A 57,671-nucleotide genomic window follows, 5' to 3' on the forward strand; every position below is an offset into this window, starting at 1 on the left:
CACTAGCAAAAAAACTCAACTAGCAAAAAATGTGTCGGCAACCATTCAGACGGAAGAATGAACAATCACCGACGAAAAATACTCACACCACACACAAACCAACCAAACCCCAAGAGGCGGTTGATTATTCGCGGATGTGAAGTACCAAAAAAATTTTGGCACTGACATTCATCGACACACTGTTGAGTTCTCAAAGAACACGCACACACCTTCACTTCAACCAGGTTGAAAGCTCCGGGGCAAGGGTTACAATCTTAGCTTGTTCGCTCCAGGGAAGCAAGTTCCCGCTGAGCGTGATTGTCTCCGACTTCGTCCAACCGCGTTTCCCCGGCCTGTCGGTCGGGGTTGGTGTCCGTGTCGCTCTGACTTGGACAAAGTTACGCGAATGAAAACTGAGCGTCAAACGTGCAGGTCGCAGATGTTCGACAGGTTAAATCCGCTGGTAGCCCGCCCGGAGGCGGGCCACCAGCGGCCACAGGAGCCCCGCTAGACAACTGTGACCCCACACACGTCAGTTCGGAAGGATTCTCACGCCGGCGAAGTTGCGCTTTCCGCGCCGGACGACCAACCAGCGGCCGTGAAGCAGATCGGATGCGGTGGGTTCCCAGTCGTCGGCCGACACCTTCTGGTTGTTCACCGAAGCACCGCCCTCTTTCACGGCGCGTCGAGCGGCCCCCTTGCTCTCGCACAAGCCGCTCGTCACGAGCAGATCGATGATCGTGCGCGGCTCCCCCGGCGCCAATTCGCTGACCGATGCTTCTTTCAACGCCGCGGCTAGCGTCGACTCGTCGAGTTCCGCCAGCTCCGCCTTGCCGAACAACGCCTGACTGGCGAGCTCGACAGCACGGGTGTTGTGTTCCCCGTGAACCAAGGTCGTCATCTCCGCGGCAAGTCGCTTCTGCGCTTCTCGCGCATGCGGCCGCTCCGCTGTTGCAGTCTCCAGCTCCGCGAGTTCGTCCGCAGTCAGGAAGGTGAACCAGCGCAGGTACTTGATCACGTCGGCGTCGCCAGTGTTCACGAAGTACTGGTACCAGGCGTACGGGCTGGTCATCTCGGGGTCGAGCCACAAACTTCCGCCACCGGTCGACTTTCCGAACTTTTTGCCATCGGCCGAGGTCACCAGCGGAACCGTCATTGCATGAACGCTCTCACCGTCGACACGACGGTTGAGTTCGACGCCGGCAATGATGTTGCCCCACTGATCGGACCCGCCGACCTGCAGAGTGCAGCCGAGGTCGCGTCGCAAGTGCAGGTAGTCGTTGGCCTGGAGCAGCATGTAGCTGAACTCGGTGTACGACATCCCGTCCGACTCGAGACGACGCTTCACGGTGTCACGCGCAAGCATGACGTTCACGGAGAAGTGTTTGCCGACATCACGCAGGAAGTCGATGGCCGACATCTTGCCGGTCCAGTTCATGTTGTTCTCGATGACCGCGCTCGTCGGCGAATCGTCGAAATCCACGAATCGTTCGAGCTGACCACGGATGCGACCTGCCCAGTCCGCGACGGTATCGGCGGAGTTCATCGTCCGTTCCCCGACGTCACGGGGGTCTCCGATCAGGCCCGTTGCACCGCCGGCAAGAACGATCGGGCGGTTGCCGGCGCGCTGAAACCGCTTGAGCGCGAGGAGCGGAACCAGGTGACCTGCGTGCAGGCTCGGTCCTGTCGGGTCGAAGCCCGCATACAACGTGACCGGTCCGGCCTCGAGATCTTTACGCAAAGCGTCGAGATCGGTTGATTGGGCGATCAGCCCGCGCCAGGTCAGTTCGTCGAGAATATTCTCAGTCACGGACTCGATCATCCCATCTTCACGAAATGACCGGCGCTCGCGGGCTTCGGCGATACGCGGACACCGCCGGGGAGTCCGGAATCCAGAGGCGCCACGGGACCTCCGCCGCGGTGCTGACACCCACCCGCGGTCCGCTCACCCATTCCTTCGACTCCCCCAATTCGAGCCGAATCCGCGACGCCGGGTCGAACACGTCTGTTCCGTTGTCCCCCAGCGTGATTGCGGCGGAAGCGCCGAGATTACCCGGCCCTCTGGCCCATTGGTGAGACGGCCGGTCCGGCGATCTCCTTGCGGACACCACATCGTGGCCGGCTTCGATTTCGGCGGCTCGGAGCAGAACACCGCCCGCGACACCATCCGGGCCGTACGAGATGTTCATGCAAAAGTGCATTCCGTAGCTGCGGTAGACGTACAGACGCCCCGCCCGCCCGAACATCACGCTGTTTCGCGGCGTTTGCCCCCGATACGAATGCGCTGCCGGATCCGGCCAGGGCCCGTCCTTCTCCCCGCCGTAAGCCTCCACCTCGACAATTCTCAGAGCGACCTCGTCGACGATCAGGGTCGAGCCGAGAACCGCCAAGCCCGCTTCCAACGGGTTTTTCACATTTACCAAGGTCTCGATACTCACCCTTCGATTGTGCCCACACCGTTGACTCGCCGGTCGGCCGAGTCACATAATTCAACAAGTGATGAATTATTGAAACGAGGCGAACCGTGACCACAACGCCGGCAATAGACATTCGCGGACTCCGAGTCATTCGCGGCAAACACGAAGTACTCCACTCGCTTGACCTGCAGGTTTCGGCGGGATCGATCACCGGACTGCTCGGACCCTCCGGTTGCGGCAAGACAACCCTCATGCGCGCGATAGTCGGAACGCAGATCGTCGAAAGTGGTGAGGTCAGAGTCCTGGGAGATCGCGCCGGGTCCGTTGCCCTTCGCCGTCGGATCGGGTACGTCACCCAATCCCCCAGTGTGTACGGCGACCTGACGGTCACGCGAAATGTTCAGTATTTTGGCGCTCTGTACGGAAAATCCGGCGCAGACGTCGCAGCAGCGGTCGACGCCGTCGGATTGAGCCGATACGCCGACCAGACCGCCGCCGATCTGTCTGGTGGTCAACGCGGGCGAGTCTCGCTGGCTTGCGCGTTGGTGGCGTCACCTGATGTGTTGATCCTCGACGAACCGACCGTCGGCCTCGATCCGGTGCTTCGTGTCGAACTGTGGGAACGATTTGCCGACCTTGCTCGCAGCGGAACCACCCTGGTGGTCTCCAGCCACGTTATGGATGAGGCCGACCACTGCGCTGAGCTGATCCTGATGCGAGACGGGCATCTCCTCGCTCAACTCACACCCGATGAATTGCGCGCCAAAACCAGATGTGAACGCCTAGAGGACGCCTTTCTCGAGCTGATTCGGACTTCACCCGTCGGAGGCGAAATATCATGAGCATCAGGATCTTCGGTGCTACGACCGTCCGCATTCTGCTTCAGCTCCGCCAGGACCATCGCACGGTGGCCATGATCTTGTTGGTCCCGTCGTTGTTGATGATTTTGCTGTATTTCCTCTACCAAGACGTACCCACGCCACCCGGCCAGGTTTCGCTCTTCCAACGAGTGGCGATCACGATGTTGGGAATCTTGCCGTTTGTGGTGATGTTCCTGGTCACGTCCATCGCCATGCAGCGCGAACGCAGTTCAGGAACCCTCGAACGCCTGCTCACCACACCGATGGGCAAACTCGACCTTCTCGCCGGATACGGGGCGGCATTTTCGCTCTCCGCCGCCGCCCAGGCAGCCCTCGCGTGCGCGGTTGCTTTCGGATTCCTCGGACTCACCATCGCCGGCAGTCTTGCCTGGGTCATCGTCATTGCAGTTCTCGGCGCAATACTGGGCGTTGCGCTAGGCCTGTTGGCCAGCGCATTCGCGAAGACCGAGTTCCAAGCGGTGCAATTCATGCCGGTAGTTGTGGTTCCACAGCTCTTCCTCTGCGGACTCCTGGTACCGCGCGACCAATTGCCGACCTGGCTCGAATGGATCAGCAACGTCCTCCCCTTGAGCTACGCCGTCGACGCACTTCAGCAAGTGTCAATGCATGCCGACGCGACGGGTCAGATGTGGCGTGATCTCGCCGTCATGGCGGGCTTCGCCGCCGCCGCGCTATCGCTGGCCGCGGCCACACTCGATCGCCGCACTCCATGACCGACAAGGACACGAGTCCGGTACCGATTCGTTCGGGGCGACGACCGGGCAAGTCGGAGACTCGCGCGCAGATCCTCGATTCGGCGCGACGGGCGTTCTCCCAGAACGGTTTTCGACGAACAACTGTTCGATCGATAGCTGCGGCCGCTGACGTCGATCCGGCCATGATTCATCATCATTTCGGAAGCAAGGAGCAGTTGTTCACCGCTGCGATCGCGCTACCGATCGATCCAGTCCAGGTATTGGGACCGGTTCACTCCTCTCCGACCGAAAATCTCGGCGAAAATCTACTCAGAGCAGTAATCGGGCTGTGGGAATCAGAACACCAGCCGGCGATTCTGGCGGCTTTTCGATCAGCCATTTCCGGCGACGGATCGCAGCTGATCCAGAGCTTTCTGCTCGATGTCGTATTGCGCGACATCATTCCGCGGGTGGACACACCACCTGGTACCGGCTTGATCAGAGCGGAATTGGTGGCCTCTCAGATGGCCGGACTGCTTGTCACGCGATATGTGCTCGGACTCGAACCACTCGCATCATTGAGCGTTGACGCTTTGGTACCGCTGGTGGCTCCGAACCTCCAGCGGTACCTGACCGGTGAATTACCGATCTAGCCTTCAGCCCGCGCGAGCAACTTCTCGTGCTCGTCGTCCGCTACATCGCGTGCCTCGTCGATCAACAGAACGGGAATGCCGTTCTCGATCGGGTAGGCACGCCGCAGGCGCGGGTTGTAGAGCAACTCGTCCCCGACCAGCAGCAGCGGGCCTTTGTCCTGGGGGCAGGCCAAAATGCTGAGCAACGTCGAATCAATAGCCACGTGTGTCCTCTCGAACCGATCAAACAGAATGCCCTCAGGCTACCGTGCTCCGGTGCTCACCCTCGTCGGCATCAACTGCGCGGCAATTGCCTTGGTCAGCCGCTTGTACGACTGCGACTCGGAATCGAGGAACCAGGTCCGTGGCCCCGGCGCCGGCAATCCGGCCGCAGCCAACGCAGTGGAGCTCGGACGGTACGACGAACCCACCGGGATCTCGTCAACCACGTGCACGATATCCGGACGAGCGTCGAAAGCGATGCGCGAGAGGGCCTCTGCAAGCTCGGCAGAACGGAACTGCCGCCCCGGACGCCATGTCACGGCAGCGACCGCGAGCTGATGCGGCGCGTCACCGACTCCGTATGCGACGGCAAGATCCACCCGCGCCACACTCGACAACGCGTCGACGATCGGCTGGGTGAAGACGGGACCGCGGACCGTGGAAATGACCGTGTTCTTGTGGTCGATCAGCCAGTAGTCGCCGTCGGCGTCCCGGCGGAAGAGATTTTCGGTGGGAATCCACGAATCGCCGGCTTGGAAGAGACCTCGCATGGCTCCGCCCGAGAGATCGGCGGTGAATCCCGCGCGCCCGAGCAGCAATCCGACCTCGTCTTCGGCGCACTCACGGACAAATCCGTTTCCGTTCTCGAGGAGCCGACCACTCAGCGGGTCGTATGCCGCCAACCGCACCTGCGCGCTACCCGGCAGTGGGCGCCCCTTGGAACCAACTTTGGAGCCTGCAACATTGGCAAGAATCACGTCGCCTTCGGTCGACGCATAGAACTCGAGTACCTGCGCGGGGTCGAACGCCTCCGTTGTCCGCTTCCACAGACCATGGGGCATGCCCGAACCGATGAACAGGCGGACCGGATGACTACCGTCGATGAGAAGAAGATCCTCGTCGAGTATCTCGCGCATCATCGACCACGTGTAACTCACGACCGTCACGCCGTAGCGGTGGATTTCCTCGACGAACCTCGCGGGGTTCAGTCCACGTGAGAGCGCAATGCGTGAGCCACCGGCCATGGCACCACCGATGGTCGCGAGCAGACTCGACGAATGATGGAGTGGTGCAAGGCAGTACACGGTGTCACCGCGATCGAGATCTGCCGCCGTGGCCGTGCCGAAGGCCGACAGTGCCCACCGGTAGTTGGTGATCTGCTTGGCCTCGAGCACACCGCCGGATTCCGCAAAGATGATGAAGGCGAGTTCGCGGGCGACACCGGGATCCGGTCGGTACCACCCGGGCAGATTGACCTTCGTCGGATCGATTTGTTCGAGATCGATCACGTCGTGTGACGGATCCACCTCGAGGCCACGGGCATCGCCGCCGCCGAGCACCAGTACCGGCCGACCGGTAACCACTGCAGCATCGACGTTTTCCGGATCGGTGATGATCCGATCGACCGACCCCAGCTTGACCGCCGCCGTGATGTCGGAGCCTGGCGGAAGCATGACCGCGACGGCACCAAGTCGCGACAGGGCCGCGATGGCCGCGAGTGCGCTGGGGCGGGTCTCCATCAGGACACCGACATGCGCTGCCGGACGCACTCCCACGGAGATCAATCCACGCACGACATTGTCGATACGCGCGTTGACCGCTTCATACGTGTGCACGCGATTGTCGAAGAGGAAGCACTCGCCGTTCGGCGCCTTTCGACGCTGCTCCGCCAGCAACTGGCTCAGCGAGATCTTGGTGTGCGGCTGAATCTGGTTGAGTCGAGCCAGACGTGGCAACGCTCGTGCCGCTTCTCCCGACAATTCGAAAGTGCCGCGCAACGCACCGGCGGCAAGGTCACTGATTCCCTTGGTGACTCCTGCACCTACTTCAGCGACCGAGGCGACGGTGTGGATGATCCGATTGCTGATCGACACACCGGTCTGGTCTTCGAGGTCGGCGCCGTAGACCATGTTCGCGATACGGTCCGGGAGGGGTCCACCCGTCTCGGTCCACTGTACGAATTCACCGGTGGTCGGCCAGGTGTGATTGGCCGCGGTGGAACCGACAACCAAACCGAAATGGCCTGCACGCAAGGTAGATTCGTAGACCTTCGCCCGCGGAGCGGCTTGACTGATGCCTCGAACCGCTTGCGGCTGGCCGATGTCGTCGACCTCACCGACGAATGCCAGGATGGGGCAGGTGATCTCGGCGAGCGAGACCAATTGATCCTTGATGACGAACCCACCGGTCATCATTCGGTTGTGCACGATGAACTGCTTGAGCAGTTCGGCTACCGCGGGCCCCGACCACGCGACCCAACCCTCGGTCGCGAGGAAGCGGCGTTGCTGCTCCCGCGGAAGCAACGCCTCACGGTCGTGCAGTTGAAGCAGAAAGTCGACGCGCATCTTCAGCGTCTTCACGGGATCGAGCAACTGGAACCCGGTACGGGCCATCCACCCGGTGACCGCCAGGCGATTGAAGACGTGATCGGCGAGGAAATCTGCACCCTTGGTTGCCAATCCCGCCGGGATGCCGAAGGGTAGCGCGGCGAGTGTGTCGACCGGACTGCCGAAGGTGATGACGCTGGCGATGTTTCGACTACGCCGATACGCGGCAGCCTGATAGGCGAACATGCCACCCTGCGAATAACCGGAGATGTGAACATCTTTTCCGGTGTGACGGTGGATGTGATCGACGATGTCGCTGAGAGCGATGATGTGATCGGCGAGGTTACGATCCCAACCGCCCTCTTCGGAGTCGGGCGAACCGAAATCGACGACCCAGGGATCAAGGCCCATCTCGTGCAGAATTCCCACAGCGCCCTGGTCACGGGTCACGTCGTACACGTTCGCCGACATCATCATCGGCGGGATCAGCAAGATCGGTGCGCCGACGGTTTCCGGGTCACTGTCCGGGAAGTAGCGCCGTAGCCGATACATCGCTGCGCGTTCGACGATCTCGAACGGCGACGTGGTCGCATCCGTTTCCAGCCCACCCAACCGGACGACCTCGAGGCCGTTTTGTGCTGTCGCAACCACCCGACGAATCGGGCCCAGCACAGACTTGGAATTCAATCCCACCATTTCACTCCCAAGTTACTCACCATGTGACGTCAGTCTCATTTTTCCCGCGCGCGACAAGCCTACTGACGACGAATACGCGTACGCGGTCAGGGAGCAAATTCTGCTACCTGACCGCGTACGACCGAAGGACTACTGCCGAAAAGAGAGCGACAACACTCGTGACCGCGAGGTCACAGGGTCCATTCCCGCAGTGACTGCGCCACTGCTTTGACTCCGTCCAGCTGCTCGGCAACCCGCACCCCCGCAGTGCCGCCTCGCGCGTTGCGCGAAGCAATGGAACCCTCGACTGTCAGCACCTCACGAACAGCGGGTGTCAGCGCGCTGTCGACGCCGGCCAGCTCCTCGTCCGTGAGATCTTCGAGTCCGACCCCTCGTGCTTCGGCGACACGCACACACGCTCCGGCAGCCTCGTGGGCAACCCGGAACGGCACGCCCTGACGCACCATCCACTCCGCGATGTCGGTGGCCAACGTGAACCCTGCCGGAGCTAGTTCCGCCATGCGCTCGGTGTGGAACTCGAGCGTCTGCACCAGACCGGTGATGGCCGGGAGCAGCATCTCGAGCTGCGCAACCGAGTCGAAAACCGGTTCCTTGTCCTCTTGCAGATCGCGGTTGTACGCCAGCGGCTGAGCCTTGAGCGTCGCCAACAATCCGGTCAGGTTGCCGATCAAACGACCCGACTTACCGCGCGTCAGTTCCGAGACATCCGGATTCTTCTTCTGCGGCATGATCGACGATCCCGTCGACCATGCGTCGGCAAGCGTGATGTAGCCGAACTCCGGTGTGCTCCAGATGATGATCTCTTCCGCCATACGGGAGAGATCGACACCGATCATCGCAAGCACGAACGCTGCCTCGGCCGCAAAATCACGCGAAGCCGTTGCGTCGATCGAGTTCTCGGCCGAGCTGTCGAACTTCAATTCCGCTGCAATGGCTTCGGGGTCGAGACCGAGCGAGGAACCGGCCAGTGCACCGGAACCGTACGGGGACACCGCAGCTCGCACGTCGAAGTCGCGAAGGCGCTGCACGTCCCGCAACAGTGGATGTGCGTGAGCGAGCAGGTGATGCGCCAACAGGACCGGCTGAGCCGCCTGCAGGTGCGTCTTGCCCGGCATCACGGCATCCGGATGCGCCCCGGCCTGAGTCGCCAAAGCATCGACCACGTCGAGAACTCCGGTGGAGATGCGGCGGACCGCATCGCGAAGCCACATGCGGAACAGCGTGGCCACCTGGTCGTTTCGTGAACGTCCAGCACGCAGGCGTCCACCGACCTCAGGCCCGACACGCTCGATCAGACCACGCTCGAGTGCGCCGTGTACGTCCTCGTCCGAATCACTGGGCCCGAAGGCGCCACTGGCGACATCTGCCGCCAGACGGTCGAGACCGTCGAGCATTGTCACGAGATCGGCTTCGCTGAGCAGACCGGCCTTGTTCAGCACACGCGCATGCGCCTGCGACGCCCGCACGTCGTACGGAGCGAGGACCCAGTCGAAGTGAGTCGACTTGCTCAGCGCCGCCATGGCAGCGGCCGGTCCGGACTCGAACCGCCCGCCCCACAGCGCACCTTCGTTGGTGCCGTGTTTTTGAGCGTCTCCGTCACCGCGAGCCGTCATGGCTCAGAGTCCCAGATCGCGCTTCGCGGCGACCTTCGACGACAGACCGTGGATCTCGACGAAGCCCTTCGATGCGGACTGGTCGAAGCTGTCGCCCTCGTCGTACGTCGCGAGGTTGAAGTCGTAGAGCGACTCCGGGCTGCGACGACCGTTGACGGTGATGGCTCCACCGTGCAGGAAGAGACGGATGTCGCCGGTAACGCGTTCCTGCGTCTTGTTGACGAACGTGTCCAGTGCGTCCTTGAGGGGCGAGAACCAGAGGCCGTCGTAGACCAGCTCGGACCAACGCTGCTCCATCTGACGCTTGTAGCGACCGAGTTCGCGTTCGAGGGTGACGTGCTCGAGTTCCTGGTGTGCGGTGATGAGAACCATCGCGCCGGGAGCTTCGTAGATCTCACGGCTCTTGATGCCCACGAGACGGTCCTCGACGACGTCGAGACGGCCGACGCCCTGAGCGCCTGCGCGCTTGTTCAGTTCCTGAATGGCTTCGAGAACCGACACCGGGCGGCCGTCGATGGCGACCGGGCGGCCCTTGTCGAAGCTGATGATGAGCTCGTCGGGTGCGTTCCAGTTGACCGTCGGGTCCTGGGTGTAGTCGTAGACGTCCTTCGTCGGCGCGTTCCACAGATCCTCGAGGAATCCGGTCTCGACGGCGCGGCCCCAGACGTTCTGGTCGATCGAGAACGGCGACTTCTTGGAGACGTTGATCGGGATGTTGTTCTCTTCGGCGAAGGCGATGGCCTTCTCGCGGGTCCAGGCGTAGTCGCGGACCGGTGCGATGACCTGCAGGTCGGGTGCGAGGGCGCCGAATCCGACCTCGAAGCGAACCTGGTCGTTGCCCTTACCGGTGCAACCGTGCGAGACGATGGTGCCGCCGTGCGAGCGTGCAGCTTCGACGATGTGCTTGACGATCAGCGGACGGCTGATGGCCGAGACGAGCGGGTAGCGGTCCATGTACAGGGCGTTGGCCGCGATGGTCGGCAGGCAGTATTCGTCCGCGAACTCGTCGCGGGCGTCGACGACAACGGATTCGACTGCGCCGCAGTCGATCGCGCGCTGACGCACGACCTCCATGTCCTCGCCACCCTGCCCCAGATCGATGGCGACGGCGACAACTTCAGCGCCCGTCTCCTTACCGATCCAACTGATGGCAACAGAAGTGTCCAGCCCGCCCGAGTAGGCGAGTACGACGCGATCGGCCATGGTTTTTGTGCTCCTTCGGTTGAAAATCTCTATCAAAGAATAAGGGGTCAGGCGAGCGATTCGATCATGGCCGCGAGTTCCGCTCCGGAAAGCGGTTCCCGGGCCACCACGAAGATGGTGTCATCTCCGGCGATCGTGCCCACGATGTCCGGCATCGAGGACCGATCCAGTGCGCTCGCGAGGTAGTGCGCGGCTCCCGGCGGTGTCCGGAGGATCGCCATGTTGCCGCTGAAATCGGTGGAGACCAACAACTCACCCAACAGCCGTGAGAGGCGGTCGGTACCGCCGGCCACACCGCGTACCGGGTTCCCGTCCTCCGGCACCACGTAAACACCGGCGCCGCCGTCGGCGGCACGCAGTTTCACCGCTCCCAGCTCTTCGAGGTCACGCGAGAGCGTCGCCTGCGTTGCTTCGATGCCCTCGGCACCGAGCAAGGCCGCCAGCTCCGTCTGACTTCGGACAGGGTGAGCCGCCAGAAGCGCGATGATGCGCGACTGGCGACCAGCCCGAGTGGGAGCGACGCTCACGCCGGGTCCAGTTGGGTTCGCTGTTCCAGCAGCCACACGAGCAATGCCTTCTGGGCGTGCAGACGGTTCTCCGCCTCGTCCCAGACAACACTCTGCGGCCCGTCGAGAACCTCGTCGGTGACTTCTTCGCCGCGATGCGCGGGCAGGCAGTGCAGGACGACGGCCTTCGGATCTGCCTTTGCGAGCAGCTCCTTGTTGATCTGGAACGGACGGAAAGGTCCGACCCGATCGAGTCCGTCGTTCTCCTGACCCATCGAGGTCCAGGTGTCGGTGACCAACGCGTCGGCGCCGACGACGCCGGCCTGTGGGTCCTGCGTCAGGGTGATGGTCGCGCCGGTTTCCTCGGCGCGTTTGCGTGCTGCTGCCACGACCCAGTCCGCCGGTTCGAAGCCGGCGGGGCTTGCGATGGTGACGTCTATGCCTGCGGTCACTCCGCCGAGCATCAGCGAGTGAGCCATGTTGTTGGCGCCGTCGCCCAGGTAGGTCAGCTTCAGCCCCTTGAGCTCACCCTTCTGTTCGATCAGCGTTTGCAGATCGGCCAGAACCTGACAGGGATGAAATTCGTCGGACAATGCATTGACGATGGGAATCGTTGCGCCCGTAGCCATTTGCTCCAGGCGCTTCTGGCCGAACGTGCGCCACACGACGGCGTCGACGTAGCGGGAGAGAACGCGTCCGGTGTCCGCCAAGGTCTCTTCACGACCGAGTTGAGTGCTGCGCCCGTCGACGACGACAGCGTGACCGCCCATCTGTGCGATGCCCATCTCGAACGAGAAACGTGTACGCGTCGAGTTCTTCTCGAAGATGACACCGACTCCGCGGGGACCCTCGAGCGGACGCCGAGCGAACGGGTCCTTCTTGAGAATCGCTGCGAGTTCGAGAACTTCGGCCTGCTGCGCAGGAGTCAGATCGTCGTCCCTGAGAAAGTGTTTCACCACGGTAGTCACTTCTCCCCCGGCTGGTCAGCCGATAGTGCACTGTCGAAGATGGCAGGTAGTGCTGCCACGAAGGTTTCGGCCTGCTCGTCCGTGAGGATGAGCGGCGGCGCCAACCGGATCACTCCGGGTTGCGCTGCATTCACAAGGTACCCGGCTTCGCGCGCTGCGTTTTCCACTGCCGGCGCGACGTCCTCGGTCAGCACGACACCCAGCAACAGTCCTGATCCCCGTACGTAGTCGACCAACGGATGGCCCAGATCTTCGATGCCCGCCGAGATCGATTTGCCCAAGCTGTCGGCGCGTGAGATCAGGTCTTCCGCTGCAATGGTTTTCAGCACGGCAAGCGCCGCCGCAGCGCACACCGGATTGCCACCGAACGTCGTACCGTGCTTGCCCGGTCCGAACAACTCTGCCGTTGCCCCGGTCGCGATGCAGGCGCCGATCGGCATTCCGCCGCCGAGTCCCTTCGCAAGAGTGATGACGTCCGGCACGATGCCGACTGCCTGATGTGCGTAGAACCAGCCGGTCCGGCCGATGCCGGTCTGCACTTCGTCGAGTACGAGCAGCGCACCACGTTCGGCGGTGATCCGCCGAGCCTCGACGAGGTATCCCTCGGGTGGCACCACGACGCCGCCCTCACCCATGATCGGTTCGAGGAACACAGCGGCGGTGTCGGAATCGACGGCCTGCTCGAGTGCCTCGACGTCGCCGTACGGCACGAACTCGACACCGGCGGGCATCGGTTCGAACGGCGCCCGCTTGGCCGGCTGACCCGTCAGAGCGAGTGCCCCCATCGTGCGACCGTGGAAGGAGCCTTCGGCTGCGATGATCTTCTTCCGGCCGGTGGCGCGAGCGAGCTTGAAGGCAGCCTCGTTCGCCTCGGTACCGGAGTTGCAGAAGAACGCGCGCCCGGTGACGTTGCCGAGATGAGCGAGCAGCTGCTCCGCCAACTCGACGACCGGCTCGCTGGCGTACAGGTTGGACACGTGGCCGAGTGTCGACAGCTGAGTAGTCACGGCTTCGACGACGGCCGGATGTCCGTGTCCGAGAATGTTGACGGCGATTCCGGCCAGGAAGTCGACGTACTGCTTGCCGTCGGCGTCGGTGAGTACGGCGCCGTCACCGCGGACGAGAGCAACCCGGGGTACGCCGTAATTGTTCATCAGCGAAGCGGACCACCGCTGCTGCAGATCGATCGTGCTCATGAGATAGCTCCCTGCTGGGGACCGGCGACCGAGGAACCCGGCACGACCATCGTGCCGATTCCTTCACCGGTGAAAAGTTCGAGTAGGACTGAATGTTCGAGCCGACCGTCGATCACGTGCGCCGACGGCACACCTCCGCGCACCGCGCGAAGGCAGGCCTCCATCTTGGGCACCATGCCGGCATCGAGACTCGGCAACAACTGAGCAAGGGCGTCGGTGTCGATCTCGGTGGCCAGCGAGGCTCGGTCCGGCCAATCGGTGTACAGGCCCTCGACGTCGGTGAGGACAACGAGCTTCTCGGCACCGATCGCCTCGGCCAGTGCGGCAGCAGCGGTATCGGCGTTGATGTTGTGGACGACACCGTCGGCGTCGGGTGCGATGGTCGAGACCACCGGAATACGTCCTGCTGCAATGAGATCGAGTACCGCGTCCGGGTTCACGGTAGTGACGTCTCCGACCAGGCCGATGTCGGTCTGCTCTCCCTCGACCGCAACAGTGCGTCGAGTAGCGGTGAACAAGTGCGCATCCTCACCGGAGATACCGACCGCGTAGGGACCGTGCGCGTTGATCAGCCCGACGAGTTCACGGCCCACCTGACCGAAGAGCACCATCCGGACGACGTCCATCACCTCGGGCGTCGTGACCCGGAAACCACCGCGGAACTCACCCTTCATGCCAAGGCGTGCCAGCATCGCGTTGATCTGCGGGCCGCCGCCGTGCACGACGACGGGGTGGATGCCGACAGTCCGCAGGAACGCCATGTCCGCGGCGAAGGCGGTCTTGAGTGTCTCGTCGATCATGGCGTTTCCGCCGTACTTGACCACGACCACCTTGTCTCGGAATCGCTGCAGCCACGGCAGCGCGTCGGCGAGGACATGCGCCTTCTGATGCTCGCTGATCACGGGATACGTCTCGGTCATGACGAGTACGCCGAGTTCTCTTCGACGTACGCGTGCGAGAGGTCCGTGGTGCGAATGCTCACGGACTCGTTGCCGATTCCCAGGTCGATGTCGAGTTCGATGTCGATCCCGCTCAGGTCCACCTCACGCGCTCCCGGAGCGCCGACGCCGTCGATGCAGACGGGACTCCCGTTGAAGGACACACTGATTCGATCGGGATCGAGCTCGATGGGAGCGATACCCACTGCGGCGAGAACGCGACCCCAATTGGGATCGGAACCGAAAAGCGCTGTCTTGACCAGGCTGTCGCGGGCGATGGTCCGGGCGCCGATCAACGCATCGGACTCGGACGCCGCGCCGCGAACCGTCACCTTGACCCGCTTGGTGACACCCTCGGCGTCTGCCATCAACTGATCCGCGAGATCATCACACACGGCCAGCACTGCGGCGTTCAGTTCGTCCTGCGTCGGCGTGACACCGCTGGCGCCGGAGGCCAACAGGAGCACTGTGTCGTTGGTGGACGTGGCGCCGTCGACGTCGAGGCGATCGAAGCTCAGGTGGGTGGCGGCGCGCAGAGCGGTATCGAGCTGATCCGCCGTTGCGACAGCATCGGTCGTGACGACGCACAGCATGGTGGCCAGCGCAGGCGCGAGCATGCCTGCGCCCTTGGCCATTCCGCCGACGTTCCATTTGTTCGCGTGGTGCAGCGACGCCTGCTTCGGCACGGTATCGGTGGTCATGATCGCGTATGCCGCGTCGGTGCCGCCGGAGATTCCGCCGGCCAGTTCGTGCACCACCTCGGTGACACCGGGGATCAGCTTGTCCATGGGCAAGCGGTCACCGATAAGTCCGGTCGAACAGACAGCGACCTCGATCGCGCCCGTCTCGGTGCCCCAATTACTCAGTGCCGAAGCAACTTCCTCGGCAGTCTTGTGTGCATCCTGGAATCCACCCGCGCCCGTGCAGGCGTTCGCGCCGCCCGAGTTGAGCACCACCGCGCGCAGCTTGCCCGTCGTCAGGACCTGCTGAGACCAGAGCACCGGAGCTGCCTTGACCTTGTTCAGGGTGAAGACGCCGGCAGCGGCCAGATCAGGTCCCTCGTTGAGCACCAATGCGAGGTCCGACTTGCCACTCTTCTTGATACCGGCAGCAATTCCGGCACCGCGGAATCCGGCAGGTGCGGTGACGCCCTGCGTGCGGAGCAGACGTCCCCCGGCGACGTGAACCACGTCTGCAACGGTCGCGTCAGGCTCGATTGCGTTGTCGATCTGCTGCGGATTGTCGGTGCTCACGGAGCTACTCCCACGGTAGAGAGACCTGCGGTCTCGGGTAGGCCAAGGGCGAGATTCATCGATTGCACCGCGCCACCGGCGGTGCCCTTGGTGAGATTGTCGATTGCCGAGATGACAACGAGCTGACCGGCGTCGGCGTCGACGGTGACCCCGATCTGCACGGCGTTGGATCCGATCACAGCGCCGGTCTGCGGGAAGATGCCGGCAGGCAGCACATGAATGAACGGCTCGTCGTTGTATGCCTTTTCGTAGATTTCGCGTGCCTGCTCTTCGGTGGCCGTGGTGGCTGCCGTGCAGGTCGCGAGGATGCCGCGCGGCATGGGCGCGAGCACCGGAGTGAAGGAGACACTGATGTCCTTGCCGCCTGCGGCCGAGAGATTCTGAATGATCTCAGGGGTGTGGCGATGGACGCCGCCGACGCCGTACGCACGGACGGAGCCCATGACCTCGGAACCCAGCAGATCAGCCTTCGGTGCCCGGCCGGCGCCCGAAGTGCCACTGACCGCAACCACGTTCACGTGTGAGTCCACGATCCCCGCGGCAACGGCGGGGGCCAGTGCGAGGCTCGCTGCCGTCGGGTAGCAGCCCGGAACGGCGATGCGGGTTGCGCCTACCAATTTCTCACGGGCACCGGGCAATTCAGGAAGACCGTAGGGCCAGGTGCCGGCATGAGCGCTCTTGTAGTACTTCTCCCAGGCTGCGGAATCCTGCAGCCGGAAGTCCGCGCCGCAGTCGATGATGACCGTCGACTCGGGCAGCAACTTAGCGTACTGAGCCGAATTTCCGTGTGGGAGACCGAGGAAGACGACGTCGTGACCCGAGAGGATCTCGACAGTGGTCTCTTCGAGTACCCGCGAAGAGAGTGGAAGCAAGTGCGGATGATGCTCACCGAGCGTCGAACCGGCGTTGCCACCGGCGGTCAGCGAACCGATCACCAGACTGCCGTCGGCGTAGGACGGGTGCCCGAGGAGCAGACGCAGAACCTCACCACCGGCGTACCCACTGGCGCCGGCAACGGCGACTCTGATCGGCTTGCGTGCGTTCTCGGTCGTACCACCTTCAGTCATGTCACACAGTATGCATCATTGTGCATCGGAATGCATAATTACTTACCCATGGATCGTCGAATCTCCTCGAGCTTGGCCTTTGCGGCCTTCTGGCGCTCGTCCCACTGCTCGTCGACGGACTTTCCGGCAGGACTCTCGTGTGCCAATTCGGCCGAACCTATGGAAGTACCGAAGCGCCCCTCTATCTTCTCCCGAACACGGTCGAAAGTGGGGACTCCCCCTTCGGTGTAGTCGGGTTCGGGAATTCTCGGGTCGGTCGCAAGTACCACCGGGACGTCGATGATCTCGTCGACCTCCACAACGGTGTCGGGCAGTTCGACTTCTTCGGCGTCCGTGATCGTGTTGTCGTCCTCTACACGGTGCGGCTCGAGGCTCGCGGCAGCGGTGTCCACCACGGAAAGAAGGACCGACAAGCTCGGACGACGCTCGACCACTGCGCGGACGACCGCGAGGAAGTCCTTGTCGTCGAGTGCACTGGCGGCCTCGACTACCTGGTGCACGGACCCATCGTGCTCGGACCCATCATGTTCGGGCCCATCATTTCGTGACACTGTCAGTCCCTTCTCGAAAACGCCGACGGACAATTCCGATCCTTCCACGACCGTCCGTCGAAGGGGTCAGCGTGACGCGAGATACGCGGCAAATGCTTCCTCGCTCGAATATTCGGGGACGTATCCGAACTGTTCCTTGAGCCGCCGATTGTCGAGAACCGGTCGGTACTGGAGAAATCCGACGCGCTCCGGACCGTGTTCCGTTACGCCCAATCGCCGTCCGACGCGTAGAACGCCTCGCAACAACCATGCAGGAAGCGTCACCGTGCTCTTGCCCATCCGGGAAGCCAACTCGTCGACGGTCAACGAGCCGTCGCCCGCGACATTGAAGATGCCCACTTGGTTTCCGGTCACGGCCTCCGCAAAAGCGCCCGCGACATCGGTGTGCCAGACGAAGACGAAGGGGCTGTCGCTCCCGGCAACCTTGAGCAGCTTGCGGCGATCGAACAACGCGGTGATCTGATTGTCGACGCTCTCACCCAAGATCGTGCCGATCCGGAAGACAACCTGTTCCAACTCCGGGTGTTCGACGCGATATTCGGCGAGCATCTCTTCGACCAGGCGTTTGTGGCGACTGTATGTGAATTCGTCGTTGCCTCGGACAGGTACGTCCTCGGTGATCCACGGTGGGCTGTCGGAGTGGTAGCCGTACGCCGCTCCGGACGAAGACACGACGATCCGTCCAACCCCGTGTTCGACGCAGGCCGCGAGCACGTTTCGTGTCCCGTCGACGTCGACGCGGTACTCCTGCTCTGCTGTCGTGTTCTTGCCGGGATTCACGATGGACGCAAGGTGGATCACGACGTTCGGTCGGTACTGACCGAACACCCGCCCCAATTCTGTGGGGTCGCAGACGTCCGCCCTGACGCGGCGGATGCGATCGTCCGGCGTGTCCTTGACCGTGAGGTCGACACAGACGACGGTGATGCCCTGCGCGATCAGTGCGTCGATGACAGCGGTACCCAGGAACCCGTTTCCGCCCGTGACGAGTGCGACGGTCATGCCGGTACCGCCTTTCGGGCGCGTCGCTTGGACCAGATCGTCGCCAGAGCCAACCCGGCGATGATGTCCCAGATCCCCCACCAGCCGGCCACGACGGCCATGCCACCGAGACCGTCGAAGAACGTGAACACCAGGCCAAGCCCCAGCCCCGCATTGCGGATGCCGACCTCGAAAGAGACGGCGCGACGGCTGTATTCGTTCAACCCGGTGACGGCGCCGCAGAAGTATCCCAGTGCGAGGGCAACCGTGTCGTGCAGGAAGACCGCGAGCAGTACCACCCCGATGTAGTCGACGAAGTACGACGCATTCCCCGACACCCCCGCGACGATGAAGATCAACAACGCCACCAACGAACCGTTTTTCACCCAAGGCTGCGCTTTCGCGGCGATCTCCGGAAACCTTCGTGCCGCCCAGATGCCGAGAACGAACGGCACACCGATGATCAGGGCGATTTGCGCGACCATCTCGAGCGCATTCAGGTTCACGGACTGCAACAGAGCGTCGGTCTCCGGGCGTCGGCTCCCCAGAACGCAAGATTGAGCGGCATGAGGAAGATCGCGAGGACGTTCGACACCGCCGTCATGGACACCGAGAGTGCGACGTCGCCGCCCGCCCGGTGAGTCAGGACGTTCGAGATGTTCCCTGGCGGGCAGCACGCCACCAGGATCATGCCGAGTGCTACCGACGGAGCCGGCGAGAGAATCAGCGTCAGGAGAAAAGTCACTGCCGGCAACAGCAGGAACTGCGCAACAATACCCACCGCCATCGCCTTGGGTTTGGTGAGCGCACGACGAAAGTCGTCAACCGAGGTGTCGAGGGCGATCCCCAGCATGATCGTGGCCAGCACCACGTTAAGGATCATCAACGATCCCGGGTTGAAGTTGAGCACCACGTCGTCGATCGGCATCACTGTCCTCCCTTCGTCAGAGCGGCATCAAGCAGTCCGATGTGCCGCTTGATCGCCGAGCGGTAGGCGTCCTTGTTCACGTAGTAGGCCATTCGTCCCAACTTCAGGTACTTGTATCCCCCGGACAGATCTGGAGGAGGACCGGCCGCCGCCGCCGAGAATTCCCGCGCCGCGGCGGGGGCTTCGGTACGTGCGGTGATCAATTTGGCCACCAACTCGGCCTGCTCGAAACGGCCCTGCCACCCGAGACCGGATGCTTCGACCATGCCGAGAACAAAGAGATTGTCGTGGCGGCGACTCGCGACGTTGAGGAACAGGTCCGGGGCAGCGCCCGACCAGTCCAAGTCCTCGCGCGCGATGAAGGGATAGTCGAGGTGATAACCCGTGGCGCAGAGAACGAGGTCGTAGTCGGCAGACGATCCGTCGACAAACCGCACCGTCTTCCCCTCGAACCGGTCGACGTCGGCGCGCACGTGCACATCACCGTGCCCGATGTGGTGCAGGATCAACGAGTTCACGACCGGATGCGATTCGTAGATCTTGTAGTCCGGTGCCGGAAATCCGAACCGCACCGGATCACCCGTGAACTGCTTGAGTACCAAGGTGTCGACGCGTTGTTTGATCCACGGCGGCAACGGCTTTCCCTGATTCAAGGTGTCCGAGGGTCGGCCGAACAGATACTTGGGGACGAAGTAGTAGCCTCGCCGAACGCTCAGGTCGACGCACTCGGCCTGGTGGACGGCATCGACGGCGATGTCGCATCCACTGTTGCCCGCCCCGATGACCAGTACCTTCTTCCCGCGGAAGATCTCGGCGCTGCGGTACTGGCTCGTGTGCATCAACGTGCCGGTGAAGTCGCCCCGGAAAGTCGGCATGTTCGGCTTCGACAGCGTTCCGTTCGCGATGATCACGCCTCGATACCGCGCGACTGTTGTCTCACCGCTGCGACTGCGCGTGGTGACCTGCCACAGCGAATCGACCGGCGAAACGTCGACGACGGTAATGCCGAAGGCAAAGTGCCTGCGAAGATCGTGAGTATCGGCGTAGTCGCGGAAATAATCGGCAAGTTCGACGTGGCTCGGGTAGTCGGCCACCGAATCAGCCATCGGGAACTCCGCGAATGCGGTGGTGCCCTTCGAAGAGATGAGGTGCGCCGACTCGTAGACGGTGCTGTGCGGGTTGTCGATGTCCCAGAGCCCACCGACGTCGTCGTGGCTCTCGAAGCCGTCGAACGCTATCCCGGCCCGATCGAGGTTTCGCGCGCCGGCCAATCCAGACGGGCCCGCTCCGATCAGCGCGTACTTCTCCTCTGTGATCATCCGTCGAGCGTCGCAGATAGTCCGAATCTTGCAGCAATATGCCGGATAATGACGTTATGAGTGCACCAGATGCCGGCAACGGTCGCAGGATAGATGAAATCGATCTGAGGATAATCAATGCGCTCCAGCTCGCACCGCGATCGAAGTGGCTTTCGTTGGCCGAACCACTCGAACTCGACGCCGCGACTCTCGCCCGTCGTTGGAATCGACTCTCCGAATCGTCGTTGGCCTGGGTCACGGTCACTCCAGGGCCACAGGTGCTGGGCAGCATCGTCACAGCGATCATCGAAATCGATTGCTCACCTGCTCTTCTCGACACCGTCGCGGCACGGCTGACTCGCTCGGCCCACGCCGTGACCATCGAAGCATCAACGGGCAGAGCAGATCTGCTCGTCACAGCCGGTACCGCGGATCTGGCGTCGATGTCGCGCTTCATCTCGGAAGACGTCGCAACGATCGACGGTGTACTGGCGACACGAACCTCGATCATCACACGCTGGTTCACCGAAGGTGGGCGATGGAGACTCAATGCGCTGGCACCGTCCGAGAAGGGTGTGCTGACCACCAGCGAAAACCGTCCTGCCGTGCGCGCTCGGCCGACCGGGATATCCGAACAGGATCGCAAGGTTCTGACGAAGCTCGCTTACGACGGGCGCACTCCCATGAAGGAGTTGGCCGACGCGATCGGTGTCAGTCCCGCTGCGTGCAAACGCCAGATCGACCGGCTCACGTCTTCGGGGTTGGTGGCGCTGCGGTGTGAATTCGCGCGGCCGCTGGCCGGCCTTCCCGTGCTCGCCACTTTGTGGTGCCGCGTCGAACCCGAGCTTCTCGATACGGCGGGACGAGTGCTGAGTCGGGCGTCGGAAGTTCGAAACTGCTTCGCTGTAGTCGGCCCCGACAACCTGGTGGTTCAGTTGTGGCTGCATTCTCCTGCAGAACTCGATGCATTCGAAACTCGTCTGCGCAAGGAGATTCCGGGTCTTTGCGTCACGGAACGATCCATCGTGCTGTATCTGCGCAAACTGCTCGGCCACGTGCTCGACCAGCAAGGGCGACGGACGGACACCGTTGCGCCAGATGTGTGGCTTTCCGATTCACCTCAGTCGAAAAGCCGATAACACGACAGAGCCCACGACCACCTGGGATGGACGTGGGCTCTGTGATCAGTTGAGGAAATCAGCCGCGCATCTGCGCACCGACGGCCTTGGAAGCCGCCTCCACTGCCGCATCACGCGCGGCACTGGCCTCGTCCTCGGTCAGCGTCCGGTCGACACCACGGAATCGCAACGCGAACGCGAGCGACTTGCGGCCTTCACCGACCTGCTCGCCCTCGAAGACGTCGAAGAGGCGAATGTCTTCGAGAAGTTCGCCGCCGCCGGAACGCAGAGCTTCCTGCACCTTGGCTGCCGGAATATCGCGATCGACAACAACCGCCACGTCCTGGAGCACTGCGGGGAAGGGCGAAATGCGCGGCGCCGGCAGGTTCTCGACCAACGGCAAAGCGTCGAGGTCGATCTCCAGTGCACAAGTGCGCGCAGGCAATCCCGCACGCTCGAGAACAGCCGGATGCAGTTCGCCCGCATGACCGACTACGTTGCCGTCAACGACAACCTCGGCGCAACGGCCGGGATGCCACGGCAGGTACTGCGCCGCACGCAGTTCCACCTCGACGCCTGCTGCAGCTGCAATGACCCGCACTGCTGCAAAAGTGTCCGAAGCCTCGGCCTGACGGCCAGGGCCCCAGGGGCCGCTCGGCTCACGCAAACCACTCAACACTGCAGCGATGTGCACGGGCTGAGCCGGCAACGACGCGATCAGGTTCGCGATCTGCTCGTCCGTCGGACGACGATCCACCGGCAATGCATCCACCGGCTTGGTGTCGGGGCCCGGCAGGACGACCTGCGCGATGCCGTACAGCGACAGATCACGCTGACCGCGAGAAGCGTTGCGAGCCAGGATCTCCAGCAGACCCGGGAGCAGCGTGGTCGCCAACTCCGGACGATCGGCTTCGAGCGGATTGAGGACCTTGCTGGTGTTGCGGCGCGGATCATCCGCGTCGAGGCCCCAGACGTCGAAGACGTTCGTAGGCAGGAAGACCGGAGGAAGGACCTCGACGTAACCGGCGTGAGCCACGGCCTTCGAGACCGTGCGCTTTCGCCGCTGCGACGGAGTCAACCCACGTCCGGCCGGAGCGGCGGGAAGCACAGACGGGATCTGCTCGAGACCTTCGAGGCGAAGAACTTCCTCGACGAGGTCCGCAGGCTGCACCAGGTCCGGACGCCACGACGGCGGCGTCGCGACCAACTGGCCGTGTCCTTCTTCGCTGACGCCGACCTCGACGTTGCAGCCAACCTGGGTGAGGCGGCGAGCTGCGGTGCCGTTGGGGTACGTGACTCCGGCGACACGGTCGGGCAGGTCGATATCCATGCGAATGGCAGCGCGAGGGGCGACATCGCCCACGTCGGTCAGGACCGGTTCGATCCGTCCGCCGGCAATCTCGACCAGCAGAGCGGCTGCGCGGTCGACGGCCGCGAGCGGAATTGCCGGATCGACGACGCGCTCGAAACGCTTGCTCGCCTCACTCGGCAGCTTGTGCCGGCGCGCCGTCTTGAAGACTGCGAGCGGATCCCAGGTAGCTCCTTCGAGGAGGATGTCCGTCGTTGCCGTTCCCACCTCGGTGGTTGCGCCGCCCATGACGGCAGCCAGCGAGATGACTCCGGAATCGTCGGCGATGACAACGTCTTCGGGATCGAGCGTGCGTTCGACGTCGTCGAGCGTCGTCAGCTTCTCCCCCGCCTTGGCGCGACGGACCACCAGGTCGCCCTGCACTGCGGTCGCATCGAACGCGTGCAGAGGCTGACCGAGTTCGAGCATCACGTAGTTGGTGACGTCGACTGCCGGCGAGATCGGGCGAACACCCGAGAGCAGCAGTCGACGCTGCAGCCACCACGGGCTCACTGCCTGCGGATCGATACCCGTGATCTTCCGCATCACGAAACGCGAAGCCTTGGACTCCGGTTCGAGGCGCACCGGCCAGGCTTCACCCTCAGCCGGGTGAGCGGGAACCGAAGCGGGATCGGCGTATTCGAGATCGAAGCCGCACGCGAGTTCTCGCGTGAGACCGCGGACCGAGAAGCAGTAGCCACGGTCCGGGGTGATGTTCAGTTCGATGATCGTGTCACCGAGACCGAGCAACTCGTTGCCGTCCGCGCCGGGTTCGGCGGTACCGGGCTCGAGCACCAAGATGCCCGAATGGTCTTTGCCGATACCGAGTTCCGAGACGGAGCAGATCATGCCGTCGGACACCTGGCCGTACGTCTTGCGAGTGGCGATTTCGAATCCGCCGGGCAGCACCGCGCCGGGCAACGCAACGACGACGAGGTCACCCTCGTTGAAATTGCGCGCGCCACAGACGATGCCACGGGGCTCGGGTTCGCCGACCTCGACCTGGCAGAAGCGGATCGGCTTCTTGAACTCGGTCAGTTCGGTGATGGAGACGACCTTGCCGACGACCAACGGGCCGTCGATCGCCTCGAGTGTGTCGAGTTCCTCGACTTCGAGTCCCACCCGGACGAACCCGGCGTCCAGCTCTTCCGGGGTCACCTCCCAGTTGGGAGTTGCCCGCTGCAGGATCTCGGTCAGCCAGGATTGCGCTACTCGCACGTCTGCTCAGCTCTCTCGTTTGTCGATAAGTCTTTGTGAAGGTTCCGCGGACCGGATCGGTCAGCCTGCGACACCGAAGGGCAGCGTGAAACGCACGTCACCTTCGACGATGTCGCGCATGTCCGGGATACCGTTGCGGAACTGCAGGGTCCGCTCGAGGCCCATGCCGAATGCGAAACCCGAGTACTCGTCGGGATCGATACCGCTGGCGCGCAGAACGTTCGGGTTGACCATGCCGCAGCCGCCCCACTCGACCCAGCCTGCGCCGCCCTTCTTGTTCGCGAACCAGACGTCGACCTCGGCCGACGGTTCCGTGAACGGGAAGTAGTTGGGGCGCATACGGGTACGCGTCTCGGGGCCGAAAAGGGCACGAGCGAACGCGTCGAGAGTTCCGCGCAGATTGGCCATGGTCAGGCCCTTGTCGACGGCCAGGCCCTCGACCTGCGAGAAGACAGGCGTGTGCGTCGCATCGAGTTCGTCGGTGCGGAACGTGCGGCCCGGGCACACCACGTAGATCGGCACCTCACGCGAGAGCATCGTGCGGACCTGCACCGGCGAGGTGTGGGTACGCAGCACCTGGCGAGAGTTCTCGGGCGCCAGGTGGAAGGTGTCCTGCATCGTGCGCGCAGGGTGATCCGGCAAGAAGTTGAGCGCGTCGAAGTTGAAGTGCTCGGTCTCCACCTCCGGACCCTCGGCAACTTCCCAACCCATCGCGACGAATACGTCGGCGACCTGCTCGGAAATCAGGCTGATCGGGTGACGCGCCCCGACGGGGTGACGATCGGAAGGCAGAGTGACGTCGATTGCCTCGGCAACCAACACCGCGGCGTCACGCTCGGCGAGGAGGACCTCACGACGAGCGTCGTACGCGTTGTTGATCCGAGTGCGGAAGATGTTGACGCGCTTACCGGCGTCCGCCTTTTCCTTGCCCGGAAGGCTGCCGAGACCCCGGCGCGCGAGGGCGATCGGGGACTTGTCCCCCAGGTGCTCCACCTTGACGTGCGCCAGCGCGTCCAGGTCAGCGGCGTCCGCCAGCGCCTTCTCGGCGTTCTCAGCCGCAGCGGTCAACGCCTCTTCGGTGAGTACACTCGCGTCGACCTCCGGCGGTGTCGCGCCCTCATTTTTGGCCACGGCTGTGACGCTCCTGTCGCTTCTCGGTTTACTTCTCGTACTGCGTGCTTCTTGTACTGCTTACTTCTTGTACTGCGAGCGAGCATTCGAACTCGCTTGAGCATTGTCTCTGCTCTTGTATTGTCTCAGGCTTCCGCAAATGGGATTCCGTGAGGTCTTCGCGTGCGTTTTCAGCCGTGATCGGTGGCGCGATTTTGCACCCGCGCGCTTGCGTACAGGCAAATTGCCGCCGCTGTCGCGAGGTTCAAGCTTTCGGCGCGGCCATGGATCGGAATCCTGACCCGATGATCAGCCTGCGCGGCGATCGCCGGATCGAGACCGTGCGCTTCGTTACCGAACAGCCAGGCCGTCGGCTTGCTCAGCAACTCGTCGGCCTCGTCGAGATCGACCTCGCCGTCAGCTGCAGTCGCGAGAATCTGAATGCCGGCTGCGCGAATCTGCTCGATCACCGACACTGTGTCTCGATCGCGGACGACTGGCAGGTGAAACAGGCTGCCCGCCGACGAACGAACGACCTTGCCGTTATGCGGATCGACGCTGTCGCCGGCGAGGATTGCCGCGTCGGCACCCACTGCGTCTGCGATGCGAATGACGGTGCCCGCGTTACCTGGTTCGTTGACCTCGACCGGCACTGCGAGCAGGCGGGTCTCCTGATGGACGGCTGCGCTCAGCGGTACATCCAGTAGATCGCTGACGGCAACGAGTCCGGGCGGCGTGACGGTATCACTGAGAGCTTTGATGGCTCGATCGGTCACAAGAGCAACACGAACTCCAGCGGTCAGCGCCCGATCGATGACGTGCTGATAGCGCTCGGCTGCGTCCTCGGTGTAGAAGAGGTCGTGCACCGGGCGGGCCTCGCCATTCGAGAGTGCACCGTTCAACAGTTCGGTGACCGAGTTCTCGCCCTCGACGAGGAAACGTCCTGCTTTGCGTCGTTCTGCTGTGCGCAGGAGCTTGACAGCAGAAACGACCCGCGGAGTCCGCTCGGTGAGCGGGTCCACGGGCCGTTGCTGTGATGCGTGAATCAGGCTGCTTCTCCGGCAGGAGCGTTCACGTCAGCCGGCAGAGCGGCCTTCGCGAGTGCGACCAGGCCGGCAAAGGCCTCGGCATCGGAGACAGCGAGCTCGGCCAGGATCTTGCGGTCGACGTCGACCTCTGCCAGACGCAGGCCCTGGATGAGGCGGTTGTACGTGATGTCGTTTGCACGAGCTGCAGCGTTGATACGCGTGATCCACAGCTTGCGGAACTCGCCCTTGCGCGCACGACGGTCGCGGTACGCGTAGGTGAGCGAGTGGAGCTGCTGCTCCTTGGCCTTGGTGTACAGACGCGAACGCTGTCCACGGTAGCCGCTGGATGCAGCAAGAATTGAACGACGCTTCTTCTGGGCGTTGACCGCCCTCTTTACGCGTGCCACTTGAAAAATCCTGTCAATCTAGGGGCTGAAAGTACGGCCCCGGGTGGTCAGTAAGGGGGCGACTCAGATGCCGAGCATGCGCTTGATGCGCGGAGCGTCGTCAGGGCTGACAACAGCGACACCGTCGAGACGACGGGTAACCCTGCTGGACTTGTGCTCGAGAAGGTGGCGACGGCCGGCCTTCTGGCGCATGAGCTTTCCGCTGCCGGACACCTTGAATCGCTTCGAGGCGCCGCTGTGGCTCTTCATCTTGGGCATGGAGTCCTCAGTTCTTGTTACGTGGTGGATCTTGGGAAATCGACTAGCTGGCCGGAGCCTCGGGAGCGGCATCGCCGGTCGCCGGTGCTTCCGGAGCTGCTTCACTGGAAGCCGGTGCGGCCGGAGCCGGACGCGGAGCAGCCTGAGCCACTGGCGCCTGAGCGCTCTCCTGCGCCTTGACACGAGTCTTGGCGCCCTTGTGCGGTGCCAGGACCATCGTCATGTTTCGGCCGTCCTGCTTTGCCGAGGTTTCGACGAATCCGAGATCTGCGACGTCTGCTCCCAGACGCTGCAGAAGGCGGTAGCCGAGTTCGGGGCGTGACTGCTCACGTCCGCGGAACATGATCGTGACCTTGACCTTGGAACCGGCTTCGAGGAAGCGAACGACGTTGCGCTTCTTGGTCTCGTAGTCGTGGTCGTCGATCTTGGGTCGGAGCTTCTGCTCCTTGATGACCGTCAGCTGCTGGTTCTTACGTGACTCACGTGCCTTCTGTGCAGCCTCGTACTTGAACTTGCCGTAGTCCATGATCTTGCAGACCGGTGGACGGGCGTCAGGAGCTACCTCGACCAGGTCGAGGTCGGCCTCAAGGGCCAAGCGGAGTGCATCTTCAACACGCACGATGCCTACCTGTTCGCCGCCAGGTCCGACCAAACGAACCTCGGGAACGCGGATACGATCGTTGATGCGGGTCTCAGTGCTGATGGGGCCTCCTAGGTTGAACGGTGCGGTCTTCATGACCGCACGCAGCCCGTACCGCCCGCACCCCAACAAAAAAGCCCCGCTGTGATGATTGCTCATCCGCGGGGCCCGATGTCGACCGATCACATAAGATCCAGCTCACGCCGAAACCTATCTCCTCGACTGAGCGAGGAACCTGACGAAGAATGATCTCCGATAACAGGTGACCGGAACCACTGAACTGCAGTTTCACCTGCCGCGCAGAGGTGGGAGTCGGACTCCACTTGCTGCCCCCGAACAAGTCGGAGGCGGTCGTTGCAACAAGAGTAACAGGTCGCCACAGATGAAAGAAATCGGTGCCGCTCCCAGTACTGCCGGGAGAGGCCCGATTCAACACCGTCACGGCCTGATGGAATCCTTACATCCATGAGTGAGAACTTCGAGGCAGAACAGAACACCGACGGCGCGAACCCCGACGTCCGCGAACTCTCCGAAGTTCCCGCGGTCGAGGTCATCAGCCGTGCTGCAGTGATGCTGATGAGTTCGGCTGCCGAAAAACTCGGCCTCTCCGACGCCGATCCGTCTTCCAGCCCCTACCTGGACCTCGACGAAGCGCGTCGCGTCATCACGGCACTTGCCGGACTCGTGACTGCGTCGGTCGAATACCTCGGCCCTCATGCCGGACCCATCCGTGAAGGCCTCCAAGCCCTGCAGCGCGCATTCCGTGAGGCCTCCTCGCACCCGGACGAGCCAGGAAAGGGACCGGGCGAGAAGTTCACCGGTCCGGTCTACTGAGTTGGCAACCGCCAACAAGACTCAACCGACGCCCGAGGACGTCGACGCATTCATTTCACGCGTCGACGACCGCAAACGCGCCGACGCCGTGGAGCTGATCTCCCTCCTGTCGGCCGCAACCGGCGAGCCTGCTGTCATGTGGGGCTCGAGCATCATCGGATTCGGGGCACGGCACTACCGATATGCGAGTGGCCACGAAGGTGACACCCCACTGATCGGGTTCTCCCCCAGGGCCACCGCGCTCACGTTGTACTTGTCGCTGAACTTCGACGACTATACCGACACGCTCGCTCGCCTCGGCAAGCACAAAATCGGCAAGGGCTGCCTGTACGTCAAACGGCTGAGCGACGTCGATATGACGGCCCTGACCGAACTGATCACGGATTCCGTTGCCGCAGCCCGCAACATGATCGACTGAGTCACTCACCTACGGGGAGAAACAGGCCGAGCGTCTTCGGGCGGTTGCCCGAAGACGGTCGAATCGCGTGGTGTGAAGTGATCGTTCGTCAGCGTGGCCCGACGCATTCGATCGAGTCGAAACCACCGCACCGCGTCGCGCTGGCGACACCAGCCGATGAGAAACCACTGCCCACGGTCCTGCGCCAGAATGTGCGGCTCAACTGCCCGCACCGTCTCCGCACCGTCCCCATCCACGTAGTGCAACGACACGACGCGACTCTGCTCGAGACCTTGCTCGACGGCCTGCCGGTTCGCGCGCGAATCCGTCAGAGCCCCGCCGTCACCGCGAATCCACACGCGGCCACCGAGCTCCGCAACCTTGCGACGACTCTCCTCGTCCATCACATCGAGCAGTTTCGCCAGCGCTGCTCGTCCATCCGGCGCAAACGGAGCATCACCCATCGCCGTCAAGGCCAACGCGATCGAAACTGCTTGCGGAACAGTGAAATTCACCGGCGGTAGCGTGGCGCGACCTACGAGTCGGTAACCACCCCCGGGGCCTGAGCGCGCTTCGATCGCCGCACCCGACATCATCAGCGTCTCGATATCCCTCTTGATCGTCCGGGTGGTGACACCGAATTCCTCGGACAATCGGGAGCACGTAGTCCCTCGATCGCCCTGTCGCCGAAGTTCCTCGACGAGAGCATGCAATCTCGCAGCTCGATTCACGTTCACCAGTGTCTCAGATTCCGATACCAAACGGTGACATAATTGGTGACACTCTGTTGTCACCAACCCGGGCGCACTGTGAGTACATGAAAACTCACATCGTTCTTGTTCCCGGATTCTGGCTCGGTTCATGGGCTTGGGATGCAGTACTCCCACACCTCGAACGTTCCGACACCCGCGTGACCAGCCTGACACTGCCCGGGCTCGACGCAGTAGACACAGATCGATCAGCGGTCACCTTCGACGCTCACGTCCGTGCAGTCGTCGACGCCGTATCGGACTCCGACGAGCGCACGGTCTTGGTCGTACACAGCGGCGCTGGCCCGGTGGGGTACGCCGTCACCGATCGCATCCCGGATCGCGTCGCTCGGATCGTCTACGTAGACTCGGGCCCCATGCCCGACGGCGCAGCGCTGCGACCGGATCTGGCCTCCGATGTCATCGAGATTCCGCTCCCCACGTGGGCAGAGCTCGAAGCGGACGGCAGCAGCCTCGAAGGACTCGACGAGAAAGCTCTGGAGACGTTCCGCGCCAACGCGGTACCCGAACCGGCTGGGCCCGCGCGTGAGCCGATTGTCCTGACGAACGAAAAGCGCTACCAGGTGCCGTCAACCGTCGTTTGCAGCACGTTCCCCTCCGCGGTGATCGCCCAGATGGCCGACGGAGGTCATCCGATGGCCGCCGAACTGGCGAAACTCCCCGTGACGTACGTCGACCTCCCGACCGGCCATTGGCCGATGTGGTCGCGCCCCGAAGAGGTCGCCAACGTAATTCTCGAGACCAGCACTTCCTGATCGACAAAGCAGTGATGCCGGGTCGATTCCGACCCGGCATCACTGACCGATTTCTACTTGCTCACGTTCTACTAGCTCACGGAAGCGGCTTTCTTCCGTGGCGCGGCCTTCTTTGCGGCAACTGCCTTCGTCGCACGCTTCTTGGTGATCGGCTTGGCCTTGACCGGCGCGTGTTGTGCGGTGAGAACCTCACTGAGGAACTTGCCCGTGTAGCTCTCGGGGACCGCGGCAACGTCTTCCGGCGTACCTTGCGCCACAACGGTTCCGCCGCCGGATCCACCCTCGGGTCCCATGTCGACGACCCAGTCCGACGTCTTGATCACGTCGAGGTTGTGCTCGATCACGATCACGCTGTTGCCCTTGTCGACCAGACCGTTGATCACGATCAGGAGCTTTCGGATGTCCTCGAAATGCAGACCCGTGGTGGGCTCGTCGAGGATGTACACCGTGCGACCGGTGGACCGCTTCTGCAATTCGGCGGCGAGCTTGACGCGCTGCGCTTCACCACCGGACAGAGTCGGAGCCGGCTGACCCAGTCGGACATAGCCCAGGCCGACGTCGACCAGCGTCTTGAGGTACCGGTGAATTGAGGTGACCGGCTGGAAGAACTCGGCTGCTTCCTCGATAGGCATGTCGAGTACCTCGGCGATCGACTTGCCCTTGTAGTGGACCTCGAGCGTTTCGCGGTTGTACCGAGCGCCGTGGCATACCTCGCAGGGCACGTACACGTCCGGCAGGAAGTTCATCTCGATCTTCAAGGTTCCGTCGCCGGAGCACGCCTCGCAGCGTCCACCCTTGACATTGAACGAGAATCGGCCGGGCTGGTAACCGCGGACTTTCGCTTCCGTCGTGGCCGCGAACAGGGTTCGAATCTTGTCGAACACACCGGTGTACGTCGCCGCATTCGATCGCGGAGTCCGGCCGATCGGAGACTGATCGACCTGCACGAGCTTGTCCAGCTGATCGAGTCCGTTGATTCGTGTGTGACGGCCAGGCACCTGGCGTGCACCGTTGAGCTTGTTCGCCATGACGGTCGCGAGAATGTCGTTGACCAACGTCGACTTGCCCGAACCGGAGACACCGGTGACAGCGGTGAGAACACCCAGCGGGAAACTCACGTCGATGCCGTCGAGATTGTGCTCGCGAGCTCCGACGACCGTGACCTGGCGTTTGCGGTCCACCGGTCGACGAATGGCCGGAACCTCGATGAAGCTACGACCTGACAGGTAGGCGCCGGTCAGAGATTCTTCACACGTCAGCAGTTCTTCGTATGGCCCGCTGTGGACGACCTTGCCGCCGTGCTCGCCGGCGTACGGTCCGATGTCGACCACCCAGTCGGATGTACGGATCGTGTCTTCGTCGTGTTCGACGACGATCAGCGTGTTGCCGAGGTCGCGCAGGCGCGTCAGGGTTTCGATCAGTCGCCGGTTGTCACGCTGGTGCAGCCCGATGGACGGCTCGTCGAGCACGTACAACACACCGACGAGTCCGGATCCGATCTGCGTTGCCAAGCGAATTCGCTGGGCCTCGCCACCGGACAACGTGCCCGCGGCTCGCGAGAGGGAAAGGTATTCCAGGCCGACGTCGAGCAGGAAGCCGAGGCGCGCCTGAACTTCCTTGAGGACCTGACCCGCGATGGCCTCTTCACGCGAACCGAGAGTGAGGCTGTTCAGGAAATCCGCGCAATCGGAGATCGACAGTTCACAGACCTCGGCGATGGACTTACTGCCGAAGTCTCCCGCCGCGATAGTTACCGACAGGATTTCGGGGCGCAGGCGAGCACCACCACACGCCGGGCACGGGGTGTCGCGCATGTACCCGTCGTAGCGTTCCTTCATCTGATCGGATTCGGTCTGTTCGAGCCGGCGGTGCAAGAACGGCATCACACCTTCGAACTCCGCGTAGTAGGAACGGGTACGGCCGTACCGATTCTTGTACCGGACGTGAACCTGCTCCTCACTGCCTTCGAGGATTGCTTTGCGGGCCTTCGCCGGCAACTTGTTCCACGGCGTCTTCATGTCGAATCCGAGAATGTCGCCGAGGCCGGACAGCAACCGTCCGAAGTACTCGGAACTCTGGCCCATCGACCACGGCGCGATTGCACCGTCTTCGAGACTCAGGTCGGGATCGGGAACCACCAGATCCGGGTCGACCTCCTTGCGGATACCGAGGCCGGTGCATTCCGGGCAGGCGCCGTAGGGCGAGTTGAAGGAGAACGAGCGCGGTTCGAGATCGTCGATCGCGAGTGCGTGGCCATTCGGGCAGGCCAGCTTCTCGGAGAAACGACGCTCACGATCAGGTGCATTTTCTTCACGGTCGACGAAGTCGAGGACCACGATGCCTTCAGCCAAGCGAAGTGCGGTCTCGACCGAGTCGGTCAGGCGCTGCTTCGAACTCGCCTTGACCTGCAATCGGTCGACCACTACTTCGATGTCGTGCTTTTCCTGCTTCTTGAGCTTCGGCGGATCCGCCAGCGAATGGACGACACCGTCGACGCGCACTCGCGAGTAGCCCTGGGTGTTGAGCTGATCGAAGAGATCGACGAACTCGCCCTTACGAGTACGGACCACTGGTGCGAGGACCTGGAACTTGATGCCCTCCTCCATCTCGAGCACCTGGTCGACGATCTGCTGGGGCGTCTGACGTGCGATCTTCTCACCACACACCGGGCAGTGCGCCGAACCTGCGCGGGCATAGAGAAGTCGGAGGTAGTCGTAGACCTCGGTAATGGTGCCCACCGTCGAACGGGGGTTGCGGTTGGTCGACTTCTGGTCGATCGACACCGCAGGAGACAATCCCTCGATGAAGTCCACATCCGGCTTGTCCATCTGACCGAGGAACTGACGCGCGTATGCCGAGAGCGACTCGACGTAGCGGCGCTGACCTTCGGCGAAGATCGTGTCGAACGCGAGGCTGGACTTGCCGGAGCCGGACAACCCGGTGAAGACGATCAGGCTGTCTCGCGGGAGGTCGAGATCGACTCCTCGCAGATTGTGCTCACGCGCACCCCGCACGATCAGGCGATCCGCCACACCAATTCCCTTCATTGTCAATCGTCCGGGGCCGTCCCCCCGGAGAAGTCTCGAGTGGCCTCGCAAACGCGAGTCCTCGAGCGATCGTCATCGTAGGCCGAGCCACCGACACGTTTTTCTCACCAGGCGAGCCCATCGCTCTACCTGCCCCTATTCGAAGGTAGCCTGCGTTTCATGACGAATCAGCCCATCGTGATCGACGACTCCTACACCGGTCAGCTCTCCCCCGATTCTGCCCCTCAGCGGCGCACGGTCGAAGGCGCCGTCATCACGAAGATGTCGGTCGGCCCCATGGACAACAACACTTACCTCGTCGTCTGTTCCACGATCGGGAAATCTCTCCTGATCGATGCGGCCAACGAAGCCGAGAAGATCATCGCGCTCATCGCACAGGAAGCACCTGTTTTCGATTCCATCGTCACCACCCACCAGCACGGCGATCACTGGTTGGCCCTCGAAGACGTTCACGCCGCAACCAAGGTGCCGACCGCCGCGCACCCCCTCGACGCAGAGGTCCTTCCCGTCACCCCGGACGTACTCCTCGAAGACGGCGACAAGGTGACCGTTGGCAACTTGAGCCTCGACGTCATTCACCTGTCCGGCCACACGCCCGGCTCCATCGCGCTGGCTCTCACCGAACCGAGCGGACAGGTTCACCTCTTCACCGGCGACTCACTCTTCCCCGGCGGAGTAGGCAAGACCGCCGACCCCGAGAAGTTCACTTCTCTGCTCGACGACGTGGAAAAAAAGCTGTTCGGAAGGTACGACGACGCGACCGTCGTCTACCCCGGGCATGGCAAGGACACGACGCTCGGCGCCGAGCGCCCGCACCTGGCGGAGTGGCGCGAACGCGGTTGGTGACGTTTCACCTGTTCCGTACTGGACCCCGCTAACCGACTTGGCTGTCGACCTGTTCACCGTTGACTCGAAGTCGCGGAAGCCAGGTCGACAGAGTCCGGCCCAGTCCTTCGACCATCCGTTCCCCGAACACACACAGCGTGCGTTCCCACGGATGGCCGAAGGTCCCTTCCGTGAAGTCGCCCCGACTGAATATGTAGTAGTCACCGTTCGGATAGACCGGGACACGCCACTCCGCAAGCTCCTTCGCAGCAGCGTGTGCCTCCGCGTCGAAGGTGTAGCCCGGATGCTGCCAATCCAGAACGACGAAGTTGGGATCGTCGTTCCAATCGGTGACAAAACAGCGCAGCGCTTCGGCGTTGATCGCATCCACGCGAGCGGCCCACGCCCCTGGAGTCGCAGCTGGCGCCGCACCCGAATCGAAGTCCGCGGACGGCGTCGGCTCAGCGATATCTTCGTGGCAACCACTCCATGGTGGTTGATCGGTGTGCATTGTGTGACACCTTCGAACACGCCGTATGCGGATACGCGGTAACGGATACTTCAGAACGGTGTGTCCGGATCAGTGGAGAAGTCATCGTCGCAGTACAGCGCGCTTCGGCGACCAGGAATCCGGCGACCGGGCCAGGCGTGCCGGGATCGCCGAACCGGACCAATTCCTTGTGAGATCGCTAGGGTGGAAAACGAACCTACATCGGGAGGCTTGAAACATGCTGGTACGTCGAATTGCTCGTCCACTGCTTTCCACGATCTTCATCGCCGGGGGAATCGATGCTTTGCGCAACCCCGCTCAGCGAGCAGCCAAAGCGTCACCGCTGATCGACAAATCCGTCGAGACGCTGCCAGGAGCAGTGACGCAGAAGGTGCCTGCTGATCCGGAAACACTCGTCAAGATCAACGCCGCCGTCCAGATCGGCGGCGGTGCCCTGCTGGCCACCGGCAAGGCGCCGCGGCTCGCGTCGTTGGTGCTCGCGGGGAGCCTGGTACCGACCACGCTTGCCGGTCACGACTTCTGGAACGAAACCGATCCGTCACTGCGAGCGATGCAGCGCACAAACTTCATCAAGAACGTCAGCTTGCTCGGCGGACTGATGATCGCCTCCGTCGACACCGAGGGCAAGCCGTCGCTCGGCTGGCGCGGCCGTCGCGCCGCGAAGAAAGCCCAGGCGTCTATCGCCGCAGCACTTCCATTGGTCGCATCGCAGACCGATCACACGAGCGATCGCGTCGAGCATGCTCTGTCGGTGGCATCCGAACGCGGTTCCGAGCTTGCCGAAACCGCGAAGGCACACGGCACGGATTGGCTCGAACTTGCGAAGGAGCGCAGCTCCGAGTTCGCGGAGATCGCGAGCAAGCGAGCCGCGGAATTCGGAGAGGTCGCCAAGGAACGCGGCCCGGACATCCTCGAAGTCGCGCAGAAGCGCGGCTCCGAACTGGCCGAGACCGCACGCGAGCGCAGCGCCGAACTGGCAGAGCTGGCGAGCAAGCGCAGCTCCGAGTTCGCCGAACTCGCGCTCGAAAAGAGCAACGAGTGGGCCGAAACGGCGTCGGAGCAGACCGAGGTGCTGGGTAAGCGTGCGCGCAAGCGCGCAGAGAAGGCGCTCGAAAAGGCTCGCGCCAAGAAGGACGAATTGACGCACTGAGTGCACCGAAAGACACGGTCAGGCCACCTTCGGGTGGCCTGACCTGTATCTATGCGGCAGTTCATCTGGGGGAACTAGACTGTCTTGGCGCTTTTGCAGCGCGTGAATTTCTCATCAAGCCTAGGAGATCCTTTGCCCGACGCGGACCCGTCACTGAACGAGCACGAGCTCGAGCAGCAGTACGTGACGATGTTGTACTCCCGTCTCGACGATCTTCGAAAGTATGCCCAAACTCGCTTGAGCACGGTCCTCCTCGAGACCGGCGGAACCCCGCAAGCACGCAGCGAACGCGAATCCTTCAACGCCATGTACACCGAGGATCTCGCCAAGTACGACGCAGCCGAGAACGGAATGTGTTTCGGACGCATCGACTTCGACGACGAGCGACGCTACGTCGGCCGACTGGGAATCCTGGACACCGACAACGACTACGAAACGCTGCTCCTCGACTGGCGAGCTCCGATGGCGCGCCCGTTCTATCTGGCGACGCCCGCGGCACCTGAGGGCGTGAAGCGGCGACGCCATATTCGCAGTCGGAGCCGCACAGTCACCGGCATCAACGACGAATATCTGGACCTCGACGCGGCCCGCGCCGCCGGCGTGGTGACCGAAGCCGGCGGCGTCGCCGGTGAGAGCGCTCTCCTGGACGCTCTGAACGCAGCGCGTACGGGTCAGATGAACGACATCGTCGAGACCATTCAGAGTGAGCAGGATGCCATCATCCGCTCCGAGCACAAGAGCGTTTTGGTCGTCCAGGGCGGTCCGGGTACCGGTAAAACCGCAGTCGCCCTTCACCGTGCCGCCTTCTTGCTCTACACCTACCGTCAGCAACTGGCCAAGGCCGGTGTTCTCATCATCGGGCCGAACGCGACGTTCCTCGACTACATCAGCCAGGTCCTTCCTTCACTCGGTGAGACCGGAGTTCTACTCTCGACGATCGGGGACCTGTACCCCGGAGTGCGTGCGACTCGTACGGATTCCCTCGCCGCCGGTGAGATCAAGGGTTCCCTCGCGATCCTCGACGTGCTCAAGAACGCCGTCCGGGATCGGCAGGAAGTTCCGTCGAAGCCGATTACCCTTCGATTCGACACGTACGACTTGAAGCTGGATCGAAAGACTGTCACGAAGGCGCGCGGGCGTGCTCGGTCGTCGCGTCGCCCACACAACCTGGCGCGCCCGATCTTCGTGGCAGCAGTCATCGAGGCGTTGGCACTGCAGATGGCCGAACTCATCGGCGGAAACCTCGTCGACGGTGGGTCACTCCTCAGTCGGGACGACATCGCCGACATTCGCGACGAGATGCGTGAGGACCCGGACATCATGTCCGCCATCGGAAAGCTGTGGCCCGAATTGTCGCCGCAGCAAATCCTCGCGGAACTGTGGACGTCGCCGGCGAGGTTGGCCAAGGCAGCGCCGCAACTCGACGACGCCCAACGCGACGAGCTTCTGCAGAGCGTCGGACCGGGTTTCAGTGCGGCCGATGCTCCCCTGCTCGACGAACTGGCCGAGATTCTCGGCGTCGACGACGCCGCCGAACGCGAACGCGCACAACGTGAATGGCGCGCGCAGATCGCCGACGCCCAGGGCGCCCTCGACATCCTCACCGGGTCTGCACCACAGGATCTCGAAGACGAGATGGATCCCGAGATCTTGATGGCGTACGACTTGATCGACGCCAGCCAACTCGCCCAACGCCACGATCAGGGCCAGCGCCAGACCACGGCAGAACGCGCTGCCGGCGACCGAACCTGGACCTACGGTCACGTGATCGTCGACGAAGCCCAAGAGCTCTCCGAAATGGCGTGGCGAATGCTGATGCGGCGCATACCGAATCGCTGGATGACGTTGGTCGGCGATACAGCTCAGACCGGTGATCCCGCGGGAACTTCGTCCTGGCAGAAGATTCTCGAGCCTTACGTCGCCAAGCGCTGGAAGCTCACCGAACTGACCGTCAACTACCGAACTCCCTCGGAGATCATGGATGTCGCGCACCGTGTGCTCGAAGAGATCGACCCGGAGCAATCCGTGCCCCGGTCGGTACGCGACAGCGGATTCGCGCCGTGGGCGCTCAAGACCACGGCCGAAGAATTGGAATCGACCGTGCGCCGTTGCATCGAGTCCGAGTCGCATCCCGGTATCACCGCAGTGATCGCCGGTTCCGAGGTCGTTGCCGATCTGGCGGGCATTGCGAGTGACACCGTAAGCGTCCTGTCCGTCAAGGACGTCAAGGGACTCGAGTTCGACACAGTGTTGATCGTCGAACCTGCCGACATTCTCGACGAGTCACCACGCGGAATGAACGACCTCTACGTCGCATTGACCCGCGCTACCCAGAGGCTCGGCATCATTCACGTCGAGTCGCTCCCCTCGGTTCTCGACGGCGTCGAAGCAGCAGAGTTGGCCTTCGATTCGTGAGCATCACGGAGTAGGTTCGTGCGTGACACCACGAATGGTGGTGTCACTCCAATTTGTGTCGACGACTGAAGGAATGACCCCTCGTGCTTGGCCTGCCCGCAAGTTCCGCCGCACCCATCCGCAAGATCGCTCGCGTGGTGATCGGCGTCGGGATGCTTGCGGCGGTGACAGCCGGTTGCTCAGAGGATGATTCGAGTTCGACGGCTGCTGCCGGCAGCGACGACATCGCTGCTGTTGCTGCCGCACCGACAGAAAAACCGGTAGACGAGGCAGATCGGCTGCGGGCGGCGCTTGCGTCTACCGGGGTCACGCCCGCCTTTTCCGACGACATGTTGCAGGCGCTCGGTGACGGCGTCTGCCAGCAGCTCGCGGCCGGAACGGATCGAGCGATGATCATCGCGAATCTGCGGGCGGTATCGCTGAACGGAGCAAGCGAACCAATGGTCACCTCCGGAAACGGCTCGGCCGCATCGACAACACCCCCCAGCGCCGATCAGCTGGCTGAAGTGTTCGTCGATGCGGCCGAGGCCGACTACTGCCGGTAGTTCAGCGAACGGTGTGCACGATCAGGACATCGGACGTCGCCTTGCGAGCGGCATCGGAAGGCACCGATCCGAGTAGACGCCCGGTCAACGTGTTCAATCCGCGATTTCCGACGACCAGCAAGTCGCCCTTCACCTCGTCGAGCAAAGCGAGAAGCGATTCGACGGGAGCGCCGACGACGGCGCGCTCGACAACATCCTTTGCCCCCTGGGCATGTGCGCGCTCACGAGCGGTGCGAAGGATCTCGTAGGTCGGAGCGGAACCGGTGACCTGGTAGGCCTCGTTACCCAACGCATCAGCGGCAGCGCTCACGTCCTTGGGATCAGCCGGGTAGTACGCACACGCGATGACGAGCTGAGCGTCCGAGCCACTGGCAATGGCGGCAGCTCTGTCGACTGCCTTCAGTGACGACTCGGAGCCATCGGTTCCTACGACAACGGTCCGGTAGGCACTCATTCATTCCTCCATGGTTACGGGACGGACGGTACGGCCGGCACCGGGCGCAACGCTGTTGCGCCCGCTCGACAACCGCTGCGCTGACATTAGCGGGATTGTGCCGCGGATAGTGTTATTTGCAGTACACGCCACAAGCCCACAGTGAATGTGATTCTTCGTCACAGACACATTTGTTCGGTGGTGACCACTCAGCGAAGTTTGCCAAAGCGGGGCCCGAACAGCGCCGCCGGAAATACTTCCTGCTCGACCAGGGCGGTACGCCACGGCGTCGCCAATTCCAGCAACCGCTTGGCACCCTCCTCACCCAGCGCATCCCACGGAGCCAAAGCGAGGTCGTCCGTCAGGTCTTCGACGACGTCACGCAAGTCCTGCCCGTCCTCGGTCAGCGCACCGGACGAACGATCCAGCAGTTCGCGGTCCTTCAAACTCTCGACGGCCTCGTCCCACTGTTCCTGCGACCATCCGCGACGAGTCTGCGCGAATTTGCGCTGAAACCCGATTCCCGTCGCGGTGTGCGTGATCAACGCGTCCAGGCCGTTCAATCCCGCGGTCTGAAGGGCCGCAATGTGGCCGTCACCGCGATACTCACGCAGCAGTGTCAGCGCGTGCCAGAAACGCAGGTGCGGCTCGGCCGGCCAGTCGAGCGACGCCCAACCCGCGTACAGAGGGCGGCCGTCCACTCCAGGAATGTTCTGGGCAGCGATCGACACGAGTTCGGCGGCCTCGGCCATGTCCGCCGATCCTGTCACGTCTGCACCGAACAGGCGGACGTACGCCGCGTCGATTGCCCGATACCGCGCGGCGACAACCTCTGTGGGCCTTGCCAATTCCCAGGCACGTGGGATGACACTGGCGATCAATTCAGGATTGAAGTTGAAGAAGGTGGCCGTGACGACAGTCGCGGGTGGAGCGCCGAGCGGAGCTGATCGCCCGGCAAAGTACACCATTCGGCCAGGCTCCAACCCGACGCCGACAAGTTCCTTCTCCGTCTCCGGGACGAAGTACGCCAAGGAATGGAGAAGTTCGAGAGTCCGCGCGGTCTTGCCTGCAGTCTGTGCATCCATACCTGAAACCGTAGCGGTCGAAAGCACGAACGCACGCGAGGCGACCTACTTGAGACCCGCGGCGTCCATTCCTCGAAGCTCCTTCTTCAAATCCGAGATTTCGTCTCGCAATCGCCCAGCCAACTCGAACTGAAGGTCACGTGCAGCGTTCATCATCTGATCGGTGAGTTCCTTGACCAGATCTGCCAATTCGGCCCGAGGCATCGATTTGGTGTCGCGCCCCTCGTACACACCCGCACTGACCGCACGACCGGCCTCACCCTGCGCACGCCGACCACGCGTCGCATTGCGACCCGAACCACCGACGTCCACGGACGCCGCAGTGTCCTCTGCCTCCTCGTACACCTGATCGAGAATGTCCGCGATCTTCTTGCGTAGAGGTTGTGGGTCGACGCCCATCTTCTCGTTGTAGGCGACCTGCTTCTCGCGTCGTCGCTCGGTTTCCTCGATGGCCTGCGCCATGGAAGCGGTGATCTTGTCCGCATACATGTGCACTTGACCGGATACATTTCGAGCCGCTCGGCCGATCGTCTGAATGAGGCTGGTGGAGCTACGTAGGAAACCTTCCTTGTCGGCATCGAGAATCGCGACCAGCGACACCTCGGGAAGGTCGAGTCCCTCACGCAGGAGGTTGATGCCGACCAGCACGTCGTACTCCCCCAGGCGGAGCTGACGGAGCAACTCGACTCGCCGGAGCGTATCGATATCCGAGTGCAGGTAGCGGACGCGAATACCGAGTTCGAGCAGGTAATCGGTCAGATCTTCCGACATCTTCTTGGTCAACGTCGTGACCAGCACACGCTCGTCACGTTCCGCTCGCTCGCGGATTTCGTGAACGAGATCGTCGATCTGTCCCTTGGTGGGTTTGACGATGACCTCGGGATCGATCAATCCGGTCGGGCGGATCACCTGCTCGACGAACTCACCGCCGGACTGACCCAACTCGTACTTACCTGGTGTCGCCGACAAGTAGACGGTCTGACCGATCCGCTGACTGAATTCTTCCCAAGTCAGAGGGCGGTTGTCTGTTGCCGACGGTAGCCGGAATCCGAACTCGACCAGGTTTCGCTTGCGCGACATATCGCCCTCGTACATGGCGCCGATCTGAGGAACCGTCACGTGCGACTCGTCGATGACCAGAAGGAAATCTTCCGGGAAGTAGTCGATCAAGGTTGCGGGGGCAGTTCCAGGGCCACGGCCGTCGATGTGGCGCGAGTAGTTCTCGATGCCGGAGCAGAATCCGACCTGTTTGATCATCTCGAGGTCGTACTGCGTACGCATGCGCAGACGCTGAGCCTCGAGGAGCTTGCCCTTGCCTTCGAGCTCGGCGAGTCGCTCTTCGAGTTCCGCCTCGATGTCCTTGGCGGCACGCTCCATGCGTTCAGGGCCGGCGACGTAGTGCGTCGCCGGGAAGATACGAACCGTGTCGACCTGGCGAACGATGTCACCAGTCAGTGGATGGAGGTAGTACAGTGCCTCGATCTCGTCACCGAAGAATTCGATGCGGACCGCCAGCTCTTCGTACGACGGAATGATCTCGACCGTGTCGCCGCGCACGCGGAACGAACCTCGCGTGAACGCCATGTCGTTGCGGTTGTACTGAACGTCGACGAGCAGACGCAGGAACGCATCCCGCGGCACCTCCACACCGACGTCCAGCTGAATCGAGCGATCGAGGTACGACTGCGGTGTACCGAGGCCGTAGATGCACGACACCGATGCCACCACGACCACGTCCCGTCGTGACAGAAGGCTGGACGTCGCCGAGTGGCGCAGCCGCTCGACATCGTCGTTGACGGACGAATCCTTCTCGATGTAGGTGTCCGTCTGGGCGATGTACGCCTCGGGTTGGTAGTAGTCGTAGTACGAGACGAAGTACTCGACCGCGTTGTTGGGTAGCATTTCCCGAAGCTCGTTCGCGAGCTGAGCCGCCAAAGTCTTGTTCGGAGCCATCACCAGAGCCGGGCGCTGCAGCTTCTCGATCAACCACGCAGTCGTGGCCGACTTGCCGGTACCGGTCGCACCGAGGAGGACTACGTCCTTCTCCCCCTCGTTGATCCGTTTCTCCAGCTCGGCGATAGCTGCCGGCTGATCGCCTGCCGGTTCGTACGGGCTGACGACCTCGAAGCGCGCGTCTGAGCGCTCGATGTCACCAACCGGCCGAAACTCGGAATGCGCGACCACGGGATGTTCGGAAGCAAACGCCATGAAACCAGGGTAAGCGCACCTACCGACACAATGCCCGCTCGTCCGCGTTCAGCCGAAAATTCAGTTCGGCGGTAGGTTCTTCGACCATGAGCGAGGAACGTCCCCACATTCACCGGCCGAAGGTCGAAACCTTCGACATCGCAGCTCGCACCAACGTCGATCCCAAGGGCTTCGTTCGCCCGGTCGAGCACTACCGCGAAGAACCGTGGGGGCTGTACATGGCGCGCCACGCCGACCATCCCCGGTTTCACTACCTGGAGTCCTGGATCATTCCCGAACTCGGAATTCGGGCGTCGATCCTGCACTTCACCCCGGAACACATCCGAGACTGGGATTTCTATGTCGACATCGGCGACTTCATCCGCGGCGACCAGGTCTGGACGTCCGAGGACCACTACCTCGACCTGATCGTGCAGACCGGACGCAGCGTCGAATTGCTCGACGTCGACGAATTGCTCGAGGCGAACACCGCCGGGATTCTCGACCCGAAGACGTCAGAGCGTGCGATGCTGAACGCGGCCCGCGCTATCGACGGCATCGCCGCCCACGGTCACGATCTCGACGCCTGGCTCACCTCGGTGGGCATGCCGGTCACGTGGCGCTGAGTGGTTAGAGGGACCAGCCTGATTTCTCGGCCCACTCCCATGCCCGGTGGAAAGCGGCGTCGAACCACGGCGTCTTGACTCCCAGGTAGGCGTCGATCGCAGCGGCGTAGTCGTCGATGCCGGCGGCACTCTCGGCTGCCTTGACCTTGAGTTCGGCATATTCGGCACGCGCCGACGCATCGGCGCGAAGCCAGTCGCGGAAGAGGATCGCGAACTGCTGACCTGGCCAACCGTCCACCCGAATGTGAATGTTCGCGCGGCGCCCTGGATCGGCACTCCCGTGGATCCGCTTCGCCCACACCGCCGGATCGGTCTCGCCACCGAGGTACGACGGTTTCGGGTCGTCGGCGACGATGTGCTCGATCCGGGGGAACCCGGCAGCGGCCAGATCTTCCGCGAGGTCGTCGGCAACGCCGAGGTGCTCGACAGTGATCTGAATGTCGATCACGTCCTTGGCATCGAGACCAGGCACTGCGGTCGATCCGATGTGATCGATACGGCGCGCACGGTCACCGGACGCCAACGACAACCGGCCGATGATTCGTTCGGCCTGCGCCGGCCACGACGGGTCGGCTGGAGTCAGCTCGGGCAGTGCGCGCACTACCGTGCCCTCGCGGAGGTTCTTCTCGAAGGGAACAAGTCGATTCGCCCACAAGTCGCGGACCACGTCGTCGAGTGAACCCGGCTCTCCGCTGTTGTCGAGCCACACGTCGGCAACAGCACGACGCTGATCGTCATTTGCCTGCGCTGCGATGCGCGCACGAGCGTCGGATTCAGGCATGCCGCGTGAGCCCACCAAGCGCCGAACTCGTTCCTCCTCGTCGACGTAAACGATGACGACCAGATTGAATGCCGGCGCCATCGAACCCTCGACCAACAGCGGAATATCTTGAACGAGCACTGCATCCGACGGCGCAGACGAAATCTGCTCCATCGTCCGCGCACCGATCAGTGGGTGGAGGATGCCGTTGAGAGTTCCGCGTGACGTGTCGTCGGCAAACGCCAACGACGCCAGCGCGGGTCGGTTGAGGCTGCCGTCCTCGGACAGAATCCCGTCGCCGAATGCATCGACCAGAGCGGCAAGTCCCGGAGTACCGGGCTCGACCACTTCTCGGGCGATCAGGTCGGCGTCGACGATGACGGCTCCCAGTTCGCTGAGGATTTTCGACACTGTCGACTTACCGGCTCCGATGCCTCCAGTGAGGCCAACTCTCAACACACTCGACAGTCTCTCATCTCCGCGCCCGAGAGATTCAGACACGCCTACTGATCGAACACGCCGGGGCGTTCGAGGCTCAAATACCACAATTTCGGTGACCGTGCGGTTATGTTCTAGCGAACGCACCTGTACCTGCACCTTCTCGAGAAAGTGGACGCCATGCGAGCAGATCGCGACCATCACGGTCAGCACCGCCTCGGAATGCCGAACGGCGTGCACTGCATAGAGTTTCCCGAAGTTGCTTTTGCCCTGGCAGAGCACCGTCGTACGTGGTTCACGATGCTCGTGAGCCAAGGCCGACACAGCTTCGCGTCGATGCGTAAGCGCACAGCCGAAGCGACCGCCACCTACTGGGTGCCTGCTCCCGCAAACTGAGTTCTCTTCACAAAGTACAAAATGACCGGCAACCCTTCGGTGCCGGTCATTTTTGTGTTCACCCACTGAATTGATTCTTCGCTCGCAAGTGACACCTGGCAGAGAGAAGAACCCCGCCCCTGCACGTGCAGGGGCGGGGTTCTTCACAGATCTCGCCTGATCAGATCAAGCGGTAATCCTTATGCGTTGCCCGACAGCTTCTCGCGAAGTGCGGCGAGCTGTGCATCGCTGGCAAGCGATCCGCCAGCGGACTCGGCCGGAGCGGAGCCGGCAGCAGCCGGAGCCTCGGCGTCGTCTGCAGCAGCCGTCTCCGAGGAGTAGCCGGCAGCAGCGGTGGCAGCCTCAGCGGCCTCGTCTGCAGCGGTCTTCTCCATCTGAGCGGTGTGCATCTTGTGGCGACGCTCAGCCTCGGCGTAGCGGTTCTCCCACTCTTCACGCTGCTTGTCGAAGCCCTCGAGCCATTCGTTGGTCTCGGGATCGAAGCCCTCGGGGAAGATGTAGTTGCCCTGCTCGTCGTACGAGTCGGCCATGCCGTACTTGGACGGATCGAACTCGGCGTTGTAATCCTCGTTGGCCTGCTTCAGCGACAGCGAGATACGACGACGCTCGAGGTCGATGTCGATGACCTTGACGAGTGCATCGTCGCCGACGCCGACAACCTGGTCCGGAACCTCGACGTGGCGCTCAGCGAGCTCCGAGATGTGAACGAGGCCTTCGATTCCCTCTTCGACGCGCACGAATGCACCGAACGGAACCAGCTTCGTGACCTTGCCGGGCACGATCTGGCCGATGGCGTGCGTGCGGGCGAACTGACGCCACGGATCTTCCTGCGTTGCCTTGAGCGACAGGGAGACGCGCTCGCGGTCCAGGTCGACGTCGAGAACCTCGACGGTGACCTCGGTGCCGACCTCGACAACCTCGGACGGGTGATCGATGTGCTTCCAAGACAGCTCGGAAACGTGAACCAGACCGTCTACGCCGCCCAGGTCCACGAATGCACCGAAGTTGACGATGGAGGACACGACGCCCTTGCGGACCTGGCCCTTCTGGAGCTGGTGCAGGAATTCGCTGCGAACCTCGGACTGAGTCTGCTCGAGCCATGCGCGGCGCGACAGGACCACGTTGTTGCGGTTCTTGTCGAGCTCGATGATCTTGGCCTCGATCTCCTTGCCGACGTACGGCTGGAGGTCGCGGACGCGACGCATTTCGACGAGCGAAGCGGGGAGGAAGCCACGAAGACCGATGTCAAGGATGAGGCCGCCCTTGACGACCTCGATGACGGTGCCCTTGACGGCCTCGTCCTTCTCCTTGAGCTCCTCGATGGTGCCCCAGGCACGCTCGTACTGAGCGCGCTTCTTCGACAGGATCAGTCGACCTTCTTTGTCCTCCTTGGTGAGGACGAGAGCCTCGACCGCATCTCCCACGGAGACGACCTCATTGGGGTCGACGTCGTGCTTGATGGAGAGCTCACGAGAAGGGATGACGCCTTCGGTCTTGTAACCGATGTCGAGCAGAACCTCGTCGCGGTCGACCTTGACGATGGTTCCTTCGACGATGTCGCCATCGTTGAAGTACTTGATCGTGGCATCGATGGCGGCGAGGAAGTCCTCGGCGGAGCCAATGTCGTTAATGGCAACCTGCGGCGAGGTGACGGTTGTGGAGGGCATATGTTGAATTGCTCCGGACGAGTTGTGGTCGGTTGATGGATTTTGTCGGACGAGATGCGCAACTGTGGCGTACAAATGTTGGAAGTACTTTGTGAAGTACTAGATCGAAGTACCCAGCTGCATCAATAACGAACAACCGAATACCGGATCACATTCCACACCGCGGAAGCGCACCGCGAGCTCCCTCGGTCCGACTGATTCCGAGACCTTGGTAAAGATCTCGTATAGACAATCGGTCGGATGACAGACACTCGCGTGAGTAAGACTACGCGTCGGCTATCTTGCCGGGCAAACCCGGGTACCCTGCGCCCGCATCACCCGTTCTACTGTGTTGTTCATGTCTGACGAGCGCCATGCCGCTGCCAATTCCATTCTCGGTACCAGCGGCGTCGGCCGAGTCCGTGTCGATTCGAGTGCCAGCGACCGCGCCAGCCGTGCGTGGTGGGACGCCGACGCCGACGATTACCACCGAACCCACGGCGAGTTTCTGGGCGTGAACAGCGCGGAAGGTGAATTCGTCTGGTGCCCCGAAGGGCTGCACGAGGGCGATCACCACTTGCTCGGCGACATAGTCGACAAAGACATATTGGAAGTGGGTTGCGGCTCCGCGCCGTGCGCCCGATGGCTCGCCGGACACGGTGCTCGGGCCGTCGGTCTCGACATCTCGATGGGGATGCTCGCCCGCGGGCAGGACGCGATGAATGCCGGCGGGCCGGCAGTCCCGTTGATTCAGGCAAGTGCGGAACTCCTGCCGTTTGCCGACGGGAGTTTCGACATCGTCTGTTCCGCGTTCGGCGCCGTCCCGTTCGTTGCCGATTCGCAGCGAGTGATGAACGAAGTCGCCCGGGTTCTGCGTCCCGGCGGATCGTGGGTCTTTGCCGTCAACCATCCGATTCGATGGATCTTCCCCGACGATCCCGGGCCGAAAGGCTTGACCGCGACCCTCCCCTACTTCGACCGCACCCCGTATGTCGAGGTCGATGACAACGGAGTCCCCACCTACGTCGAGCATCACCGCACCATCGGCGACCGGGTTCGTGAGATCGTCGCGGCCGGACTTCAGGTGCGCGACATCATCGAGCCCGAATGGCCGGAGTGGTTGGACCGCGAATGGGGACAGTGGAGTCCCCTGCGCGGCCAACTCTTTCCGGGCACTGCAATTTTCAGCGCCGTCAAACCCTGACGGCTACAGCAGCTTCGACAGAAAAGCCTTGGTCCGGTCGTGCTGAGGATTGGCCAGGAGTTCCCGCGGCTCGCCTGCCTCGACCACAACTCCCCCGTCCATGAAGACCAACTGGTCGGCGACCTCGCGGGCGAAACCCATCTCGTGGGTGACGACCACCATCGTCATGCCTTCTTTGGCCAACTGCTTCATCACGGTGAGAACTTCACCGACCAGTTCGGGGTCGAGCGCGGACGTCGGCTCGTCGAACAGCATGAGCTTCGGGTCCATCGCGAGAGCGCGGGCGATGGCAACTCTTTGCTGCTGACCACCCGACAACTGGGCCGGATAGGCGTTGGCTTTGGCGCTCAACCCGACCTGATCGAGGAGGTCCTTCGCTCGTTCGACAGCCTTCTTCTTACTGACGCGCTTCACCTGCGTCGGCGCTTCGATGATGTTCTCGAGAGCGGTGCGGTGCGGGAACAGATTGAAGTGCTGAAACACCATCCCGATGTCGCGGCGTTGTTTGGCCGCTGCTCGCGGGTGAAGTTCGTACAGTTTTCCGTTCTTCTCCGAGTAGCCCACCAGGTCGCCGTCGACGTACAGTCGGCCGGCGTTGACCTGCTCGAGGTGATTGATGCAGCGCAAGAACGTCGACTTGCCCGACCCGGACGGCCCGACGAGGCACAGAACTTGGCCGGGATCGATTTCGAGTGAGACCCCTTTGAGAACCTCGAGCGCGCCGAAGTTCTTACAGACCCGGTCTGCCTTGACCATCGGTGTCATCTGCGTTCTCCTCCTGGAATATCCGGGAGTGTCTCCACTACCGTTTCTTTGCCCTGTGCGTCGGCGAGTGCCTGAAGCTGGCGAGTGGTGAGCGTCCTCGTCGACCCTTTCGAATAGTGGCGTTCGACGTAGTACTGGCCGACCATGAGAACACTGGTCATTGCGAGGTACCACGTAACCGCGACCATCAAGAGTGGGATCGGCTCGAAATTTGCACCGGATATGTCTCTCGCTCGTCCGTAGAGTTCGGTACTCAACGGCACTGCGGTCACCAGCGAAGTCGTCTTGAGCAAGCTGATCAATTCGTTGCCGGTCGGTGGGATGATCACCCGCATCGCCTGGGGAAGGACCGTTCGCCGCATCGTCTGGCCCCACGTCATTCCCAAAGCCACTGACGCTTCGGTCTGACCTTCGTTGACCGAGGCGATACCTGCACGGACGATTTCGGCCATGTACGCCGCCTCGTTCAATGCGAGTCCGATGACTGCGAAGAGAAACGCCGCCTGGAGATCCTGCATGTCGAAATGCACGAACTGATGGACGAACGGAACGCCGAGATCGATGCTCTTGTATATGGAGGGGAAGAGACCCCAGAAGACGAGCTGGACGTAAACGGGCGTGCCGCGGAAGACCCACAAATACACCCAGGCAGCGGACTTCAGCACCGGGTTCGGCGACAGCCGCATTACCGCGAGGACGATGCCCAGAACGATCGCGGCTGCCATCGACAGAATTGTCAGTTGAATGGTGACCCAGGCGGCCTTCGAAATTCGAGCGTCGAAGAGGTACTGGCGGTAAGTCGCCCAGCCGAACTGTTCATTGGTCGCCGAACCGTAGATAAAGAGCCCTACCAGGACCACCACCACGACTGCTGCGACCCATCGGCCCGGTCTGCGCAGTGGGATCGCCTTGATCGGCGCCGGATCGCCAGTCTCAGTTGTTGTCATGTTCATCAGCTTTCCGCGCCGTTGATCTTGGATACTTCGATGACGCCGGCCTCGACACTCCAGGTCTGCGCGATCTGTTGATAGACACCGTTGTCGATCAGGTACTGCATTGCCTGCTGCAGGGCGGGACCGAGGGCGGAACCCTTCACGATCGGCCAGCCGTACGGCGCGGAATCAAAGGGCTGACCCGCAGCTTCCATCCGCCCCTTACTCCGTTTGATCGCGTAGCCGGTCACCGGTGAATCAGCGGACAACGCGTCGACTCGACCCAGGATGAGTGCGTTGGCCGCGTCGTCCTGACTGTCGTACTTAATCTTCTCGATGGGCGGCTTGCCCGCAGCAACGCATGCCTCGCTCTTGGCGGGTACTTCGTCGATGTCCTCGGTAGTTGTGGTCTGTACCGCCACTCGCAACCCACACGCATTGTTCGGGTCCACGGGATTGTCCGGCCGCTGAGCCCACTGGATACCTGCGCTGTAGTACGTGACGAAGTCGACCGACTTCTCCCGCTCCTTGGAGTCGGTGAACGAAGACATGCCGAGGTCGTAGCTTCCCGACTGGATAGCGGGGATGATCTTGTCGAAGTCGGCCTGGTTATAGACAGCTTCGATCCCGAGCACAGTCGCCACTGCGTTCATGATGTCGACGTCGAAGCCGACGATTTTGCCATTCTCATCTTTGAATTCGTTTGGTGCGTAAGGAATGTTGACCCCGACCTGCAGCTTGCCCGACTCCCTGACGTTCGGGGGCAACAGGGCGGCGATCTCGGGCACCTTCTGGATGTCAAGTGGCGGCCCCTCCGGAACGAGGCCCTCGTTGTTGGTCACACACCCGCCGCACAGTGCGACGATCAAGCCCACCAACAAGACTCGCACCACGTTGGCGCGGATACGCCCGCCACTGCTCGAGCCATAACTCACGCCACGTGGCCTTGGTGCCCGTGCGTTTTCATCGACCACGACTCTGCTCTCCACTCGTCGATCGCCGCACTTGCAACGTCCATCCGAAATTCAGTCGAACGGTAGGTTACGGCAGGAGTTCCACCGTCGCCGACTTCGCAAGATTCCGGCCTGTCGTACAAGAATCAGCGACGCAGAGTGTGTGCGTACACGACTTCGGAAAATTCGCTGGTCGATGCCAAACCGCCGAGGTCGGCGGTCGCGATGCCCGACGCGATGGTCGTGCGAACGGCATCTGAAATCCGGCGTGCTGCCGCAGACAACAACCGATCGCCACGCGCATCACCGAGCCAGTCGAGCATCATTGCACTCGAGAGGAACAGTGCCGTCGGGTTCGCCCGATTCTTCCCGGCGATGTCGGGTGCGGCACCGTGCGCAGCCTGAGCCATGACCTGCGTCTCGGAAGCGTTGATCGACGGCGCGGTTCCGAGTGAACCGGACAGCTCGCCCGCCAGATCCGACAAGATGTCGCCGAACATGTTTTCGGTCACCACGACATCGAAGTCGCCGCCGCGCCGAACCAGGTGCGCCGCCATCGCGTCGACGTGCTCGTCGTCGACGACTACGTGTGGGTACTCCGCAGCGACTGTTCGGCAGGCGTCACGGAACAGGCCGGTGGTCAGTGTGAGGACGTTGGCTTTGTGGACGATCGTGACGTGATTGCGCCGTCGCGACGCCAACGCGAAGGCAGTGCGTGCGATCCGTTCACACGCAGCGCGGGTGAACACACCGACGGCCAGCGCGATGTCGGGCGTCGGCATGAACTCGCCGCTGCCGACTGCCATGTTCCGATCCGCGTACAACCCCTCGGTGTTCTCGCGGACGATCACCAGATCCATGTCGGGGACCATTGCCTTGACACCGGGGAACGCCGCTGCCGGCCGAATGTTCGCGAACAGCTCGAACTTCTTCCGGATGACGCCGCCGGGTGTGAGTTGTCCGCGAAACCTCTCCGGATAGGACGCACTGTCGTGGGGTCCGAGAATCCAACCCTGCAGCTGCCCCAACGAATCGATGGTCTCGTCGGGAATCGGTGTGCCGTGGCTGTCGATGGCCGTGTTCCCGAGCGGAAGCTCGACCCACTCGACGGGCGGAGCATGAACCGCTGACAACGCCGCATCCACGATCTGCCGTGTCGCCGGGACGATTTCGTGGCCGATTCCGTCGCCGTGCATGAGTCCCAGCCGCATGGCCGAAGTACCGATTGCGCTCGCACCTGTCATCAGGCAATCATTGCTCACCATGGTCCAGTCGGTGGAATTGCTCCTCGATCCAGTGAGTGAGTCGGAAGTCCGAGCACAGTGGCAGCTTCTCGCCGACGCCGGTTTACCAAGTCAGGCCTCTCATCACAGCCCGTCCAACCGTCCGCACATCACACTGTTCGTCGCCCGTGAGATCCCCGCGGAGATCGACAAACTGTTGAAGCGGCGCTTCTCGGCCCCTGACTTCGAGGTCCGACTCGGTGGCTACATCGTGTTCGGCGGCAAGCAGATGGTCTTGGCGCGCTCGGTCATTCCTTCGCGCGCACTCCTTCACCTGCACCGAGAAATAGCCGAGGCAACCGTTGGTTCGACGGCGCTTCCCGCCCACGTCGAGCCCGGCGCGTGGACGCCTCATGTGACGCTCGCCCGACGCGTCGAACCTGCACGTCTGGGTGAAGCCATCGCCCTGCTGGGAACCGACGTGATTCAAGGGCGCTGCGGCGCGATCAGGCGCTGGGACGGCGAACAGAAGACGGAATGGTTACTGACGCCGCCGCTGTGACAGATCGGGTTGCACGTCGGGTCACCAGGATTCCCGCGATCACCGCGAGTGCACCAACCGGCTGATTCCAGCCAACGCTTTCGTTCAAGACTATTGCGCCGAGAGCGACGCCCACCACTGGACTGAGATAAGTGACGGTGGACGCCGCAGTCGGCCCCCACCCCTGAACGACATTGGTGTTCCAGATGAATGCGAGCCCGGTCCCCAGTGCGCCCAGAGCGATCATCGACAGGACAACTGCCGGCGTCAGGTGCATCGGTGTATTCGCGATGACCGGTGAGGCCAAAACCATCACGAATGCACCGATACTGATCTGTAATAGCGCGACCGTGCGGGTGTCGACGCCGAGAGGAAGCACGAAACGTCTGAGGTAGACAAACGAAATCCCGTACGAGGCAGTCGCTCCCAGGCAAGCGACCTGAGAACTGACACTTCCGCCGACGCCGAGATTCCACGGCGCCAATACGATCAGCACCCCACCGAATCCGAGAAGCAACCCCAGCGATTTGTATCGCGTCAGCGTCTCCCCCGGCAGAAAGGCAAGGGAGACAGCCATAGTCATCAGTGGCGTGGTGGCGTTGTAGATGCTCGCGAGTCCCGAAGACATGTTTTGCTCCGCCCAACTGAACAGCAGCCACGGCACGATGCATTGTGTCGCTGCGAGAAAAGCCATGTGTTTCCAGACGCGAAAGTCCCTCGGTAGGCCGATCCGGCTGACCGCTGACACGAGAACCAGCGCGAGCGCACCGAAGACCAAGCGCCACAGAACTACCTGCGTGAAGGACAGACCTTCGAGCCCGATCTTCATGAAGAGGAAACTGGCTCCCCACACCACCGCAGCTGCGGTGTATTGAAAGGCCAGACTTGCCCTCAAAGGGTGAAGTCTCCGTGCGGACTGACGTCGTGACGAGTGTCGGGCGTTCGGCCGGCAAGAGCTAGTACGTTCAGGACCAGTAGGACCAAGACGCTGACGACGATGATTGCCATGTGTCCAGCCTGACGGAATGTCCCACGTGGCAGTAGTGGCAGAAAAGCCAGACTTGGACGATTTTCTGCCACTTTCCTGTTTTTCTGTCACACTCGAAAGATGCTCGCGAAAGTGGTGGTCCCACTGATGCCGATGACCGAAGCGTTCGAACTCGGCGTCGCATGTGAAGTCTTCGGCTTCGACCGATCCGACGACGGCCTCCCCACGTACGACTTCTCTCTGATCGCCGCAGTTCCGGGTCCGATCCGAACGCGGTTCGGGTACAACATCGATGTTCCGTACAACCTCGATTCTCTCGACGACGCCGATCTCATCGTCGTGTCCGCCGGCGGAACCTACGACGCCGGCGACGCGTACATGTGCTCACCGAGTCCCGACTCGAGTGTCGATCCCCTGTTGGTCAAACTCAACGAGGCCGTAGCCCGGGGCGCCAAGGTGGCGAGTCTGTGCACCGGAGCGTTTGTCCTCGGGGCGGCTGGACTACTGGACGGAAGGCGATGCACGACGCATTGGCGGCATGCAGAGAGGCTTGCCCAGACGTATCCGGAAGCCAAGGTCGATCCGGACGTGTTGTACGTGGACGAAGATCCGGTGTTCACCAGCGCAGGCACCGCGGCAGGAATTGACCTGTGCCTGCACATCGTCCGAAAAGAACAGGGTTCTCGCGTTGCCAATGGCATCGCGAGAAGGATGGTGGTGCCGCCCCATCGTGACGGTGGGCAAGCCCAGTACGTTGCCACTCCCCTCGCCTCGACGCCGAGTGCAACCCTTGCCCCGCTCCTCGACTGGATGACGGAGAACCTCGCCCTCGACCTCACTGTGGGCATGGTCGCAGCCCGCGCGAACATGTCCGCGCGCACGTTCGCGCGCCGTTTCCAAGCGGAAACGGGAACAACCCCCGCCCGCTGGCTCAGCGATCAGCGAGTACTGGCCGCCCAACATCTCCTCGAGAATTCCGACCTCTCCGTCGACGTCATCGCAGAACGCGTCGGATTCGGCGGCGGTGCCGTGCTTCGCCAGCACTTCATTCGTCTGCGTTGCACCACGCCGCAGGCCTACCGCCGGACGTTTCGGGCGACCGAGAACGCAAGCTGAAATCGGCTCAGGGAAGAATCAGCGGTTCCGGGGCGTTGCACACACCAACAGCCCGCACAATGGAAAGGACCCCTGTGGCCACCCAGACACTCACCCAGCAGAACTTCGACGAAACGATCAACGGCAGCGACGTCGTCCTCGTGGACTTCTGGGCCTCCTGGTGCGGCCCGTGCCGCCAGTTCGCACCGACGTTCGAAGCCTCTTCGGAGAAGCATGCCGACGTCGTTCACGCCAAGGTCGACACCGAGGCCGAGCAGGGAATCGCAGCGGCCGCCAACATCCGCTCCATCCCCACGATCATGGCCTTCCGCGAAGGCGTACTCGTGTTCAACCAGGCCGGCGCGCTTCCCGCCGCTCAGCTCGAGGAGCTCGTCACTCAGGTCAAGGCACTCGACATGGACGAGGTCCGCAAGCAGATCGCAGAGCAGACCGCATCTGCTGAATAGCGTGAAAAGGCTGGGCCGGAATCGAAGTCGATTCCGGCCCAGCCTTTTTCGTTGCTGCCTAGTGAGCCGCGCTGTCCCAGCTTCGACCGGTTCCCACCGAAACATCCAGAGGTACCGACAGCTCGATGGCTGTGGCCATCTTGTCCTTGACCAGCGCGGTGACCTCCTCCAACTCGGAGGCAACCACTTCGAGCACCAATTCGTCGTGCACCTGCAACAGCATGCGCGACTTCAATCCGGCGTCGGCGAGAGCCTTCTGCACGTTGATCATCGCCACCTTGATGATGTCGGCCGCAGTGCCCTGGATCGGCGCATTGAGGGCAGCACGTTCGGCAACCTCACGACGCTGACGGTTGTCGCTGTTGAGGTCCGGCAGGTAGCGACGACGACCGTAGAGCGTCGAGGTGTAGCCGTCCTTACGTGCCTGCTCGACCACCGCGTGGAGGTAATCCCGCACGCCGCCGAAACGAGCGAAGTACGCATCCATCTGCTGCTTCGCTTCTTCGGTCGAAATCTTCAGCTGCGACGCCAATCCGTAGGCACTGAGCCCGTAGGCCAGACCGTACGACATCGCCTTGACCCGGCGCCGCAGTTCTGGAGTCACCTCTTCGATCGGTACACCGAATGCGCGCGAGCCGACAAAGCTGTGCAGGTCCTCACCGGTGTTGAATGCCTCGATCAGTCCCTCGTCGCCTGATACGTGCGCCATGATGCGCATTTCGATCTGGCTGTAGTCGGCAGTGAGTAGAACGTCGAACCCTTGCCCGACTACGAATCCGTCGCGAATCTCGCGCCCCGCGTCGTTTCGCACCGGGATGTTCTGCAAGTTCGGATCGGTCGACGACAGACGTCCGGTCGCGGCAACCGTCTGGTTGAACGTCGTGTGAATGCGTCCGTCTTCGGCTACGGCCTTGAGAAGACCGTCGACGGTCACCTTCATACGCGTCGCATCACGGTGCGCGAGAAGGTGTTCGAGGAACGGGTGTCCTGTCTTGTCGAACAGACCCTGCAACGCCTCGGCGTCGGTGGTGTAGCCCGTCTTCGTCTTCTTCGTCTTGGGCATGTCGAGTTCTTCGAACAAGACCACCTGCAGCTGCTTCGGCGAACCCAGGTTGATCTGCTTGTCGATCACCTCGTAGGCCGAGTTTGCTGCGTCGGCGACCTGGGAGGCGAAACGGCTCTGAAGATCGTGCAGATGCGCGCTGTCGACGGCGATGCCGGTGGCCTCGATCTGAGCGAGCTCGATCGTCAACGGCAGTTCCATGTCGGAGAGGAGCGACTTGGATTCGATCGACTCCAACTCGGTGTCCAGTGCAGCTGCCAAGTCGAGAACGGCCTGAGCGCTGAGCATCGCGGTCTCGGCCGCTTCGGCAATCAGCTGCTCGGTGTCGTCGAGCAGTGAAAGCTGTTCCTGGCCGGATGTTTCGGCGCGCAGTTCACGCTTGAGGTAGCGGAGCGAGAGGTCGTCGAGATTGAAGCTGCGCTGGCCCGGCCGGACGAGGTACGCGGCCAGAGCAGTGTCGCTGGTCAGTCCACCGAGCGTCCAACCACGCCCACGCAGAGCATGGATCGCCCACTTGGCTTCGTGCAGCGCCTTCGGCTGCGATGCGTCGGCGAGCCAATCACCGAGAGCTGCTTCGTCTTCCGGTGTTGCCGTCGACGCCGCGATGTATGCACATTCACCGTCGGAGGCCGCGATCGCGAGTGCAGTGACGTCGCCGGCGAACGGAGTTCTGGTTCCGAGCACCGTCACGCCGTGACGCTCACCGGTTCGTGCGTGGGCGTCGAGCCACGCGGCAACCGCACCCGGGGCGAGTGCGTCGCCGCTGACCTCGAACCCTTCCTCTGCTTCGGGCTCGGACGACGACAGGGTCGCGAACAGTCGATCGCGGAGAACCTTGAACTCGAGATCGTCGAACAACGCATGAATCTTCTCGCGGTCCCACGGGGCCAACACCAACTGCTCGGGCGTGTACGGCAAGGGAACGTCGCGAACCATTTCGGTGAGCTGACGATTGAGCAGGACGTTCGCGAGGTTCTCCCGCAGTGAGTCGCCCACCTTGCCGCGGACCTTGTCCACGTTGTCGACCAGTCCCTGCAGGTCGCCGTACTCACGGATCCACTTGGTGGCGGTCTTCTCGCCGACGCCGGGGATGCCGGGGAGGTTGTCACTCGGGTCGCCGCGCAGGGCAGCAAAATCGGGATACTGCGCCGGGCTGAGGCTGTACTTCTCCTCTACGGCCGTCGGCGTGAATCGGGTGAGCTCCGAGACACCCTTCTTCGGGTAGAGCACAGTGACGTTGTCGGTCACCAGTTGCAGCGAGTCACGGTCACCGGTCACGACGAGAACCCGGTATCCGAGTGCCTCCGCCTGCGTGGTCAAGGTGGCGATCACGTCGTCGGCTTCGAAACCTTCCTCGGCCATGACCGGGATGCCCAGCGCGCCGAGAACGTCCTTGGTGATGTCGATCTGGCCCTTGAATTCGTCCGGAGCCTTCGCGCGCTGCGCCTTGTATTCGGGGAACAGGTCGGCGCGAAACGTCTGACGCGACACGTCGAAGGCCGCGGCCAGGTGGGTGGGCTGCTCGTCACGAAGAAGGTTGATCAACATCGACGTGAAGCCGTACACCGCGTTGGTGGCCTGCCCACTGTGTGTCTTGAAGTTCTCTGCAGGCAGCGCATAGAAGGCGCGAAATGCCAACGAATGCCCGTCGAGAAGCATCAGAAGAGGGCGATCGTCCGCCTTGCCGGTGGTGCCGGCTGAAGCGGTGGACGTGCTGGACCGAGTTGTGGTTGCGGGGCTCACGGTTCATCAGTCTAGGGATCGCGACCGACATCGACGCCTTCGCCGTTGTTTACGCAGGAACAGACACAAGAATCGGACAATTGATGCAGCCTTCGGCCTTCGATACGGAACCGAAACATCCCGGAAATCTCAGAACCCCATCTGAAGCGAACGGAGCCGTTAGAGTCCGGAAATCGCAGCAACGAAACAATCCCTGTGCTGCGCGGCACCTTTGTCCAGACGCGCTATTCCCGACCCGCTCGGAGGACGTACGTGGCCCCACCCGTAGTGAAACGGCAGACCCTCGCGACACTCAGCCGACTACTGGCCTTTGCATTACTGACGTTCTTCGCATTACTCAGCCTGGCCGGAATTGCTTCGGCTCAGGAACCGACCACTTCCCCTACACCGCCGACCCCGACAGCATCCGCAACACCGACA

Annotated in this window: 55 protein-coding genes (1 of these 55 running past the window's edge); 18 read left to right on the forward strand and 37 right to left on the reverse strand. The window is 62.5% G+C overall.

The window, feature by feature from the left end; translation table 11 throughout:
• Positions 1-511: 511 nt before the first annotated feature.
• Both tyrS and ATN37_RS04240 read right to left on the reverse strand, forming a co-directional pair.
• Positions 512-1,789: a tyrosine--tRNA ligase gene (tyrS, locus tag ATN37_RS04235; protein ID WP_218694812.1), complete on the reverse strand. Its 1,278-nt coding sequence runs from the start codon at positions 1,787-1,789 to the stop codon at positions 512-514.
• A gap of 19 nt (positions 1,790-1,808) precedes the next feature.
• The gene (locus ATN37_RS04240; RefSeq protein ID WP_198035646.1) at positions 1,809-2,417 is read right to left on the reverse strand and encodes a DNA-3-methyladenine glycosylase; all 609 of its coding nucleotides are present in this window, start codon (positions 2,415-2,417) and stop codon (positions 1,809-1,811) included.
• Between the two features lie 86 nt (positions 2,418-2,503).
• Between ATN37_RS04240 and ATN37_RS04245 the strand changes: the two genes are divergently transcribed.
• From ATN37_RS04245 to ATN37_RS04255, 3 genes are read left to right on the forward strand one after another with little or no spacing between them, the layout of a single operon-like run.
• Complete coding sequence (locus ATN37_RS04245) at positions 2,504-3,238, forward strand: ABC transporter ATP-binding protein (protein WP_054781543.1); 735 nt, start codon at positions 2,504-2,506, stop codon at positions 3,236-3,238.
• The gene (locus ATN37_RS04250) at positions 3,235-3,990 is read left to right on the forward strand and encodes an ABC transporter permease (protein ID WP_003944033.1); all 756 of its coding nucleotides are present in this window, start codon (positions 3,235-3,237) and stop codon (positions 3,988-3,990) included. Before ATN37_RS04245 ends, ATN37_RS04250 begins: the two co-directional genes overlap by 4 nt.
• A complete protein-coding gene (locus tag ATN37_RS04255) occupies positions 3,987-4,604 on the forward strand; it encodes a TetR family transcriptional regulator (protein ID WP_003944108.1) in 618 nt (205 codons plus the stop codon). Before ATN37_RS04250 ends, ATN37_RS04255 begins: the two co-directional genes overlap by 4 nt.
• Here the strand turns inward: ATN37_RS04255 and ATN37_RS04260 are convergent.
• From ATN37_RS04260 to ATN37_RS04325, 15 genes are all read right to left on the reverse strand, one after another.
• Complete coding sequence (locus tag ATN37_RS04260; RefSeq protein ID WP_003944045.1) at positions 4,601-4,807, reverse strand: Trm112 family protein; 207 nt, start codon at positions 4,805-4,807, stop codon at positions 4,601-4,603. The two genes, ATN37_RS04255 and ATN37_RS04260, sit on opposite strands and share 4 nt — an antisense overlap.
• Positions 4,808-4,846: 39 nt before the next feature.
• Positions 4,847-7,828: an acyl-CoA synthetase gene (locus ATN37_RS04265; RefSeq protein WP_007736206.1), complete on the reverse strand. Its 2,982-nt coding sequence runs from the start codon at positions 7,826-7,828 to the stop codon at positions 4,847-4,849.
• 170 nt (positions 7,829-7,998) lie between these two features.
• Positions 7,999-9,441, reverse strand: coding sequence for an argininosuccinate lyase (gene argH, locus ATN37_RS04270; RefSeq protein ID WP_063316067.1), 1,443 nt, complete (start codon positions 9,439-9,441; stop codon positions 7,999-8,001).
• A 3-nt stretch (positions 9,442-9,444) separates the two neighbouring features.
• Positions 9,445-10,644 carry an argininosuccinate synthase gene (locus ATN37_RS04275; RefSeq protein WP_007736221.1) on the reverse strand — a complete coding sequence of 400 codons (1,200 nt, stop codon included), beginning with the start codon at positions 10,642-10,644 and terminating at the stop codon, positions 9,445-9,447.
• Between the two features lie 47 nt (positions 10,645-10,691).
• Entirely contained in the window at positions 10,692-11,171 is a 480-nt protein-coding gene (locus ATN37_RS04280) for an arginine repressor (protein ID WP_007736224.1), read from the reverse strand.
• Positions 11,168-12,118 carry an ornithine carbamoyltransferase gene (argF, locus tag ATN37_RS04285; protein ID WP_021334039.1) on the reverse strand — a complete coding sequence of 317 codons (951 nt, stop codon included), beginning with the start codon at positions 12,116-12,118 and terminating at the stop codon, positions 11,168-11,170. The genes ATN37_RS04280 and argF overlap by 4 nt, the downstream gene beginning before the upstream one ends.
• Complete coding sequence (locus tag ATN37_RS04290) at positions 12,115-13,314, reverse strand: acetylornithine transaminase (protein ID WP_007736227.1); 1,200 nt, start codon at positions 13,312-13,314, stop codon at positions 12,115-12,117. Before ATN37_RS04290 ends, argF begins: the two co-directional genes overlap by 4 nt.
• Positions 13,311-14,234, reverse strand: coding sequence for an acetylglutamate kinase (gene argB / locus ATN37_RS04295; RefSeq protein WP_007736229.1), 924 nt, complete (start codon positions 14,232-14,234; stop codon positions 13,311-13,313). Before argB ends, ATN37_RS04290 begins: the two co-directional genes overlap by 4 nt.
• On the reverse strand, positions 14,231-15,469 hold the full coding sequence (argJ, locus tag ATN37_RS04300; RefSeq protein WP_050656537.1) for a bifunctional glutamate N-acetyltransferase/amino-acid acetyltransferase ArgJ: 1,239 nt from the start codon (positions 15,467-15,469) through the stop codon (positions 14,231-14,233). The genes argB and argJ overlap by 4 nt, the downstream gene beginning before the upstream one ends.
• Before the next feature lie 32 nt (positions 15,470-15,501).
• Positions 15,502-16,572: an N-acetyl-gamma-glutamyl-phosphate reductase gene (gene argC, locus ATN37_RS04305; protein WP_162114721.1), complete on the reverse strand. Its 1,071-nt coding sequence runs from the start codon at positions 16,570-16,572 to the stop codon at positions 15,502-15,504.
• 38 nt (positions 16,573-16,610) lie between these two features.
• Positions 16,611-17,072, reverse strand: coding sequence for a hypothetical protein (locus ATN37_RS04310; protein ID WP_021344370.1), 462 nt, complete (start codon positions 17,070-17,072; stop codon positions 16,611-16,613).
• Positions 17,073-17,189: 117 nt separating this feature from the next.
• Positions 17,190-18,125: an SDR family oxidoreductase gene (locus ATN37_RS04315; protein ID WP_058227020.1), complete on the reverse strand. Its 936-nt coding sequence runs from the start codon at positions 18,123-18,125 to the stop codon at positions 17,190-17,192.
• Positions 18,122-18,610, reverse strand: coding sequence for a bile acid:sodium symporter family protein (locus tag ATN37_RS32360; RefSeq protein WP_256933141.1), 489 nt, complete (start codon positions 18,608-18,610; stop codon positions 18,122-18,124). The genes ATN37_RS04315 and ATN37_RS32360 overlap by 4 nt, the downstream gene beginning before the upstream one ends.
• Positions 18,607-19,032, reverse strand: coding sequence for a bile acid:sodium symporter family protein (locus ATN37_RS32365; protein ID WP_256933142.1), 426 nt, complete (start codon positions 19,030-19,032; stop codon positions 18,607-18,609). The genes ATN37_RS32360 and ATN37_RS32365 overlap by 4 nt, the downstream gene beginning before the upstream one ends.
• Positions 19,032-20,351, reverse strand: coding sequence for an NAD(P)/FAD-dependent oxidoreductase (locus ATN37_RS04325; protein ID WP_007736253.1), 1,320 nt, complete (start codon positions 20,349-20,351; stop codon positions 19,032-19,034). Before ATN37_RS04325 ends, ATN37_RS32365 begins: the two co-directional genes overlap by 1 nt.
• 56 nt (positions 20,352-20,407) lie before the next feature.
• Between ATN37_RS04325 and ATN37_RS04330 the strand changes: the two genes are divergently transcribed.
• Entirely contained in the window at positions 20,408-21,469 is a 1,062-nt protein-coding gene (locus ATN37_RS04330; RefSeq protein ID WP_054801331.1) for an Lrp/AsnC family transcriptional regulator, read from the forward strand.
• Positions 21,470-21,527: 58 nt separating this feature from the next.
• Here the strand turns inward: ATN37_RS04330 and pheT are convergent, their stop codons facing one another.
• The 6 genes from pheT to infC all read right to left on the reverse strand — a co-directional run bounded on the left by pheT (position 21,528) and on the right by infC (position 27,553).
• Positions 21,528-24,014: a phenylalanine--tRNA ligase subunit beta gene (pheT, locus tag ATN37_RS04335; protein WP_063316070.1), complete on the reverse strand. Its 2,487-nt coding sequence runs from the start codon at positions 24,012-24,014 to the stop codon at positions 21,528-21,530.
• Between the two features lie 60 nt (positions 24,015-24,074).
• Positions 24,075-25,145, reverse strand: a complete 1,071-nt coding sequence (gene pheS / locus ATN37_RS04340) for a phenylalanine--tRNA ligase subunit alpha (protein ID WP_003944109.1) — start codon at positions 25,143-25,145, stop codon at positions 24,075-24,077.
• Between the two features lie 170 nt (positions 25,146-25,315).
• The gene (locus ATN37_RS04345) at positions 25,316-26,146 is read right to left on the reverse strand and encodes an RNA methyltransferase (protein WP_007736261.1); all 831 of its coding nucleotides are present in this window, start codon (positions 26,144-26,146) and stop codon (positions 25,316-25,318) included.
• A gap of 23 nt (positions 26,147-26,169) precedes the next feature.
• The gene (gene rplT, locus ATN37_RS04350; RefSeq protein ID WP_003944011.1) at positions 26,170-26,559 is read right to left on the reverse strand and encodes a 50S ribosomal protein L20; all 390 of its coding nucleotides are present in this window, start codon (positions 26,557-26,559) and stop codon (positions 26,170-26,172) included.
• A 63-nt stretch (positions 26,560-26,622) separates the two neighbouring features.
• The gene (gene rpmI, locus ATN37_RS04355; protein ID WP_003944043.1) at positions 26,623-26,817 is read right to left on the reverse strand and encodes a 50S ribosomal protein L35; all 195 of its coding nucleotides are present in this window, start codon (positions 26,815-26,817) and stop codon (positions 26,623-26,625) included.
• 43 nt (positions 26,818-26,860) lie between these two features.
• Complete coding sequence (gene infC / locus ATN37_RS04360) at positions 26,861-27,553, reverse strand: translation initiation factor IF-3 (protein WP_003944008.1); 693 nt, start codon at positions 27,551-27,553, stop codon at positions 26,861-26,863.
• A 369-nt stretch (positions 27,554-27,922) separates the two neighbouring features.
• Between infC and ATN37_RS04365 the strand changes: the two genes are divergently transcribed.
• Both ATN37_RS04365 and ATN37_RS04370 read left to right on the forward strand, forming a co-directional pair.
• Positions 27,923-28,291, forward strand: a complete 369-nt coding sequence (locus ATN37_RS04365; protein WP_007736262.1) for a DUF1844 domain-containing protein — start codon at positions 27,923-27,925, stop codon at positions 28,289-28,291.
• Between the two features lies 1 nt (position 28,292).
• Entirely contained in the window at positions 28,293-28,709 is a 417-nt protein-coding gene (locus ATN37_RS04370; protein ID WP_003944044.1) for a DUF1801 domain-containing protein, read from the forward strand.
• Between the two features lie 5 nt (positions 28,710-28,714).
• Here the strand turns inward: ATN37_RS04370 and ATN37_RS04375 are convergent, their stop codons facing one another.
• Positions 28,715-29,425 (reverse strand): YafY family protein, encoded by a 711-nt coding sequence (locus tag ATN37_RS04375; protein ID WP_047270467.1) that lies wholly within the window; start codon positions 29,423-29,425, stop codon positions 28,715-28,717.
• Between the two features lie 80 nt (positions 29,426-29,505).
• On the opposite strand from ATN37_RS04375, the gene ATN37_RS04380 reads away from it, so the two are divergent.
• Entirely contained in the window at positions 29,506-30,213 is a 708-nt protein-coding gene (locus tag ATN37_RS04380; RefSeq protein ID WP_030536734.1) for an alpha/beta fold hydrolase, read from the forward strand.
• 71 nt (positions 30,214-30,284) lie between these two features.
• Here ATN37_RS04380 and uvrA read toward each other — a convergent pair whose 3' ends face one another.
• Positions 30,285-33,245 carry an excinuclease ABC subunit UvrA gene (uvrA, locus tag ATN37_RS04385; RefSeq protein WP_024487477.1) on the reverse strand — a complete coding sequence of 987 codons (2,961 nt, stop codon included), beginning with the start codon at positions 33,243-33,245 and terminating at the stop codon, positions 30,285-30,287.
• Between the two features lie 174 nt (positions 33,246-33,419).
• On the opposite strand from uvrA, the gene ATN37_RS04390 reads away from it, so the two are divergent.
• The gene (locus ATN37_RS04390) at positions 33,420-34,106 is read left to right on the forward strand and encodes an MBL fold metallo-hydrolase (protein WP_218694813.1); all 687 of its coding nucleotides are present in this window, start codon (positions 33,420-33,422) and stop codon (positions 34,104-34,106) included.
• 28 nt (positions 34,107-34,134) lie between these two features.
• Here the strand turns inward: ATN37_RS04390 and ATN37_RS04395 are convergent, their stop codons facing one another.
• The gene (locus ATN37_RS04395; RefSeq protein ID WP_256933143.1) at positions 34,135-34,596 is read right to left on the reverse strand and encodes a DUF2716 domain-containing protein; all 462 of its coding nucleotides are present in this window, start codon (positions 34,594-34,596) and stop codon (positions 34,135-34,137) included.
• Positions 34,597-34,813: 217 nt separating this feature from the next.
• Between ATN37_RS04395 and ATN37_RS04400 the strand changes: the two genes are divergently transcribed.
• From ATN37_RS04400 to ATN37_RS04410, 3 genes are all read left to right on the forward strand, one after another.
• Positions 34,814-35,746 (forward strand): DoxX family protein, encoded by a 933-nt coding sequence (locus tag ATN37_RS04400; RefSeq protein WP_003944048.1) that lies wholly within the window; start codon positions 34,814-34,816, stop codon positions 35,744-35,746.
• 132 nt (positions 35,747-35,878) lie between these two features.
• Positions 35,879-38,161 (forward strand): ATP-binding domain-containing protein, encoded by a 2,283-nt coding sequence (locus ATN37_RS04405; RefSeq protein WP_218694814.1) that lies wholly within the window; start codon positions 35,879-35,881, stop codon positions 38,159-38,161.
• 83 nt (positions 38,162-38,244) lie between these two features.
• Complete coding sequence (locus ATN37_RS04410) at positions 38,245-38,706, forward strand: DUF732 domain-containing protein (protein ID WP_007728747.1); 462 nt, start codon at positions 38,245-38,247, stop codon at positions 38,704-38,706.
• Position 38,707: 1 nt separating this feature from the next.
• Here ATN37_RS04410 and ATN37_RS04415 read toward each other — a convergent pair whose 3' ends face one another.
• From ATN37_RS04415 to uvrB, 3 genes are all read right to left on the reverse strand, one after another.
• Positions 38,708-39,160: a universal stress protein gene (locus ATN37_RS04415; RefSeq protein WP_003944055.1), complete on the reverse strand. Its 453-nt coding sequence runs from the start codon at positions 39,158-39,160 to the stop codon at positions 38,708-38,710.
• Positions 39,161-39,348: 188 nt separating this feature from the next.
• Positions 39,349-40,224 carry a hypothetical protein gene (locus ATN37_RS04420; RefSeq protein ID WP_007728746.1) on the reverse strand — a complete coding sequence of 292 codons (876 nt, stop codon included), beginning with the start codon at positions 40,222-40,224 and terminating at the stop codon, positions 39,349-39,351.
• A gap of 45 nt (positions 40,225-40,269) precedes the next feature.
• On the reverse strand, positions 40,270-42,432 hold the full coding sequence (uvrB, locus tag ATN37_RS04425; RefSeq protein WP_007728743.1) for an excinuclease ABC subunit UvrB: 2,163 nt from the start codon (positions 42,430-42,432) through the stop codon (positions 40,270-40,272).
• Positions 42,433-42,518: 86 nt separating this feature from the next.
• Between uvrB and ATN37_RS04430 the strand changes: the two genes are divergently transcribed.
• Entirely contained in the window at positions 42,519-43,037 is a 519-nt protein-coding gene (locus ATN37_RS04430; RefSeq protein ID WP_054187412.1) for a DUF402 domain-containing protein, read from the forward strand.
• 4 nt (positions 43,038-43,041) lie between these two features.
• Here the strand turns inward: ATN37_RS04430 and coaE are convergent, their stop codons facing one another.
• A complete protein-coding gene (gene coaE, locus ATN37_RS04435) occupies positions 43,042-44,256 on the reverse strand; it encodes a dephospho-CoA kinase (protein WP_030536741.1) in 1,215 nt (404 codons plus the stop codon).
• Positions 44,257-44,415: 159 nt separating this feature from the next.
• Here coaE and ATN37_RS04440 point away from each other — a divergent pair, with 159 nt between their 5' ends.
• Entirely contained in the window at positions 44,416-44,631 is a 216-nt protein-coding gene (locus ATN37_RS04440; RefSeq protein WP_003944056.1) for a hypothetical protein, read from the forward strand.
• Positions 44,632-44,810: 179 nt separating this feature from the next.
• Here ATN37_RS04440 and rpsA read toward each other — a convergent pair whose 3' ends face one another.
• Positions 44,811-46,298, reverse strand: coding sequence for a 30S ribosomal protein S1 (gene rpsA / locus ATN37_RS04445; RefSeq protein ID WP_003944095.1), 1,488 nt, complete (start codon positions 46,296-46,298; stop codon positions 44,811-44,813).
• A 337-nt stretch (positions 46,299-46,635) separates the two neighbouring features.
• Between rpsA and ATN37_RS04450 the strand changes: the two genes are divergently transcribed.
• Complete coding sequence (locus ATN37_RS04450; protein WP_064112545.1) at positions 46,636-47,481, forward strand: class I SAM-dependent methyltransferase; 846 nt, start codon at positions 46,636-46,638, stop codon at positions 47,479-47,481.
• A 3-nt stretch (positions 47,482-47,484) separates the two neighbouring features.
• Here the strand turns inward: ATN37_RS04450 and ATN37_RS04455 are convergent, their stop codons facing one another.
• The 4 genes from ATN37_RS04455 to ATN37_RS04470 form a co-directional block, all read right to left on the reverse strand.
• Positions 47,485-48,246, reverse strand: a complete 762-nt coding sequence (locus tag ATN37_RS04455) for an amino acid ABC transporter ATP-binding protein (protein WP_003944053.1) — start codon at positions 48,244-48,246, stop codon at positions 47,485-47,487.
• Positions 48,243-49,199 (reverse strand): amino acid ABC transporter permease, encoded by a 957-nt coding sequence (locus ATN37_RS04460; protein WP_003944035.1) that lies wholly within the window; start codon positions 49,197-49,199, stop codon positions 48,243-48,245. The genes ATN37_RS04455 and ATN37_RS04460 overlap by 4 nt, the downstream gene beginning before the upstream one ends.
• The gene (locus ATN37_RS04465) at positions 49,199-50,113 is read right to left on the reverse strand and encodes an ABC transporter substrate-binding protein (protein WP_372023952.1); all 915 of its coding nucleotides are present in this window, start codon (positions 50,111-50,113) and stop codon (positions 49,199-49,201) included. The genes ATN37_RS04460 and ATN37_RS04465 overlap by 1 nt, the downstream gene beginning before the upstream one ends.
• 164 nt (positions 50,114-50,277) lie before the next feature.
• Entirely contained in the window at positions 50,278-51,375 is a 1,098-nt protein-coding gene (locus ATN37_RS04470; protein WP_064689634.1) for an isocitrate/isopropylmalate dehydrogenase family protein, read from the reverse strand.
• Here ATN37_RS04470 and ATN37_RS04475 point away from each other — a divergent pair.
• Positions 51,341-51,916: a 2'-5' RNA ligase family protein gene (locus ATN37_RS04475; protein ID WP_158646451.1), complete on the forward strand. Its 576-nt coding sequence runs from the start codon at positions 51,341-51,343 to the stop codon at positions 51,914-51,916. The two genes, ATN37_RS04470 and ATN37_RS04475, sit on opposite strands and share 35 nt — an antisense overlap.
• On the opposite strand, the gene ATN37_RS04480 is transcribed toward ATN37_RS04475, so the two are convergent.
• Positions 51,861-52,790 carry a DMT family transporter gene (locus tag ATN37_RS04480; protein WP_054187415.1) on the reverse strand — a complete coding sequence of 310 codons (930 nt, stop codon included), beginning with the start codon at positions 52,788-52,790 and terminating at the stop codon, positions 51,861-51,863. The genes ATN37_RS04475 and ATN37_RS04480 overlap by 56 nt on opposite strands.
• 213 nt (positions 52,791-53,003) lie before the next feature.
• Between ATN37_RS04480 and ATN37_RS04485 the strand changes: the two genes are divergently transcribed.
• Positions 53,004-53,999 carry a helix-turn-helix domain-containing protein gene (locus tag ATN37_RS04485; protein WP_003944097.1) on the forward strand — a complete coding sequence of 332 codons (996 nt, stop codon included), beginning with the start codon at positions 53,004-53,006 and terminating at the stop codon, positions 53,997-53,999.
• A 74-nt stretch (positions 54,000-54,073) separates the two neighbouring features.
• A complete protein-coding gene (trxA, locus tag ATN37_RS04490) occupies positions 54,074-54,445 on the forward strand; it encodes a thioredoxin (protein ID WP_003944106.1) in 372 nt (123 codons plus the stop codon).
• Positions 54,446-54,503: 58 nt separating this feature from the next.
• Here the strand turns inward: trxA and polA are convergent, their stop codons facing one another.
• Entirely contained in the window at positions 54,504-57,251 is a 2,748-nt protein-coding gene (gene polA, locus ATN37_RS04495; protein WP_218694815.1) for a DNA polymerase I, read from the reverse strand.
• A gap of 303 nt (positions 57,252-57,554) precedes the next feature.
• On the opposite strand from polA, the gene ATN37_RS04500 reads away from it, so the two are divergent.
• On the forward strand, positions 57,555-57,671 hold the 5' portion of the coding sequence (locus tag ATN37_RS04500; protein WP_037126618.1) for a branched-chain amino acid ABC transporter permease. Its footprint extends 1,194 nt past the window's final position; the window shows 117 of its 1,311 coding nt (coding positions 1-117); it begins with the start codon at positions 57,555-57,557; its stop codon lies off the right edge, out of view.

The sequence above is a fragment of the Rhodococcus sp. MH15 genome (assembly GCF_019266045.1).
Lineage (GTDB): Bacteria > Actinomycetota > Actinomycetes > Mycobacteriales > Mycobacteriaceae > Rhodococcus_F > Rhodococcus_F qingshengii.

Excerpts from the sequence above, each read along its gene's own strand:
- ATN37_RS04250 (WP_003944033.1), top strand. The coding sequence starts at position 3,235 with ATGAGCATCAGGATCTTCGGTGCTACGACCGTCCGCATTCTGCTTCAG.
- ATN37_RS04255 (WP_003944108.1), top strand. The coding sequence starts at position 3,987 with ATGACCGACAAGGACACGAGTCCGGTACCGATTCGTTCGGGGCGACGA.
- ATN37_RS04265 (WP_007736206.1), bottom strand. The coding sequence starts at position 7,828 with ATGGTGGGATTGAATTCCAAGTCTGTGCTGGGCCCGATTCGTCGGGTG.
- argH (WP_063316067.1), bottom strand. The coding sequence starts at position 9,441 with ATGACGGCTCGCGGTGACGGAGACGCTCAAAAACACGGCACCAACGAA.
- ATN37_RS04275 (WP_007736221.1), bottom strand. The coding sequence starts at position 10,644 with ATGGCCGATCGCGTCGTACTCGCCTACTCGGGCGGGCTGGACACTTCT.
- ATN37_RS04290 (WP_007736227.1), bottom strand. The coding sequence starts at position 13,314 with ATGAGCACGATCGATCTGCAGCAGCGGTGGTCCGCTTCGCTGATGAAC.
- argB (WP_007736229.1), bottom strand. The coding sequence starts at position 14,234 with ATGACCGAGACGTATCCCGTGATCAGCGAGCATCAGAAGGCGCATGTC.
- argC (WP_162114721.1), bottom strand. The coding sequence starts at position 16,572 with ATGACTGAAGGTGGTACGACCGAGAACGCACGCAAGCCGATCAGAGTC.
- ATN37_RS04315 (WP_058227020.1), bottom strand. The coding sequence starts at position 18,125 with ATGACCGTCGCACTCGTCACGGGCGGAAACGGGTTCCTGGGTACCGCT.
- ATN37_RS32365 (WP_256933142.1), bottom strand. The coding sequence starts at position 19,032 with ATGCCGATCGACGACGTGGTGCTCAACTTCAACCCGGGATCGTTGATG.
- ATN37_RS04325 (WP_007736253.1), bottom strand. The coding sequence starts at position 20,351 with ATGATCACAGAGGAGAAGTACGCGCTGATCGGAGCGGGCCCGTCTGGA.
- ATN37_RS04330 (WP_054801331.1), top strand. The coding sequence starts at position 20,408 with ATGAGTGCACCAGATGCCGGCAACGGTCGCAGGATAGATGAAATCGAT.
- rpmI (WP_003944043.1), bottom strand. The coding sequence starts at position 26,817 with ATGCCCAAGATGAAGAGCCACAGCGGCGCCTCGAAGCGATTCAAGGTG.
- infC (WP_003944008.1), bottom strand. The coding sequence starts at position 27,553 with ATGAAGACCGCACCGTTCAACCTAGGAGGCCCCATCAGCACTGAGACC.
- ATN37_RS04365 (WP_007736262.1), top strand. The coding sequence starts at position 27,923 with ATGAGTGAGAACTTCGAGGCAGAACAGAACACCGACGGCGCGAACCCC.
- ATN37_RS04380 (WP_030536734.1), top strand. The coding sequence starts at position 29,506 with ATGAAAACTCACATCGTTCTTGTTCCCGGATTCTGGCTCGGTTCATGG.
- ATN37_RS04390 (WP_218694813.1), top strand. The coding sequence starts at position 33,420 with ATGACGAATCAGCCCATCGTGATCGACGACTCCTACACCGGTCAGCTC.
- ATN37_RS04395 (WP_256933143.1), bottom strand. The coding sequence starts at position 34,596 with ATGCACACCGATCAACCACCATGGAGTGGTTGCCACGAAGATATCGCT.
- ATN37_RS04400 (WP_003944048.1), top strand. The coding sequence starts at position 34,814 with ATGCTGGTACGTCGAATTGCTCGTCCACTGCTTTCCACGATCTTCATC.
- ATN37_RS04415 (WP_003944055.1), bottom strand. The coding sequence starts at position 39,160 with ATGAGTGCCTACCGGACCGTTGTCGTAGGAACCGATGGCTCCGAGTCG.
- ATN37_RS04420 (WP_007728746.1), bottom strand. The coding sequence starts at position 40,224 with ATGGATGCACAGACTGCAGGCAAGACCGCGCGGACTCTCGAACTTCTC.
- uvrB (WP_007728743.1), bottom strand. The coding sequence starts at position 42,432 with ATGGCGTTTGCTTCCGAACATCCCGTGGTCGCGCATTCCGAGTTTCGG.
- ATN37_RS04430 (WP_054187412.1), top strand. The coding sequence starts at position 42,519 with ATGAGCGAGGAACGTCCCCACATTCACCGGCCGAAGGTCGAAACCTTC.
- ATN37_RS04440 (WP_003944056.1), top strand. The coding sequence starts at position 44,416 with ATGCGAGCAGATCGCGACCATCACGGTCAGCACCGCCTCGGAATGCCG.
- rpsA (WP_003944095.1), bottom strand. The coding sequence starts at position 46,298 with ATGCCCTCCACAACCGTCACCTCGCCGCAGGTTGCCATTAACGACATT.
- ATN37_RS04450 (WP_064112545.1), top strand. The coding sequence starts at position 46,636 with ATGTCTGACGAGCGCCATGCCGCTGCCAATTCCATTCTCGGTACCAGC.
- ATN37_RS04455 (WP_003944053.1), bottom strand. The coding sequence starts at position 48,246 with ATGACACCGATGGTCAAGGCAGACCGGGTCTGTAAGAACTTCGGCGCG.
- ATN37_RS04460 (WP_003944035.1), bottom strand. The coding sequence starts at position 49,199 with ATGAACATGACAACAACTGAGACTGGCGATCCGGCGCCGATCAAGGCG.
- ATN37_RS04475 (WP_158646451.1), top strand. The coding sequence starts at position 51,341 with ATGGCCGAAGTACCGATTGCGCTCGCACCTGTCATCAGGCAATCATTG.
- ATN37_RS04470 (WP_064689634.1), bottom strand. The coding sequence starts at position 51,375 with ATGACAGGTGCGAGCGCAATCGGTACTTCGGCCATGCGGCTGGGACTC.
- ATN37_RS04485 (WP_003944097.1), top strand. The coding sequence starts at position 53,004 with ATGCTCGCGAAAGTGGTGGTCCCACTGATGCCGATGACCGAAGCGTTC.